The following is a 57,671-nucleotide window of genomic DNA, read 5'->3' on the forward strand; positions in this document are numbered from 1 at the left end:
ATGGTCGATGTCTATCCGCAATATGCCACCGTGGTCGCCAAGATCGATATCGGCCATGCGCGCCAGGCGCAGTTCTTGCGGCTGTCGATCGAACTGGAGGCGGTGCGGCGACTGACGGAGGATCGCCCGGAGGCAACGGCGGCGGAACTTTCCGAAATCCTGTTGCGCCAGCGGGCCGTGGCGACGCCGGAAACCTATGACCGGTTCGACGAGATCGACCGCGAATTCCACCGGCATCTTTTTGAGCGCATGGGCATCGAGCAGCTATGGGCGAATGTGCGGCGCCAGAGCGTGCATCTCGACCGTTTGCGGCGGCTGAACCTGCCGATGCCGGGCAAGATGCAGACGGTGCTTTCCGATCACGAGGCGATCGTCGAAGGCGTTCGCTCCGGCAAGGCCGATGTGGCGACGGCGGCGCTTCGAAAACACCTGTCCGGCACGCTGTCGATCATCGATGTGATCAGCGCCGAGTTTCCCGATTACATTCTCCGCTGAAAGGCTCTAAGAGGGGCGACTTTCAGAACGGGACTTGAGATGATGCAGAAACCCTGGAGCAAACCGGTCGTGGTAATGATCGGCGAACCGCCGGTCGAAACGTCGATCGACACGACACAGGCGGCCTCCTGGGCGATGATCGAGGACTGGCCGATCGAGGACGAACCGGCGTTGGACAAGGCGCTTTTGATCTTTGCCGATGTCTCCAAGGGCAAGCGCCCGGACGAGGACGCGCGTCAGGCCTTTGTCGCCGCCGCCGTCGAGGCCGGCATTCTGGTCGGCAAATGACGCCCGAACCGCTGTTTCGCGATGCCGTGCCGGCGGATGCGGCGCGCTGTTACGAGATCGAGATTTCCGCTTACGAGGGCGACGAGGCGGCGACGCTGGACAAGATCGCGTTGCGGATCGGTGAATATCCGCAAGGGTTTCTGGTGCTGGAGCTCGGTGGCCGCATCGTCGGTTTCATCAATAGCGGCGGCGCGGACAACGTCGTGATGGCGGATGAGGCGTTCAAGGAACTGGTCGGGCACGATCCGGATGCGGAAAATGTGGTGATCATGTCGGTGGTGGTAGATCCGGCTTTTCAGGGGCAGGGATATTCGACGCTGCTGATGCGGGAGTTCATCGCGCGCATGCGGGCGATGGGCAAGAAGACCATTCATCTGATGTGCCGTGACAGCCATGTCGGGCTCTATGAAAAATTCGGCTATCGTTATGTGAAGCCATCGGAGTCGGACCATGGCGGCTTGGCCTGGCATGAGATGGTGATGGAGTTTTCGCGGTAGAATTGAAGTGGGAATATCAAGGGTGCGCCCATCCGATCTCCCCCCATGTGGGGGAGATGCCCGGCAGGGCAGAGGGGGATAATCCTGGCGCAAATACCGCTTTTCTGTCATATGCCGCGCCGTCGCATACCCCCCTCTGTCACCTTTCGGTGACATCTCCCCCACATGGGGGGAGATCGAAGGGAGCGCAGAGAAAACTCATCCGTTTCCGCGCTCAACCCCCATCCTGCGGCACCACGATCCCCGCGACAAATCCTCCGCCCGACTTAATCTCGAAACGAAAACCGTGCAGCTTGACGATTGCCGCCACCAGCGTCAGGCCGAGGCCAAGTCCCTTGGTGTGGCGGCTGCGGTCTGAGCGGTAGAAACGCTGGGCCAGCAGTTCACGTTCGTTTTCGGCAATGCCCGGCCCGGTGTCGCGCACGCGGATGACCGTGTGGCCGCCTTCTGATGCCAATGCGACATCGATCCGGCCGCCTTCCGGCGTGTATTTCACGGCATTGTCGACGAGATTGGCGATGGCCTCGAACAGCAGGTCGCGGTCACCCTGGACGCTGGCTTGAATATCGGTGTGAACCGTCAGCGCCAGTTTTTTCTCCTCGGCAAACGGCTCGTAGAGTTCACCGACCTCGGTGATCAGTTCAGCGAGATCGACGCTGCCAAAGGCCTGGAAACGGCGGGTCTGTTCGATCTCGCGGATGCGCAGGAGTGCCGTGACGATCGAGATGGCGTGATCGACACCGGCCATGGCGCGGTCGGTTGCGGCCTGAAATTCCTCGGGAGTCGTGGCGCTGTGTTTTGCCCGTTCCAGCCCGATCCGCACGCGTGCAAGCGGTGTGCGAAGATCGTGGGCAATGTCGTCGCCGATTGCGGCGAGGTTTTCGACCAGCGTCTGGATCTCGTCGAGCATGCCGTTGACAATCTGCGCCAGCTTGTCGAGCGGGTCTTCGCTGTTGCGGGTCGGAAGCCGTCGGGCGAAATCGCCTGCAACGATCTCGGCGGCGCGCAACTGCATTTCGCGAATACGCCGCTGGGTTCGGGCGGCAAACAGCAGCGAGGCGGCAAGTCCGAGAAGAAAGGCCGGCAGCAGGCCAAAGATCAGGCCGCGCTCCACCACCAATGCGGTTTGTTCATTGTCCTTGGTGCTCCAGCCGACGACGAGGATCGTGCCATCGGAAAGCCGTCGGGCAAGCGCGCGCGACGGCTGGATCATTTTCCAGCCGGGGCCAAAACGGTGGATTTCGGCCTGGATGGGGGCCTGATCGACTTCGAGGCCCGCCGGCCAGCGCAGGATGTTGCCGGAAATGCGTTCACCTGTCGGCGCAAACAGGCCGGTCGGCTTGTAGCGGCGTGGATCCTGACGCAGCCGTTCTTCATATTGCGTCAGGTGCCCTTCTTTGGCCTGCGCAACCATCGAATCCGATTCCTGGATGATCAGTCCGTCCAGAAATGACACCAGTTCGCGGCTGGTGTTCACATAGGCGAAGATGAGGCTGGCCATGACCGCGACGGCGATCGCCACGAACAGTACGACCGTGTAGCGAAAGGTCGAGTTCCAGACCCAATCAATCAGGCGCGCGAAGGACAAATCCCTCTCCCCGGATATTGGAGATCATCGCTGCTTCACCCGAAGCATCGACCTTACGGCGCAGGCGGCCCATATGCACATCGACGAGATTGCTGTCGGGCACGAACTTGTATTTCCACACCTCTTCGAACAGCATGGCGCGGGTGAGCAGCTGTTCACAGTGGCGCATCATGTATTCGAGCAGCTTGTATTCGCGCGGCAGAAGCTCGATCTCGCGGCCGGCGCGATTGGCGCTGCGCTCGATCAGGTCGATTTCCAGCGGGCCGACGCGCAGCGTCTTGGCCGAGGTGTCGGCCGGCCGGCGCAAAAGTGCCTCGATGCGGGCAACAAGTTCAAGCACGGCAAACGGCTTGCTGAGATAGTCATCACCACCGGCGCGAAGACCTTTGACGCGGTCGTTGACGGCGCCAAGCGCACTCAGCACCAGAACCGGCGTGCGGATCTTTTCCCGGCGCAGCGTATCGATGACAGCAAGACCATCCATGCCCGGAAGCATGCGGTCGATGACCAGCACATCGGCATCGGCGGCGCGTGCCATCTCCAGTCCGGTCAGACCGTCGGCTGCCCAGTCCACCACGTACCCGGAGTCTCTCAGTTCGGCGCAGATATCCTGTGCGGTATCGGCATCATCCTCGATCAGAACGACCTTGGTCATGGCGTGTGCCTGGCTTCCATCTGTGGTGCCATCGAGGCCGTCCACTTCCATCGTCACGATGCGCCATAGAGCTTACGGCGGCGGTTACTCTTTAGCCGCGCGAAGCTGCGGGCGTTGATTGCGGGTGTTTACCGTCGATCAATGACAATTGAAATCCAATCCGGACCCGGCTTCTGCGTGAATTCTTAAATTCCAATTTAATGGCGTTTGTCAAATCGAAGGCGCAAACCCCGCGTGACCACTGCGCGACAAGACGTCGCGGGCGCAGATGTCACTGTCGTGACCTTCCTTGAAGGCCCTCCGTCAGGCAGTCCGAAACCAAACCGAGGTCTAGTATGCCTTCCAATAAGAACAATACCGACAATTCCACGTCCAGCAATCTGGTGCTCAGCCGCCGCCAGCTTCTCGGCTCGGCCGCCACGGGCGCCGCCGCGATCGGCGTCAGCACCGTGCCTTCCTGGGCACAGAGCCAAGCTTCCGACGGCACCGTCGATGTGCTGCTGATCGGTGGCGGCATCATGAGCGCGACGCTCGGCGTTTTGCTCTCGCAGCTCGAGCCGACCTGGAAGATCGAGATGATCGAGCGCCTCGACGACGTGGCGATGGAAAGCTCCAACGGCTGGAACAATGCCGGCACCGGCCACTCGGCACTCGCCGAACTCAACTATTCGCCGATGGATGCCAAGGGCAATGTCAACATTACCAAGGCGATCGAGATCAACGAGTGGTTCCAGATCACCCGCCAGTTCCTGTCGCACCAGATCGACATGGGCGTTCTGAAGAACCCGCGTTCGTTCATCAACTCCACCCCGCACATGAGCTTCGTCTGGGGTGACGCGAACACCGAATTCCTCGCCAAGCGCTATGAAGCGCTGAAGGCCAGCCCGCTGTTTGCCGGCATGGAGTTCTCGAACGACCATGCGCAGATCGCCAAGTGGGTTCCGCTGATGATGGAAGGCCGCGATCCGAACCAGAAGCTGGCCGTCACCTGGAGCCCGCTCGGCACCGACGTCAATTTTGGCGAGATCACCCGCCAGTACGTTGCGCATCTGAAGAGCCAGCAGCAGTTCGCGCTGCGCACTTCTTCGGAAGTCGAGGATATCGTCAAGAACGATGACGGCACCTGGAGCGTGACCTACTCCAACACCAAGACCGGTGACACCACCGTCGTGAAGGCAAAATTCGTCTTCCTCGGCGCCGGCGGCGGTGCTTTGCCGCTTCTGCAGATGTCCGGCATTCCGGAAGGTGACGCCTATGCCGGTTTCCCGGTCGGCGGCTCGTTCCTCGTCTGCGACAACCCGGAAATCGTCAACCAGCACCTCGCCAAGGCCTATGGCCAGGCAGAGACCGGCGCTCCGCCGATGTCGGTGCCGCATCTCGATACCCGCGTGTTCGATGGCAAGCGCCACATCCTGTTCGGACCGTTTGCTACTTTCTCGACCAAGTTCTTGAAGGAAGGTTCGCTGTTCGATCTGCCAGCCTCGGTCACGCTCGAAAACATCTGGCCGATGCTGACGGTCGGTACGCATGAGTTCAGCCTCGTGCAGTATCTCGCCGGCCAGCTGATGATGTCGGACGAAGACCGTCTCAACGCGCTGAAGGTCTACTTCCCGAATGCCAAGGCTGAGGACTGGCGCTACTGGCAGGCTGGCCAGCGCGTACAGATCATCAAGAACGATCCTGAAAAGGGCGGTCAGCTGAAACTCGGCACGGAAATCGTTGCATCCGAGGACGGCACGATCGCGGCTCTGCTTGGCGCTTCGCCGGGAGCTTCCACCGCTGCCCCGATCATGCTCGACGTCCTGAAGAAGGTGTTTGGTGAAAAGCTGAAGACGCCGGAATGGCAGGAACGCGTTCATGCTATCGTTCCGAGCTACGGCAAGAAGCTGAACGAAAACCCGGACATGCTGGCCAAGGAATGGGCCGCTACCGAAGAGCGCCTGCAGCTTGCCATCGCATCGCCGGCCATGGACCCGGCCGCTTACAGCAAGCCGGCGACACCTGCCGGTGAAGTGAAGATGGCTCCGGGCCTCGCCCTCTAAGAACCGTCCCGAATTTATGTGAAAGGCCCCGCTCGTCGGGGCCTTTTGCGTTTGGCACCCACAGGGTTTCGATCTTCCGGCCAATCGGTTAGGGATATCGCTGAAAGCAGGAAAGGTATCGTATGACGGTTTTGGCGCATCCGCTGGTCAAGGGTTTTTACGACGAGCGCACCGGCAGCATCCAGTATGTGGTGGCGGACCCGAAGACGCGGGCCTGTGCGATCATCGATCCGGTGCTGGATTACGACGAGAAGTCGGGATCGACCGCCACCCGTCATGCCGACGCGATCCTTGCCTATATCGAAGCGGAAAAGCTTTCGCTTGAATGGATCCTCGATACCCATCCGCATGCAGACCATTTTTCGGCTGCGACCTACCTGAAAGAAAAGACCGGTGTGCCGACTGCGATCGGTGCCGAGGTGGTGAAGGTGCAGGCGCTGTGGCGCAAGCTTTATAACCTGCCGGAACTCGCCTGTGATGGTTCGCAATGGGACCGGCTGTTTGCCGATGGCGAGCGTTTTGCGATCGGCGAGATGGCGGTGCAGGTGATGCATTCGCCCGGCCATACGCTGGCATCGATCACCTATGTGATCGGTGATGCCGCCTTCATTCACGATACGCTGTTCATGCCCGATAGCGGTTCTGCCCGCGCCGATTTTCCGGGTGGCAGTGCCGAGACGCTTTGGGCCTCGATCGAAAAGATCCTTGCCCTGCCGAATGACACGCGCCTGTTCACCGGTCACGATTACTGTCCCGACGGCCGCGAACCGCTGTGGGAAAGCACGGTTGCCGAACAGAAGGCGAAGAACATTCATCTGCGAGGCGATGGTGCGGATTTCATCGCAGCCCGAAAGGCGCGTGATGCGTCACTGCCATTCCCGAAACTGCTGTTGCATGCGCTGCAGGTCAATCTCAATGCCGGTGCGCTTCCGGCCGAGGAAGATGATGGCCGGCGTTACCTGAAAATTCCGCTGAATGCATTTCCGGATGTGAGCTGGTGACGGCGCGGAATACACGTAATGAGTGCCTTTCTCTGGCGTTGCGCCGCTTATGGTATATTGTTTCGTAGAAAATCATCAGTAATGCAACAAATTTGATTTGATTAAAGTCTGGTTTAATCACCGATTAATCATCTTCGTTCTAGCGTCCGATCGAGCCGATGAGCGGCTTGTTCCAGCGCGATGTCAGCCTCCCCAATTTCCTTCACCCAGTGAGTTTCCGCGACGCGTCACGGAACTCGCCCGCCTCGTGGTGTGCCATGTCTTTTCTGTCTCATGCGAAAATTCGCACGAAAATACTGTCTCTTATTCTGCCGATCTGTGCGGTCGGCATCGCCGGCATCGGCATCATGTCTTACAGCTACAACAACTCCGACGACCGCTATTATTCCTTCATTTCTGAAGACAGCGTGGCGGCGACGGATGTGTCGCGCGCCGCATCCTCGGTCAATTCGATGGCATACAGCGCTTACCAGTTGATGGTGTATGACGCGTCTTCGGAGTTTCGCGAATACGCCGCCAAGAACTACGAAAGCGGCAAGGGCGCCATCTTTGCGCGCTTTGCCAATGCCAAAAAACTGATCCCCGAGCAGACTGCGACGCTTGGAGCATTTGAAGATCGCGCTCGCGTCATCACGACGGAGACCGACAAGGCCGTTGCCCTGATCAAGGATGGAAAGCTTTCCGACGCCAAGGTCATTCTGGCCAGCGTCGACCCGTCGATCGGCAAGCTGCGCGATGATCTGCGCGACTGGAACGTTGCCAATGCCAAGGCCGTCATCGCCGAAGCTGATGCCATCACCACGTCGGTGACCAAGCTGATCATCACCTCGCTGGTCAGCCTGGGCCTGATCTTTGCCGCCAGCATCGTCGCGGCACTGTTCGTTGCCTCGCGCGGTATCTCCAGCCCTATCGACCGTCTGCGGGCGCGGATGATTTCACTTGCCGGTGGCGAGACCGTTTCCGAGGTTCCCGGCATGGAGCGCAAGGACGAAGTCGGTCAGATGGCGCAAGCTGTCGCGGTTTTCCGCAGCAATGCCATCGAGCGCATCAACCTTGAGAAGGAAGCTGCCGCCAACCGCAGCCTGTCCGAACAGGAACGCATCGATCGCGAAGCCGCAAAAGCCCGCGAAGCTGCGGACGTGAAGTTCGCCGTCGACAATCTGGCAGCCGGCCTGTCGCAGCTTTCGGATGGCAATGTCGCCTACCGCATCGAGCACGGTTTTGCCGTCTCGCTGGATGGCGTACGCACCGATTTCAATGCGTCTGCCGCCAAGCTGCAGGATGCACTGAAGAGCGTTGCCAACAATGCCCGCGGCATCGATGCCGGTGCCAACGAGATCAAGGCTGCGGCCGACGATCTGGCCAAGCGTACCGAACAGCAGGCCGCCGCCGTGGAAGAAACCGCCGCCGCGCTGGAAGAGATCACCACCACGGTGAAGGACAGCACCAAGCGTGCACAGGAGGCAGGTGCATTGGTTTCCCGTACCCGTCAGGAAGCCGAGCATTCCGGCGAAGTCGTGCGCCGTGCCGTTATCGCCATGGAGAAGATCGAAAAGTCTTCGGGCGAAATCGGCAACATCATCGGTGTCATCGACGACATCGCCTTCCAGACCAATCTTCTGGCGCTGAACGCAGGTGTCGAAGCTGCCCGTGCTGGCGAAGCCGGCAAGGGATTTGCCGTGGTCGCACAGGAAGTGCGCGAACTGGCGCAGCGTTCGGCCAACGCTGCCAAGGAAATCAAGACCCTGATCAACGCGTCGAACCAGCAGGTTCAGGAAGGTGTCGATCTGGTCGGTGATACCGGCCGGGCGCTGGAAAAGATCGTGGTCGAGGTGCAGGAGATCAACCGTCACGTGGCGGCGATCGTCGAAAGCGCGCAGGAACAGTCCACCGGTCTTCAGCAGATCAACACCGCCGTCAATTCCATGGATCAGGAAACCCAGAAGAATGCGGCGATGGTGGAAGAACAGACGGCCGCAAGCCATGGCCTTGCCCGTGAGGTTGCATCGCTGAGCGAGTTGCTTTCCCAGTTCAAGCTGGGTGAGGCACAGCTGGCCCGCGTTGCCCGCCGCGAAGACGCACCGGTTGCCTCGCCGGCCCGGTCGATGGTGCGCAAGGTCGCCAACGCCTTCAACGGCAATGCCGCCGTTGCCGTCGAGCAGAACTGGACCGAGTTCTGATCTCGTCCCCGGCCTGACGGAAACGGGCCGCCTTGAAGACATTATGATTGAGACAGAGGGGAGCGCCGCAATGCGGTTCTCCCCTTTTTGTCATGCCTGCGGTTTTGCGCGGACAGACTTCGGCCGATGCACAATTGGCAGATCGCATTCGTCAAGTCGGCAAAAATATGTTACTTAAACGGAATTGCCGATTGTCATGCGGCCGGTGGACGCTTAACCAGAAATCACCTGCCAAATGTCAGGCTCGTGATGCCAAGATTTTATATATACACTTATTGATTGCTTTTTATTGATGGTTGCGCGGTTGTGGGCTCTACATTATGCTCGCTTTGTTCCGTTGATCTGTTGGCCGTGTACTCAAGGGATTTCCTGTGAAGTCATTGGAAACATTCGCTCATGAAAAAGGGGAGGTCGGCCGCTATTTCGGTATCGCCGGTGCACCCTGTCTGACGACTGTTCCCGTAAAAAGTGCGTCTCTTACCGTGACGCGGTTGAGAAGAGAAGTTTCGGGCAGTGTGCCGGTTCCCGTGCGGTTACCGGCCGAAAATGCCTATTTCCTCATGCTCTATCTGAGCGATGTCAGTCACTGCGATATCCGTCTGGATGGTTCGCTTACCAAGGCAAAGCTATACCCGCGAGGCTCCGTCTGCCTGGTCGATCTCAAGGAGGGCGCCTCGATCATGCTGCTCTCCCGGCTGGACTCGCTGGCATTCGTTATTCCATACGACCTCTTCGATGAAATGGGTGACCTCCTGAGCGATCTGACGGCCTGCGGTCTGCATTGCCGGCGTGGTGAAGTCGATGCAATGATCGGATATGTGGGGCAAGCATTGCTGCCGCTGTTCGAACGGCCGGATCTGGCTGCGGCGGCGACGCTCAGGCATATGGCCATCGCGCTATGCACCCATCTTCTGCATGATTACGGCCATCTGTCGGGTATGGAGGCGGCGTGCCGCAAACCACCCAGCCTGTTGTCGGATGCGCAACTGAAGGCTGCGAAGGATTTCGTGCTGGAGAACCTGCAGAAGAACCTTTCGATTTCGCTGATTGCCGCCGCCGCCGGTGTTTCGCCCCGGCATCTGTCGGCCGGCTTTCGCGAGGCGACTGGTTACACACCGCATCAATGGCTGATGCATGTCAGGATCGCTCGCGCCAAGGACCTGCTCAGCCAGAGGTCGCTCAGTCTGCAGACGATCGCGCATCGCTGCGGTTTCTCCGACCATAGCCACCTTTCCCGCGCTTTCCTGCGTGAAACCGGGATGTCGCCCGGCGCCTGGCGTGGCTACAGGCTTCAGTGAGCGTTCTGTTGCGGGCGTTTATGAGAGACGTCTTGAAAATGAGATGCCGCATGCGCATCTAAGGCCTACCACCCGTTTCGATAGTTTTCTGCGAGCCCCCTGCGCGTCATGCGTCCAGCGATCGCTTTCGAAACTGTCCGGGTAGGCAAGGGCGCTCCCCGAAAGGGTCGAGCGCCCTTTGTCGTTTCAGGCTTTCGTCTTCTTACGCATGAATGGCCAATGGCCACGCAGCACATAGAAGGCTGCTGCTGCCGACATGATCGCCAGAGCGAACCATGTGAAGATGTAGGAGGCATGGTTGTTGGGGAATTTGATCACCGTCAGTCCACCGACCGGCGCTTGCGGCAGTGCGGGATTTGCCTCTGCATCGATAAAATAGGGTGCAGCCGGAGAAACGCCCTTGGCGGCCGTGATGGCAGCCACATCGCGGGAGTACCAGCGGTCATTGGCGGAATCGTTCTCGCGCAGAAAGCCGCCGCCCGGTTCGCTGATGCGCAACAGGCCGGTGACTTCTGTCTGGCCTTCCACCTGTCCTTCGGCGCGCTTTGAGACGTCACGACGATCGGCGGGAATGAAACCGCGGTTGATCAGGATATGCGAACCGTCGGCGGTGGCGAGCGGTGTTACCACCCAGAAGCCGGGGCCAAGCGCGGTGACGGCCTGAACGAAGCTTTCCTTGTCGTTGAGATAGGTGCCCGAGACGCGAACATGCTTGTATTCGTCGTTTGCGGCAGTCACGCTTTCGGATGCCGGGGGAGGGGCGACCGGTTCGGCGTGGATGCGGGCATCGACGCGGGCGATGAGATCGAGTTTCCAGAACAGTCGCTGCACCTGCCAGGCGCCGAGCGCGGTAGTTGCGGCGGTCACGACCAGCATCGCCACGAACAGGATGATGCGGCCCTTGCCGGCCGGCCTGGAGCTTTCGGATGTATTTTCGGAGGAGGACATGGGCAGTTGTGCCGTCAAACTTTGGCGGCATGTGCCGCAGCATCAAAAGAAAAGGGCGGCCGAAGCCGCCCTTGAAGAACCACCCGTCAGGGCAGGTTTCGCATCATTTCCGGCGACATGGCCGGCATCATGTTGGTGTTCAGGTGGTACATGACCCACAGCGAACCGGCGAGCGCAATGGCGACGATGACGATCGTGAAGATCAGGGCCATCATCGTCCAGCCGCCTTCCGACTTGGTGTTCATGTGCAGGAAGTACACCATGTGAACAACGATCTGGATGGCGCCGAGGATCATGATCGCAGCGACCAGAGCGGCCTTGCTTTCAATCACTTCGCCCATCACCAGCCAGAACGGGATCGCCGTCAGGATGACCGACAGGACAAAGCCGATCACGTAGCTTTTCAGCGAACCGTGGCTGGCCTCGTGACCATGGCTGTGGGCGTGATGCGCATCGTGTGCATCTTCGTGCGAAGGGGCGTTAGAGCTCATCCGACTACTCCCATGAGATAGACAACAGAGAACACGCCGATCCAGACGACGTCGAGGAAGTGCCAGAACATCGACAGGCACATCAGGCGACGACGGTTTTCCGGGATCAGACCGCGCTTGGAGACCTGCACCATCAGCGTGATCAGCCAGATGATGCCGAAAGTGACGTGCAGACCGTGGGTGCCGACCAGCGTGAAGAAGGCCGACAGGAAGGCCGAACGCTGCGGCGTCGCACCCTCGTGGATCAGGTGGTAGAACTCATAGAGTTCCAGACCCAGAAACGCGAGGCCGAACAGACCGGTAATACCGAGCCAGAACAGGGTTTCCTGCTTGGCGCCGCGCTCCATCTGCAGCATCGCGAAACCGTAGGTGATCGACGAGAACAGCAGCATCGCGGTGTTGATGGCGACGAGCTTCAGGTCGAACAGGTCGGCCGGCGAAGGGCCGGCCGCATAGTTGCGGCCGAGCACGGCGTAGGTGGCGAACAGCACTGCAAAGATCAGGCAGTCGCTCATCAGGTAGAGCCAGAAACCCAGATTGGTGGAATTTTCCGGGTGGTGGTCTTCCGTCAGGTAGAATTCCGGCTTTTCGGCCGTCTGTGTGTTGATCTCACTCATGTTCAGGACACCTGCTTTGCAAGCAATTCAGTGCGCTTGCCTTCCGTCGCGATGACTTCTTCCACGGGGATGTAGAAATCGCGATCATAGTTGAAGGTATGGGCGATCGAGACTGCGATGATGCCGACGAAGGCAACGATGGCGAGCCACCAGATGTACCAGATCAGGGCGAACGCCAGGACGACGCTGAGACCGCTGAGGATGGCACCCGTGCCGGTGTTCTTCGGCATGTGGATCTTGCGGAAGCCTTCGGTCGGGCGAACGTAACCGCGCGCCTTCATGTCATCCCAGCTGTCGTGGTCATAGACGATCGGGGTGAGCGCGAAGTTGTAGTCCGGCGGCGGCGAAGACGTTGCCCATTCCAGAGTACGGCCGTTCCACGGGTCGCCGGTGACGTCCTTCAGCTGTTCGCGCTTGAAGTAGCTGACGACGAGCTGGATGACGAAGGAGGCGATGCCGAGAGCGATCATACCGGCGCCACAGGCAGCGATGATGAACCAGATCTGCAGGGACGGATCTTCGAATTGGCTGACGCGGCGGGTGATGCCCATCAGGCCGAGAACGTAGAGCGGCATGAAGGCGAAGAAGAAGCCGATCTGCCAGAACCAGAAGGACATCTTGCCCCAGAAAGGATCGAGCTTGTAGCCGAAAGCCTTCGGGAACCAGTAGGTGACGCCCGCCATCAGGCCGAACAGCACCCCGCCGATGATGACGTTGTGGAAGTGGGCGATGAGGAAGAGCGAGTTGTGGAGCACGAAGTCGGCCGGCGGAATTGCCAGCATGACGCCGGTCATACCACCGATGACGAAGGTGACCATGAAGCCGACCGTCCAGTACATCGGAACTTCGTAACGGATACGGCCGCGGTACATCGTGAACAGCCAGTTGAACATCTTCGCGCCCGTCGGGATCGAGATGATCATCGTGGTGATGCCGAAGAAGGCGTTGACCGATGCGCCCGAACCCATGGTGAAGAAGTGGTGCAGCCATACGAGGTAGGACAGAACCATGATCACACAGGTTGCGTAGACCATCGAGGCATAACCGAACAGGCGCTTGCCGGAGAAGGTCGCAACGACTTCGGAGAAGATACCGAAGGCCGGCAGGACGAGGATGTAGACTTCCGGGTGGCCCCAGATCCAGATCAGGTTCACGTACATCATCGGGTTACCGCCGAGGTCGTTCGTGAAGAAGTTGGTGCCGACGTAACGGTCGAGCGACAAGAGCACGAGGGTTGCGGTCAGGATCGGGAAGGTGGCGACGATCAGGATGTTGGTGCAGAGCGAGGTCCAGGTGAAGACAGGCATCTTCATGAAGCCCATGCCCGGAGCGCGCATCTTGACGATGGTGGCGATCAGGTTGATGCCGGAAAGCGTCGTGCCCACACCGGCGACCTGAAGGCCCCAGATGTAATAGTCGACACCGACGCCCGGGCTGTAATCCGCGCCCGAAAGCGGCGGATAGGCCAGCCAGCCGGTGCGTGCGAATTCACCGACGAACAGCGAGATCATGATGATGATTGCGCCGGCCGTGGTCATCCAGAACGAAAAGTTGTTCAGGAAGGGGAAGGACACGTCGCGTGCGCCGATCTGCAACGGCACGACATAGTTCATGAAGCCGGTGACGAACGGCATGGCCACGAAGAAGATCATGATCACGCCGTGGGCGGTGAAGATCTGGTCGTAGTGGTGAGAGTTGAGATAACCCTCGTTGCCGTTGAAGGCGATGGCCTGCTGGATACGCATCATCACCGCATCCGCGAAGCCGCGGAACAGCATGATGATGGCGAGGATGATGTACATGATGCCGATCTTCTTGTGATCGACGCTGGTGACCCAGTCCCGCCACAGCGGAACCCACCATTTCATGTAGGTAATGAGGCCGACGACCGCGATGCCGCCAAGGGCAACCGCGAAGAAAGTCATGATGACAATTGGTTCATGGGGGATGGCATCAAGTGTCAGCCGCCCAAAAATCCATTTGGCAAGGTCAGGATTGGAGAACATGGAGTAACCCGTTCATTGATTTCTTAAAGGGACGCGACGCGCCAGATTCAATTGCTGTTGAGCTGGGCCGGTGCCGGCGTCCCATTGTTGCTTTCGGCTGGTGCCGCCGAATGGCCTTCGTGCGGAGCAGGTTCGCTGCGGGCCGGTTCGCCGGTGGCCGGAACGGTGTCACCCATGCCGGAACCGGTGCCGTGGCCGACTTCGCCAGCGTGGCGGTTGTCGTATTTCAGCTTTTCGCGGTTCTCGTGGCTTTCAACGCCAGCGCCGCCCATCATGTCGATATGCATCATTTCGTTCATGCACATCTTGCCGGGGGTAACGCACATGTTGCGAACGCGGTTATAGAGGCCATCCTCGACGGTGGCGTAATAACGAACGGGTTCGCGTTCGCTCGGCTTTTCAAGCTTCAGGTAGGCGTCGCGGCTCAGCGCGGTGCCATTCTGCTTTACGCGGGCGATCCAGCCGTCGAAGCCGTCATTGGTGACGGCGTGGAACTTGAAACGCATGTGCGAGAAGCCGGCGCCCGAATAGTTGGCCGACAGACCATCGAACACGCCTTCCTTGTTGATGACGGCGTGCAGCTTCGTTTCCATGCCCGGCATGGCGTAGATCATGCCTGCCAGCGCCGGAACGTAGAACGAGTTCATCACCGACGATGCGGTGATCTTGAAGGTGATCGGGCGATCGACCGGTGCTGCCATCTCGTTGACGGTGGCAACACCGTATTCGGGATAGAAGAACAGCCATTTCCAATCGAGCGCGACAACTTCCACTTCCAGTGGCTTTGTCTCGGCCGGGATCGGGCGCTCTGCATCGAGCCGGTCCAGCGGACGGTACGGATCGAGCTTGTGGGTGCTGATCCAGGTGATGGCGCCGAGTACGATGATGATGGCCAGCGGAGCCGACCAGATCACGACTTCGAGGCGCGTAGAATGATGCCAGTTGGGCTCATATCGCGCCTTGGTGTTCGAATGGCGATAATGCCATGCGAAATACAGGGTCAGGAAAAGTACCGGTACGATGATGAGAAGCATCAACAGCACGGATACGACGATGAGATCCCTCTGCTGCGCCGCAATATCCCCCGAGGGTGACATGACGACCATGTCACAGCCGGCAAGTGCGAGGGGGATGGCGAGCGCACAGAGGCGAGAAACAAGCTTCAACAACCTAGGCATCTTTCTGTTCGAAATTCGCATTTGTTTATTTTGACTAATGCAGCGTCGCCGTAGCCTCTATGAGGTGTTTCGTCGCATCGCAACAAAAAATGCGCTTGCGCAAGGGAACGAACGACGTCGAAAATCATTCCGTGACGCATAAGCCCCACACCGCAGGCGTTTTCCAAATAAGGCGGGAATGGGGCAAAGCCAAGGCGGAAGGGCATTTGAAGTTAGTCAAATAATCTAAATCTGCATGACTTTATCAGAATGTTCTTGATTGCTGGCCGCATTCACCGACATCATCTCTTTGTTGGTACCGGAATTGAAAGCGAAGGAGGACGCAATTCATGACCGCTGTCGCAATACCCTCGTCGACGTCTGCCGAAAATGACGTCAGGCATATGCATGAGGACAAGCCGGTCTCGCCTGGCAATATCGCCATCGGCGTCGTCATCGGCCGCATGTCCGAATTCTTCGATTTCTTCGTCTACGGTCTCGCATCCGTTCTGGTGTTTCCGCGTCTGGTGTTTTCGTTCGCGCCTGATCCGGTCACCGCAACGCTCTATTCGTTCGCCGTCTTTTCGCTGGCATTTCTGGCCCGCCCGGTCGGCTCGGTCGTGTTCATGTGGATCGACCGCGTTTATGGCCGCGGCACCAAGCTGACGACGGCGCTGCTGATCCTTGGCGGATCAACCGCATCGATCGCCTTTCTGCCGAGTTACGAAACGGTTGGCATGTGGTCGGTGATCCTGCTGGCGATATTCCGTATGGGCCAGGGCTTTGCGTTGGGAGGCGCATGGGATGGTCTGGCCTCGCTTCTGTCGTTGAACGCACCGAAAAATCGGCGTGGCTGGTATGCGATGATCCCGCAGCTCGGCGCACCGATCGGTTTTGCGATGGCCAGCATGCTGTTCGGCTATTTCGTCGCCAACCTGTCCGACGCGGACTTTTTGAGCTGGGGCTGGCGTTACCCGTTCTTCGTGGCTTTTGCCATCAACGTCGTGGCGCTGTTTGCGCGGCTTCGTATCGTTGCCAGCAAGGAGTTTGGCGCACAGCTGGAAAACCATGAGCTGGAAGCGCGTCCGATACTGGAGACGCTGAACAAGCATGGTCGTGACATCATGCTCGGTGCCTTCGTGCCGCTGGCAAGCTTTGCGATGTTCCATCTGGTGACGATCTTTCCGCTCAGTTGGGTGACGCTTTACGGTGGCCAGCCGGCGGCAGGGTTCCTGTTCGTGCAGATTGCCGGTGCCGTCGTCGGCGTCATGACTATCATCCTGTCGGGCATGCTGGCCGACCGGATCGGCCGTCGCGGCCAGTTGCTGATCGGGGCGATCATCATCGCCATCTTCAGCTTCACCGCCCCGTTCCTGCTCGATGCGGGTCCGGCCGGACAGGATGCGTTCATCATCATCGGTTTCGGTATTCTCGGCCTGTCTTTCGGCCAGGCCTCCGGCTCGGTGTCGTTCCGGTTCAGCCAGGGGTATCGCTACACCGGTGCCGCCTTTACGTCCGACCTTGCCTGGCTGGTCGGGGCAGGTTTCGCGCCGCTGGTGGCGCTCGGTCTTGCCAGCAATTTCGGTATCATCTTCATCGGTGGTTACCTGATCTCCGGCGCGATCTGTACGCTCGTCGCACTCGGCCTCAGCCGGGCGCTGGACAACAGTTCGGATAGTGCCGGCACGGTGTGACCGACATTGCCATTGGATATGACGAAAGCCCCGGCGGTTACCCGCCGGGGCTTTTGCTTTGACGTCATGCGTTTGTGGTTCAAGCCTCGCCGGGGGTGAAGCCCAGCAGATAGATGCCGGCAATCACGATGGCGATGAGAAAGATTGTGATGACGAATTTGACCATGCCGCGACGGGCCTGCGGTTGGCTGTTTTCCATGAAGCTGCTCCTCGCTGTTTGAAACCGGTGGCCTTCGAAAAGGCATCGCATGGTCAACCCGATGAGAGCCGAGAAGTTCCGCTGTTGCCGATCAAGGCATGCAGGCGACGCAATGATATGAATAGGGGAGGAGGCGCCGAGCACCGAAACGTCTGCTGATCAAGTCGCTATTTGCGACGTTGCGGGGGAGGTTCGGAACATCCGGATCCCCCGCGATCAATTGCAGGTGGCCTTACCCGGTAAGGCGGGCCAAGAAATCCTAGCTGTTCAACCAGAGCGGCATAGAAAGCCATGCGACCGTCACAGCCATTCCGATGATCCAGCCGAAAACCTCAAGACGTATTTTGGCGTTCATGGCTGCTCCTTTGCGGCTCAGCTTATAACGCCTTATCTGCCCCAAGGTTTAATCACTTACCGCAACACCGCGTTACAATCGGAGAACGTTGGCCTGGCTTCACCGGCTCTTCAAAAACGATTTTGGCTCGATCGGAAAGGCGTCTGCGACGACGTTCAGCTTACTGACAAACTGGGGAACAGCCAGCCGATATGCGCGGACGCTTCAGTGACGCCGGGATAGGCCCAGAGCAACCAGCGAGCGGCGAGAACTGCGGCGAACAGCAACCCCATGACAATCCAAGGCTTCATGATCGTCCTCCGTCACGTCCAGTAACGATCATTAATATCGGGTGATTGGCCTCAAATTGCAAACCGGCGCCGATCACAATCGAAGGAGGTGATGAAGGTGCCTTGTCCCTTGCGCCTTTTCTGCGAACAGACCATGCAATGACATTCTCATGAAAAAGGCCCTGCCGTTTCCGGAAGGGCCCTGGGTTCATTACCACTCGCGATATTCGCGATAATCTCTGTCGCGGCGATGCTCCCGCCATTCTCTGCGTTCGCGGCGTTCACGCCATTCCCTGCGTTCGCGGCGTTCACGCCATTCCCGGCGATCACGTCGGTCTCGCCAGTGCTCGTGCCGATCCCAGCGGCGCTCATAACGCGGTGGTGGCCGATTGGGCCGGCAGAAGCCGCGGGGAGACAGGTGAAAACCACGTCCGCAGGCATAATCAACATTCTGCACCGCTGCTGCTGCTGGTGCTGCCGGTTGCCCGATCGGCATCGCGTTGGCGCCGCCGCCAAGCAGTGTTCCGAGAACGATTCCGGCGCTCAAAATCAATCCGCGCATGTCATATCCCTCCTTTTGGGGTGAGGGGATTTGGCACCTTGGGCGGTGAACCGTGAATGAATGAAGTGTGATTGTTTCGTGGCCGGATTTCGGCGATTTTTGGGACCGGCTTTGCCGGACTGGCGGTGTCGTCGTGGGCGGGAGAAGCGGCAGGCCCAAAACGAAAAAACCCCGCGTGAGCGGGGTTATTCTGGCTGGTCGGAGTGGCAAGATTCGAACTTGCGACCCCCACGTCCCGAACGTGGTGCGCTACCAGACTGCGCTACACTCCGTGTCCAGCGGGGGTTTCTATAATCGAGCCGCTTGTCTCGCACAAGCGGTAAAGCGAATAATTTTCGTATTTTTTGTGACAGTGTTTCGGTCGCATCCGAGATCGCCTGCAAATTAGCCTTTATGCAGAATTTCGTAATAAGCGCAGTGGGTTGGCGGCACTTGACGATCGTCAGTTCATCGTCCCTCGGTATCCGTTGGAAGCGTTTTCTGCTGCCGAAACGAGCCGCGGCTACGGCTCATTTCTCGTGGTAATAATTGGAAAACTGGCTGTGATAATACTCGTTGGAGCCATGCTGGCCGTAGAGCTTCATCTTTTCCATATCGACCTTGTTGAGGATGACGCCGATGCACTTGGCATGCAGTTCGGCATCCGAAAACAGCGTGTTGCGGACAACGGCCGGCGAGGTTTCGCCCCACTTCACCACCATGACGATGGAATCCAGCATCGGGCTGATGGCGCGGGCATCGACGACGGCGCCGAGCGGCGGCAGGTCGACGATGATGTAGTCGAAATTGCGCCGCAGCGTTTCCATGATCCGGCCCATGACCGGCGATGCCAGAAGATCGGAAGAATGCGGCACGCGACGGCGCACCACTGCCGGCAGGAAGGCGAGGTGGGTCTGCGGATCGAACATCAGCGTCTGGTCGAGCGGCTCGTTATTGGTGAGCGTTTCCAGAATGCCGCGTTCGGCATGCATGGCAAGGGCACGCGTCGCACCCGGATTGCGCAGATCGGCATCGATGAGCAGCGTGCGCGAGCCCTGCATGGCGAGCAGGCCGGCAAGATTGGCGGAAATCGTCGTCTTGCCTTCGCCGGGCAGGGCAGAGACGACGCCGATCACCTTTGCACCTTCACCGGAGAAAGACAGGTCGGCGGCGATCTTGGCGCTTCTCAGCGTTTCAGCAAATTGCGACAGCGGATGGTCCACGCAATAGCGATAGGCGTTGTTCAGCGGACGAATGACGCCGGGGCGTGCCGGTTCGCTGCTGTTGGACGGTGGCGGCAGATTGGTGAGGAGAGGGGCAAGGCCCAGATATTCCAGCCCCAGCTGGTCGCGCACCTGATCGCCGGTGCGGAAAAAGCGGTCGCGGAACTCTCGAAAGCCGCCGATCGAGGCGCCGACCATCAGGCCGAAGAATGCAAACAGCACCATCAGCATCGGCTTGTTGGGCTTGCTCGGCTTGATCGGCGGGGTGGCTTTGGTGATGACGCGCGCTTCCGTCACCGGGAAGGATTGCTGCTGCAGGGCTTCCTGATAACGGGCGAGGAATGTCTGATAGAGGGTCTTGTAGCTTTCGGCCGAGCGTTCCAGCTCGCGCAGCTGTACCTGTGTTTCACCGGCAAGCGCCGAGACCGAGGTGGAGCTGGCGACGCTTTCCTCCAGCGATTTCTGCTTGGCGCGGGCGACGTCGAGTTCGCTCTGATAGCTTTCGGCGATGCGGCCGAGCTCCTCGAACATCTGCTGTTCGTATTGCTCCATCTCGCCGCGCAGGCGGATGGCCTGCACATGGTTCTCGCCGAATTTCTGGGAAATCTCGGCCTGCTTGCGGGATGCCGTGAGATATTTGTCGCGCAGGTTGGCGGAAATCGAATTGACCAGCGCATCGGTCACCAGCGCATCGGAACGGCGTTCGTTGACGATGGTGCGGATGCGATTGTATTTCGCCAGCGCGCGGGCGGTATCGGCCTGTGCCACGATCAGCGAGCTGTTGAGTTCCGACAGCTGCTGCTCATTGACGAGCAGGCCATCCTTGGCGGCGATCAGGCCGTTGTCGCGGCGGAATTTCTGCACGGCAAGGTCGGAATCCATCACCTGCTGTTTCAACTCGGCCAGACGCAGTTCCAGCCATTCACTGGCGCGGCGGGTGGAATCGAAACGCGCATTGAACTTGTCCAGCAGATAGACGCTGGCATAGGTGTTGGCGATCTCGGAGGAAAGCTGGGCGGAGGCCGAAGTGTAGCCGAGATTGATGACATAGGACTGGCCGCTGCGCGCCACTGCCATGTTCTTTTGCAGAACGCTGCGGGCGATGGCCCTGTTGTCTTCCTCCACCTCGGCGTCGGAGCGCAACCACTGCATGACGTTGAGAGGCCCGAGCAGTTTGCCGATCGAAAAACCGGATGCGCCCATGAAAGACGGGTTCTGGGTGAGGTTCAGCTTGTCGATCACCAGATCGGCGACGCTGTCGGACTTGATGATTTCCAGCTGGCTGAGAATGGTCGCCTCGTCATCCACCGTGACGCGCGACTGGGTTTCCGTCATGTCGGTGACAACGCCGCTATTGCCACGATCCATGATCAGGCTGGTATAGGCGGTGAATTGCGGCACTGTCGTCGAGACATAGGCAAAGCCGAGGCCTGCGAAAACGACGACCATCGCCGCCATGATCAGCCATTGCCGGCGGATCATCGACAGAATGGCGTCGAAATCGATCAGAGTGATTTCCGGATCACTGGCTCCCTGGTCTTGCTGGAACGAGAGCTGGTCTGGCATCCTCATCAAGTACTCCTCATGGCCCTTCGAATGACTGGCATTCAGCCCGTAACGTCACGGGCAAGGATCTGGGTTTCATCTGAAGCTGCCGCTATGGCGGCCACGATCGTGGCGACATTCGCCCGGTCTTTCGTTGAAGACGCAATCATCATGCCATCTCTGACGAAATTAAGGAAATGGCCCTGGCAATGCCAAAGGAAACATGCCGGGGCCATTTTCTGCATCATTTTACGCTTCGCCAGCAGTCCTGAGGACTGCGGCTTAGCTGTCAATCGGCCGTGTTGAGGCCGATGCCGTGATAGGCAAAGCCGTGCTTTGCGACTTCCGCCGGGCGGTAGATGTTGCGCAGGTCGACAAGGACCGGGCTTTTCATCATGCTCTTGGCACGCGGCAGGTCGAGCGCACGGAACTGGTTCCATTCTGTCACGATGACGATGGCATCGGCATCGGCGATCGCCTCATAGGGACCGGCAACATATTCGATGTTCTCGATCAGCTTTTTGGCGTTCGCCATGCCTTCCGGATCGTAAGCGGCAACGGTCGCGCCACCATCCTGCAGGGTCTGGATGACGGCAATCGCCGGGCTATCGCGCATGTCGTCGGTGTTCGGCTTGAAGGTGAGGCCGAGCACGGCGATCTTCTTGCCGCGCACGTCGCCTTCCAGCGCCGAGATGACCTTGCGGCCCATGGCGCGCTTGCGGTTGTCGTTGATCGAGATGGTGGTCTCGATCAGGCGCATCGGGCTTTCGTGGTCCTGCGCGGTTTTTGCCAGCGCCAGTGTGTCCTTGGGGAAGCACGAACCACCGTAACCCGGGCCGGCATGCAGGAATTTTGCGCCGATACGGCCATCGAGACCGATGCCGCGCGAAACATCCTGCACATTGGCGCCGACCTTTTCGCACAGATCGGCGATCTCGTTGATGAAGGTGATCTTCATGGCGAGAAAACCGTTTGCGGCGTATTTGATCAGTTCCGAGGTGCGGCGGGCGGTAAACAGCAGCGGCGCCTGGTTGAGGTAGAGCGGGCGGTAGACTTCGGTCATGACGCCGCGGGCGCGGTCGTCGTCGAGACCGATGACGATACGGTCGGGACGCTTGAAGTCCTCGATGGCCGCACCTTCGCGCAGGAATTCCGGGTTGGAAACGACGGCGATATCGGCGTTCGGATTGGCTTCCTTGACGATGCGCTCGACCTCATCACCGGTGCCGACCGGCACGGTCGACTTGGTGACGACGACGGTGAAACCGGTGCAATGCTCGGCGATTTCCTTCGCTGCGGCATAGACATAGGAGAGGTCTGCGTGACCGTCACCGCGACGCGACGGCGTGCCGACGGCGATGAACACCACGTCCGCATCCTTGACGCTGTTGGGCACATCCGTGGAGAAGGTCAGACGGCCGGACTTCACGTTTTCGGCGACGATCTGGTCGAGACCCGGCTCGTAGATCGGCATCACGCCCTTTTCGAGCGCGTCGATCTTCGACTTGTCTTTGTCGACGCAGATGACGTCATGGCCGAAGTCCGCAAAGCAGACGCCGGAGACGAGACCGACGTAGCCAGAACCGATCATGGTGATACGCATATTCCCTCGCGTGTTAGGACTAGGTTGATGCTGCAGCGCGGCATTATTGTGTCATATTCTGTTTCAGGACAACGACAAAAAGCCACTTTCTGACAGAGAATTCGATTGTGGGCGTGACATAGCTGGGGCGTAAGTCCGTTCTTTCAATCCGATTTTTTTATCACACCTGCCCGTCAGGCGAAATTAACCCTTGTCGAGTGACTTTTCTGCCGCAGAATGGGCAAGTTGACGATCCATCATATTTGTGACGGCTTTTATGTCTTTGATACAAAAATGTTTTATTTGCGTCCTATGATCATGGCGGGGTTGCGTGATGAAGCGTGAGGCAATTTTCGCCTGTGAGCAGAAATTCACCTTTGTTTCCAATTATGGTCACTTTTTAAATATCTGAGTCACCCTTGCCATACGCTTTTGGACGCCTAATTCCGGCCGGCGGGGTGGTGAAGAAAGGATGAACCGGGAAAGTTGACAGTTAGGCAGAAAATGTTGCTTCGCAGCATAAAAAGTGCAAACCTGCCGCTACGGTCATTGCTGAATGAAACGAATTCAAGCTGCCGGAGGGCCTTTCAAAAGGTCGCCGGACACTGAAAATTCTCAAGAGGCAAGCATGTCGGCTGCCTCTGTCCGAACTGCCTTTTCGTTGAAAAGGGTTTTCAAGAAACTGACGGGTGCGCAATGAAGATCGAGAGATTGCCTCTGGCCGGGCTGGCCAAGATTATTCCGACGCGACTGGGCGATCATCGCGGCTATTTTTCAGAAGTTTTCAAGGATGGCTGGTTCCGCGAGAATGTCGCGGACGTCACCTTCGTGCAGGAAAACGAATCCCTTTCGGCAACGGTCGGCACGGTGCGCGGCCTGCATTTCCAGCTGGAACCGTTTGCGCAGGGCAAGCTGGTGCGCTGCCTTGCGGGCAAGATATTTGATGTCGCCGTCGATATCCGCGTCGGTTCCCCGACCTATGGTCAGTGGTATGGCGCCGAGCTTTCCAAGGAAAATGGCGAGCAGCTCTGGGTGCCGGCCGGTTTTGCCCATGGTTTTGCCACGCTCGAGCCCGACAGCGTCATCTTCTACAAGGTGACGGCACCCTATAGCGCGGAAAACGATCGTGGCCTTTTGTGGAATGATCCGGCCATCGGCATCGAATGGCCGTTGCCGCTCGACAATGCGGTCCTGTCCGACAAGGACAAAAAACAGCCGGCGCTGGCGGATCTGCCGCCGTCCTTCCAGTATCGATAAGAACAGGAGCAGACCCCATGCGAATTCTCGTCACCGGCGGAGCAGGTTTTATCGGTTCGGCACTCGTGCGGCATCTGGTCAAAAACGTTGGCGCCGAAGTGCTCAATGTCGACAAGCTGACCTATGCCGGTAATCTCGCTTCGCTGAAAGAGATCGAGGGCGCTTCGAACTACCAGTTCCTGCAGGCGGATATCTGTGATCTGCAGAAGATGTCGGAGGCGATGACCTCGTTCAAGCCGGACCGCATCATGCATCTGGCGGCAGAAAGCCATGTCGATCGCTCGATCAGCGGTGCCGCCGATTTCGTGCAGACCAATGTCATGGGCACGTTCTCGCTGCTGGAAGCCGCCCGCCATTACTGGAACGACCTGTCGCCTGCACGGAAAGAGGCTTTCCGTTTCCTGCATGTGTCGACCGACGAGGTGTATGGCTCGCTCGGCGACGAAGGCCTGTTTGAGGAAGTCACGCCTTACGATCCGTCATCGCCCTATTCAGCTTCGAAAGCCGCGAGTGACCATCTGGCGATCGCCTGGCATCGCACCTATGGCCTGCCGGTGGTGGTGTCGAACTGCTCCAACAATTACGGCCCGTACCATTTCCCGGAAAAGCTGATCCCGCTGATCATTCTGAACGCCATGGATGGCAAGCCGCTGCCGGTCTACGGGCAAGGCGTCAATATCCGCGACTGGCTTTATGTCGAGGATCACGCCCGCGCGCTCGACCTGATCGCATCGCGTGGCCGTCTCGGCGAAAAATACAATGTCGGCGGCCGCAACGAGCGCCGCAATATCGATGTCGTCAAACGCGTCTGCTCTCTCATGGACGAACTTCGCCCCAAGGCTACGCCGCATGCCGACCTGATCACCTATGTCACCGACCGGCCGGGCCATGATGCGCGTTATGCCATCGATGCCACCAAGCTGGAAACGGAACTGGGCTGGAAGGCGCAGGAGAACTTTGACAGCGGCATCGAGCGCACCGTGCGCTGGTATCTCGACAATGAATGGTGGTGGCAGCCGCTGCGTCAGGGTGTCTATTCCGGCGAGCGTCTCGGCGTTCTGAAGAAGGGGTGATGCGCATGCGCATAGCCGTCACAGGAAAACAGGGACAGGTGGTGACCGCGCTGATCGAGCGTGGACCTCAAGCCGGTGTCGAGATTATCGCCGTCGGCCGGCCGGAACTGGATCTGGCCGATCCGGCCTCGATCCGCCGTGTTCTTGCCGAACTGAAGCCGGATGCGATCGTGTCTGCGGCCGCCTATACGGCGGTCGACAAGGCCGAGAGCGAGCCGGAACTGGCCTTTACCGTCAATGCCAAGGGACCGGAAGCGCTGGCGCATATCGCTGATGAACTGGGTATTCCGGTCGTGCATCTGTCTACCGATTACGTGTTTCCCGGCGATAAGGATGGTATCTATCTGGAGACGGATGCCACGGGGCCGGTGTCTGTCTACGGACAGTCGAAGCTGGCGGGCGAAGAGGCGATTGCGGCAGCAGCCGCCAATCATACCATCCTGCGCACCGCCTGGGTCTATTCTCCCTTTGGCGCCAACTTCGTGAAGACGATGTTGCGGCTGGCGGAAACCCGCGATGGTTTGAATGTCGTTGCCGACCAGCACGGTACGCCGACGAGTGCGCTCGACATTGCCGATGCGGTAATCGCCATTGCCAAACGTCTGGCGACCGATGCCGATCCCAAGCTTCGCGGTGTCTTCCATCTGACCGGCAGCGGAGAAGCCACCTGGGCGGATTTTGCCGATGAGATCTTTGCCGGGCTGAAGGCCAAAAGCGGCAAGACCATCACCGTCGGCCGCATCACTACCGATCAATACCCGACGCCGGCAAAACGGCCTGCCAATTCGCGGCTGTCGAATGACAAGCTCGCCAAGACTTACGGCATCGTGATGCCCGACTGGAAACAGTCGACGGCGGTGGTGCTCGACCGGCTTCTGAGCGAAGCGAACAGTTGAACGACCAAAAGCCTTTGCGCCTTCCCGGCGCATGGCATTCCAGCGATCGGCGCGGACCTGCAAAAATGTCCGCCCTCACACGAAGGAAAAAGCATGAAGGGTATCATTCTCGCCGGCGGTTCCGGCACGCGGCTTTACCCCATCACCATGGCCGTCTCCAAACAGCTGATGCCGGTTTATGACAAGCCGATGATCTATTATCCGCTGACCACGCTGATGCTGGCCGGCATCAGGGAAATCCTGATCATCACCACGCCGCATGACAACGAGGCCTTCAAGCGCCTGCTCGGCGATGGCAGCCAGTGGGGTATCTCGATCGAATACGCTGTGCAGCCAAGCCCGGATGGTCTGGCGCAGGCTTTTGTCATCGGTGCGGATTTTGTCGGCTCCAACCCGTCGGCGCTGATCCTCGGCGACAACATCTATTACGGCCACGGCCTGCCGCAATTGATGCGTCCGAAGGACGGTACGGACAAGGGCGCGCGTGTGTTTGCCTATCACGTCACCGATCCGGAGCGTTACGGCGTGGTCGAGTTCGACCAATCGATGAAGGCGCTGTCGATCGAGGAAAAGCCGGCCGAGCCGAAGAGCAACTGGGCGGTCACCGGTCTTTATTTCTACGACGAACAGGTCATCGACATCGCCGCCAACCTGAAGCCGTCGCCGCGCGGCGAGCTTGAGATCACCGACGTCAACCGCATCTATCTCGAGCGCGGCCAGCTTTCGGTCGAACTGATGGGCCGTGGTTATGCCTGGCTCGATACCGGTACGCCGGACAGCCTGCTGGATGCCGCTGATTTCGTCGGCACGCTTGAAAAGCGTCAGGGATTCAAGATCGCCTGCCCGGAAGAAGTCGCCTACCGCATGGGTCATATCGATGACGCCCAGCTGGAGAAGCTTGCCGTCAAACTCGGCAAGAGCAATTACGGCCAGTACCTGATGAAGCTTGCAAAGACCAAATACGACCTGGGCTTTTGAGGCCAGACACGTTGAGAATAACGCCCTTTGGGAGGAGGGCGACCCGACCGGCAGACAGCAATCCGGCAACAAACTTGAGGTGTGAATGCGTATTCTGGTGATCTCGGCGATGTTCCCGCCCAATATTCTCGGCGGTGCGGAAATTTCGGCGTTCAACCTCACGACCTGGCTGCAGAAACAGGGCCACGAGATCGGCGTGCTGACGGCTGCCAAGTCGCCGGACGAGGTGAAGTACGGCGAAATGGTCGATGGCATGAAGATCTGGGCGCTCTACATGCCGAGGCCTTACCCGATCTTCAAGCAGGGCCGGGGCGTTTCGAAATACAAGAAGCCGCTCTGGCACCTGCAGGACCATCTCGATCCGCGCAATCCCAAAATGGTTGCCAAGGTTCTGGACGAGTTCAAGCCGGATTTCTGCAATGTGCATTACATCACCGGTATCGGCCATAATGTTCTGCCGGAACTGGGCAAGCGCGATATCCCGGTCATGTATGTGATGCCGGACATGGCGCTCTCCTGCGTCAAGCTGACGATGTTCGTCGATGGCAAGACCTGCGAGACCCAGTGCGGGCCGTGCAAGATGTCGGCCGGTTACAAACGTCGCGGCATCCGCGCCATGCGCCGCATCGGCTTCTGTTCCCCCTCTAGGGCGAACCTGGAGCGCAATGCGATGTTTCAACCGCTGGCCGATTACCCGATGGCGCATATTCTGAACGCCAACAAATATCCGCCGCCGACAAAGGCGCGCGAACCGAGCAATGACGTGCGTTTCGTTTATGCTGGACGTCTGGAATCCGCCAAGGGCGTGGATGTTCTGCTAGAAGCCGCCGAGGAACTGGCTGAAAAATGGCCGTTCAGCTTCAAGGTGGTTGGTTCCGGTGCCGATGCCGATGCGCTCAAAGCCCGGTTCGGGCATCACAAGTGGCTGGAATTTACCGGCCATGTGCCGTTGCAGACGGCGATCGACAATATCGGCGGCAGCGATGTGCTCTGCATTCCATCGATCTGGATGGAAAATTCGCCGGGTGTCGTCATCCAGGCGCTGGGCATGAGTGTGCCTGTCATCGGCAGCCGCGTCGGCGGCATTCCGGAACTGGTGCAGCACGACGAGAACGGCATTCTGGTGCCGCCGGGTGACAAAAACGCCTGGCGTGATGCGTTGGAAGAAGTGCTGGCCGATCGCGAAAAGCTGGAACGCTACAAGTCCAATGCCGCGTCCAAGGCAGGCGAGTTCGATCAGGACTATCTCGGCGGGCGCTATCTCGAGTTCATCGATCAGATCAAGAATTTCGACGGGCGGGTGGCCGTTTGAGGCCATTTTGCAAATTCCATGCGTCGCATGCGGTTTCGGCTCCAAGGCCGAAAGAAATGTGCAAAGGCAGGAAAAACGACATGAAGGTGACACGACAGACGGCTTTTCGCACCGCGCTTTTGAGCGCCTGCTTCGGTGTGCTCGCCTGCGCGTCGTCGGCTCTAGCGCAGTCGGTTACGTTCGAGAAGCCACAGGAGAGGGGCTATGTCGCCCCGATCATCGGCGCCAATACCCATTTCGGCACGGTGCGTGTTCTCGGCTACAAGGATGCCCACAAGGTGCGCGAGCAGCTCGGCCAGATTGGCGCGACTAGCTTCCGCGACTACATGCCGTGGCAGTCGTTCAACTTTCCGCCCTCCGGCCCGGTTCTTTCCAAATCCGGCCGGCTGATGAATTTCCTGCCGCAGGCCGGTTTGACGCCGATGATCAATCTCGGCCTTGCCAATTCCGGCGTCAAAGGTGGTGTGCCGCCGGTCAGCGATTCAGCGCTCGAAGTGTTCGAGGATTATGTCGGCAAGGCTGTGGAGCTGACACAACAATACGATCCGATCTACGAGATCTGGAACGAATGGAACATGTATATCGGCACCGGCAAACCGCAGCCGCGCATCATGGGCGAGGGGCCGAAGGATGATCCGCGCTCGGCCAGCCATTATGTGCGTGTCGCCAAGGTGGCAGTCGAAAAGATCCGGCAGGTGAACCCGAAAGCCAAGATCGTCGTCGGCGCCGTTGGCGATGACGAGGACTGGGGCTGGGCCAAGGCGATCGTGCGCGATGGCGTGATGGACGGTGCCGATGGCCTGTCCGTGCATCTCTACAATCAATGCTCGGCCAATCCGCATGACCGTACGGCTGAAGAAATGATCGATCGCGTCGAGAAACTGCAGGCGGACCTGCGCCAAGTGCGCGGCGGAACCGAGACGCCGCTTTACATCACCGAGTTCGGCTGGCCGACCTCGAAGGGCACTTGTGGTATGCCGCTCGACACATCCGCCTATAATTTCGCCCAGTTTATCCTGCATTCCGCAACCATCCCTTGGATCAAGGGTGTTTGGATGCACGAATTGAAGAACATTTCACCGGACCCGGTGGACCGTGAAAGCAATTACGGCCTCTTTTCCTATGAGGACCAAGCCAAACCGGCTGCCTGCTTCATGGGTGCCGCCGCCGAACTGGTGAAGTCGGCGGAGAGCGTGGAAATCCGCGAGCCCCGGCCGGACGTCTTTGTTGCGCGTCTCGTCTCCGGTACGGGCCAGAAAATCGTCATGTGGACGAAAGGTGACTGGGTGAAGGCGGGCTATTCCACCTCTGCCCAGCCGGTGAAGACACAAGCCATGTGCGAGGCAGAAGGTCTTGCCAAGGCGAATGCCGGACGTATCGGCCCGGCGCCGGTCATTCTCGATTTTTCCACGCAGGATCCGGTCACGATCAAGTTGGGCGAGGTGCAGCAATAATGTCGGTTATTTCCTTCGTTCGATCACTGTTTTCGGCAGCCGGTGCGGCAAAGGCCACACGCGACGGGCGCAGCCGTATCTGGGTGATCGGCCCGATGCCGCAGCCGCTGAACGGCCAGACCAATTACAATCGCCACATCGTCGCCGAGTTCGAAAAACATGCGCCGGTGACAGTGCTGCCGACCGGTGGAACGGGCGCGGAAAAGATCGCTGCCGCGTTCGTTCTGCCGCTGATTGTGCTGTTTTCCATCCCGCGCACCGATCACGTCTATACCTCGCCACCCGGCCAGAACGGTCTTTGGCTGTTCATGGGGTGCCTGGCTGCTCTTCGGCTCAAGCGGCTGGACCATTTCATCCACCACCATTCGTTCCGGCCGATCAATCTCGGGCCTACCCGTTCGGCGCGGACGCTGGTTGCCGTCAGCGGTCCCTATCAGCGCCATGTCTTCCTGTCGGAAAAGATGCGGGATCGTTATGCCGATCTTTATTTCACGCCGGAACTGAAGGCACGCAGTTTTGTGCTGCCAAATGCCTATCTGTTTTTCGAGGAAAAGCCGGCAGGCGCGGTGCGTACAGGCCCGATTACGATGGGGCACCTCAGCGTTCTCACCCGCGAAAAGGGCGTGGATTACCTGATCGCCTTGGCCGAGCGCATCTTTGCCAAACGCGACGATTTTCGTTTCGTGCTGGCCGGCCCGGTGCGCGACGAAAGCCTGAAACAGGAGATTCTGGCCTTCTGCGCAAAATATCCGGATCGCGCCGAATATCTCGGCCCGGTTTATGACGATGCCAAGGATGCGTTTTACCAGCGGCTCGACATGTTCGCTCTGCCGTCGCGGCTGATCGATGAGGCGGATCCGCTGGTGATTCTTGAGGCCTATGGTTACGGCTGCGATATTCTCGCTTCCTCCACCGGCTGCATTCCGGAGCGGTTGCGCACGAGCGACCGCATCATGTCCTTCGATCTAGAGAAGGATACGGAATTGCTCGACAGCGCCATCACCGATCTCGCCGCTAACCGTCAGGCGATCGCCGGGGCCGGACGTGCCCATATCGCCGCCATGCACCGCCGCTCGGTGGCGCAGGCCAACATCTTTTTCCACGCGCTGGAAATCGACGCAGCCGCCGATCCCGATACGACCTTCGACACGTCAGCCGGTTTTCTGCCGGGCGCAGCGGGGAAGGCATGACCATGACTTTCACACCAAAAAATCTTCGCCGAATTCTTCTGCTGCCAACCCTGCAAACGTTGCCGCAGCGCACTTCATCCCATCACGAACACATGGGTCAAAGATGACAACAAAATCGCCTCTCAACGTCATTGTCGTCAACTTCCGCACGGCGGGTCTCACCATCCGCTGCGTGGAATCGATGATCGCGCAATCCGTCGCCAAGCCGGAGGAGATCATCGTCGTCGATAATCTGTCCGGTGACGATTCCGTGCCAGTCCTGCGTGCCAAGCTGCCGATCGGGGTCAGGCTCATCGCCTCCGACCGCAATGCCGGCTTCGGTGCCGGTATCAACGAAGGCTACAAGCATACCAACGCCGATTACCTGCTGGTGCTCAACCCGGATACCTATTTCGAGTTCGACAGCGTTGCGCGGGTGATGGATCTCATGAACCGCGATCCGGGTGTCGGTCTCGTCGGTCTCGATCTCGTCAACCCGGATCGCAGCCGCCAGTATTCGGCGCGCCGCTTCTATTCGGTCCTCGATATCGGCGCGCGCCGGGTGAACATGCTCGGCAAGATGTTCGCCGGCCGCATCGACCGCCACCTCATGCGCGAGGCCTGGCGTGACGGCAAGCCGTTCGAGGCGGAATGGGTGATGGGCACCGGTTTCGTCATCCGCAGCGAGCTTTACGCGCAGCTGAATGGCATGGACGAGGCCTATTTCCTCTATATGGAGGACGTCGATCTTTGCGCCCGTGTGTGGCGGGCCGGCAAGAAGGTGATCTGCTATCCGGGCGCGCAGCTGGTGCATGACCACCAGCGCTCGAGTGCGTCCAGCCCCTTCAGTTTCGCGGGGCGCGCGCATTTGAGAAGCCTGGTGATGTTCGGGCGGAGGTTCTCTTTGCCGCTGATCCGCTCGCCCGGCCTTAAAAAGATCATGCGATCGTAAGATTAAAACCAACCTTGGGGGGATTTCGTTTGTCGGAACACATCAACGCAGCCAACAGCGTCGCGATGCTCCGGCAGGCGCGACCATTCAAACGATCGGTGCAGGTTGAAAATGCCTTCGAACCGTTCGTTTTGTATGGCGCAACTAGACCATGAAGATACTTCACGTCTGCGAAAGCATTATCGGTGGTACCGGCTCCTATCTGGCAGAACTGATCCCGCATCAGGTCGCAGCCTATGGGCGCGAGAACGTGCAGCTTCTGGTGCCGGAAACGCATTTCGATTTCATCGATCCTGCCATCCGTGAATGCGGTGCGCAGATCGTCACCTTCAAGCGGCCGACGCGGCTGTTCGGCTCTTTCCTGCTGGTGCAGCGTTATCTGCAGACGGTGAGCAGTTTCGAGCCGGATGTCGTGCATGCGCATTCGTCGGTGGCGGGTATCATCGTGCGGGTGCTTGGCCTGCGTCGGAGCCACCGCATCGTGTTCTGCCCGCATGGCTGGTCGGTGGACATGCAGGGCGCGCGTTATGTGCGCGGCTTTGCCGAGATGATGGAGCGCAAGCTGGGCAATGCGGCCGACAGCATCATCGTCATTTCCAAACACGAATACCGCCGCGCCATGGAACTGGGCCTGTCGCCCGATAAAGTGACGCTGGTGGAAAGCGGTATCGACCGCAACGTGCCGCCCGTGCCATCCGCCGTTTGGCAGGATGATCGTATCCGCCTTCTTTATGCCGGACGGTTCGATTACCAGAAGGGTGTCGATATTCTTCTCAAAGCCATCGATGGACTGGGCGATCATTTGAGTGTGCGTCTGGTCGGCGGTTTCGCCGTCAGCGAGGAAAACATGCCCGAAACGCTGCCCGACCATATCGCCCAGCTGGGCTGGATGGACCGCGATGGCGTTTATGCGCAGATGAAGGCCTGCGATGTGCTGGTCGTGCCATCGCGCTGGGAAGGATTTGGGCTTGTCGCGATCGAGGCGATGCGTATGCAGAAGCCGGTTGTCGCGGCTGCTGTCGGCGGTCTCGTCGAGATCCTCGGCAATGGCCAATACGGCATTCTGGTCAACCCTGAAGACCCCGATGCGCTGCGCGATTGCCTTGCCGGGCTGACCCGCGAAACGCTTGCGGAACTCGGAGAGGTGGGCCGCAAGCGCTTTCTCGCATGTTACACATCAGACCGGATGGTGCGGCAGATCGACGACGTTTACGTCTCGATCCTCACCAGCCGGGTGACGGAGCCACAACCCGTATGATCACAAGACGGTACGAAAGCGATACGCCCAAGATCGACTGGGACGAGGTGGTTTACAACTTCCTGCTCGTCACCTTCATCCTGTTCGCCATCCGCGACGGCCTGACCGGTAGTATCCGCTATCTGTTCCAGCTGCTGCACGTGTCCTTTCTGTGGTTCGTGCCGGATCTGATGTCCTTCGTGGCGATGGGGCTGTTTTTCTACCAGCAGTTCTTCGTCAAGAAGAACGCGATCGGGATGTATCTCTGCTACATCTTCATCCTGTCGACGATCACCAGCATCTTCTTCATGAACAATTCGGCGTTTTCGCTGTTTTCGTCGATCAAGATGTTCATCCCGATGTTTGTCGGCTTCTGTTTCTACGGTCGTTCGGTGACGGAACGGCCATGGGTGCGGGTGGTGTTGATCGCCATCTGTGCATCCTCCGTCCTCGGCCTTCTGGCCAATCCTTATGTCGAATATCCCTGGGTCGGCCAGACGATCAGCAGCTTTGGCATGGAGCGCGAGGCGACAAAGCTGTGGTGGCAGGAAGGCGGCATCCGTTACGGCGGGCTTGCCGGCGACAGCACCATGGCCGCCTATATGGTGATCTTCATCTTCATCCTGCTGTCACCGCATTACAGCTTTCTGACCAACGTCATCTGCCTGCCGATCATTCTCTGGGCTATTCAGGTCTCGACCAGCAAGACGGCGCTGGGCGTCTATTTCCTCTATGTCGGCATCTATTTCACCGTCTATTTCCTGCGTGACCGGGCGCTGAACATCGCTTTCCTGCGGCTTGTCGCCAAGTGGTCCTTCGTGTGCCTTCTGGTGCCGCCGCTATTGATGCTGATGTTTTATGGCGCCGAACTCGGCAAGGTGTCGTCGTCGCTGTTCAGTCTGCAGGACCGTATCGACAATACCTGGCCCGGTCCGTTCCAGACGGTCGCCGAAATCTTTCCGGCCGGCACCGTGTTCGGCTGTGGCCTCGGCTGCTTCAGTTATCCGATGGATTACACGGCGCTTGCCGACTACAACCTGCCGCTCGACAATTTCTACATGTCGACGCTGATCATGATGGGCATGCCCTTCGTGCTGTTCGTGGTCATGCAGTTCCTGATGGTGCGGCATGCGCGAGACCCGGTAAAACTGTCGCTGATGACGATGTTCAATTTCTACAGCATCACCATCCAGTGTTACGGCCCGTCCTATGCGACGCTGATGTTCGGCTACATCTTTTCCGAAATGTTCGGGTATCACGTGAGGAATAAGTCACGTGTGCCGAAACAGCCGAAGCTGAAGCCACGCAATGTGGCGCAGGGCGGGGCGGAGCCGGGGTTGGCCAACAGGCAGGCGGATATGGTGCCGAGACCGCAGGGGTAGGGCAATTAAAAAGACCCCGCCCCAAACCCCTCCCCACAAGTGGGAGGGGCTTAACCCGTCGCCCCGTCGAAGCTTAATTGAGGCGAGAGGTAGCCGCGGGTTTTCTCCCCCCTTGTGGGGGAGATGGCCGGCAGGCCAGAGGGGGACTTTGCCAAATCCGGAAAGGTTTTTCAGCCCTCACTCCGCCGGCTGCGGCTGACGACGCTGCATGATCCGTCCCGTCAGGCTGAGCACCGGTTTCTCCACGTAATAATGAAACAGCAGGCCAGCCACCTGGCAGGCGATGACGATGCCGACGAAATAGAACTCGAGCGGCAGCGGAATTTTCGCATGCGCGATCATGGTGATCTTCAACAGCAGCGACAGAAGCGGGTAATGGATGAGGTAGAGGCTGTAGGAGGCTGCGCCCATCATATCCAACGGCTTGAACGGGCGGTTCCATGAGGGAAGCGCACACAGCCCGTAGATGATGCCTGTCGCGCCGAGGCCGAAGAGCAGGATCAGGTAATCCGGGTCTGCCCCGCCGCCATAACTGACCTGCCACCATGTGCCGGCGAACACTATGGTTCCAGCAAGGAAGGTCGGCAGGCCATAGGCCATGTCTTCGCGCACGAACAGCCAGCCTATGCCCATGCCGGCGATGAAGAGCAGGTGATAGGGGCTGAGCAGGAATTTCAGAAGCCACGGCTCATCGAGGAAAACGCCGGCAAGCGAGCCGACTACACCCCAGCCGATCAGAAGGGCAAGGCCGATCCGGCGGTTCCAGAGATAGACAAGGAAGGTGGCGTAAAACAGCATTTCGTGGCGCAGCGTCCATTCGACGCCGAGCAGCACTTCCTTTTCGACCGGCAGGATGAGGTAGGCGGCAATCACGTCCCAGACGCCGATATCGGCGCCGGCGGCGAACGCCATCGCCGTGGTGGCGATCAGCACGATCCATAGCGGCGGATAGAGACGGCGAAAGCGCTTGAAGACGAACTTTTTCAGCGCCTCCGCATCACCCTCCCGATCACGGCGGTGGGCGTAATAGATGACGAAACCGCTTAAGACGAAGAACAGTTCGACACCGGCCGAACCGGCCTTGAAGATGGGAAACACCGCACGATCGAAATATTTCGACAGCGCCATGGTGATTTCCAGATGATAACCGACGACCATCAGGGCGGCGATGGCACGGACCCAGTTCAACTGGTAGAGCTGATTGCGCGACTTCGTCTGATCCATGGCCAAAAACACCCCTGTGATTGGTTGTTCGCGAGAAAGCGCGCGCTTCGTTCGATCGGGCCTTGTTCTGCCCGGTTTATTCTCCGGTGCCGACACGGATGAGTTTCGCCGGGTTGCCGGCGACGATGCCGTGATCCGGCACATCCTTCACGACCACCGATCCGGCACCCACCACGGCTTTTTCACCCACCGTGATCGGGCCGATGACGATGGCATTCGGATAAAGCGTGGCACCCGCGCCGATCACCGGATATTTTGGCGAGGCGGTCTTGCCGATCGTTACCGTCTGGTAGATCGCTGCACCTTCGCCGATCTCGACACCTTCGCCGATGACGACACCGACTGGATGCGGCAGGAACAGGCCGGGCGCGATATGGCTGCCGAGATTGATGTGGCAGCCGCTGCGCGTGACATTCCAGCGCCAGACGATGATGCCGAGGCGTTTCAGGCGGCCCTTGTAGAAATGCGTGGCGACGCGGTGCAGGAAAACGGTGGCGAAACCGGGATTGAAGAGAAACGTGAAAGGCAGTTTCTTCATGCTGCGGTGGCCGGCGTTGATCTGCAGGTCCGCTTTGACGACATCCCAGAATTTCATGAAGGCTTCCTGTTTGTCCGGTTCATTTCGCAATTGCGAAGGAATGTTATATTTCGTAGCCGCCTGACCGCGAATGTCAACGGTTTGCACCGTTTCAGAACAGGTGGCGGCTAGAGTCGGCCTTAAGCGAAATAGTTGATTTCGCGAGGATATCCAGCGCGCAAACAATGTTTCGGCCTGATGAAAGGCATAATCGCTCGAATCTATGTCATCGTCATGTTAGCTTTGCATTGCGAAAAGATTTTGGCTTGAAGCGCTCTCACATAGCGCGATGAACGGGAAAAACCATGTCGCAGGCAGAAGTCCTTGGCCGCGGAAACTACGTCGTCAACGTGCAGATCCTGCGGTTCTTTGCGGCCTTTCTCGTCGTTTTCGCGCATGCGCATGCGGAGGTGTTGAATGTCGCGGCGCGCAGCGGCGGCACGTTCGGTGGCATCGGCCTTCTCGACTGGGGGCTGGGTGTCGACATCTTTTTCGTGATCAGCGGTTTCATCATGTATTTCATGATGCATGACCGCTTTGGCCGTGCCGGTGCGCCTATGGATTTCCTGCGGCGACGGCTGGTGCGCATCGTGCCGCTCTACTGGATCTTTTCGACGCTGATGCTGGCATCGATCCTCGCCGCCGGCAGCCTGATCAACAACAATGGGCTGGATCTCCGCCACATCATCGCCTCCTACGCCTTCATTCCCTTTCCGCGCGCCGATGGCGAACTGTTTCCGCTTTTGTCGCTCGGCTGGACACTGAATTACGAGATGTTGTTCTACGCCGTTTTTGCGCTGGCGCTCTGCCTGCGCAGGTCGGTCGGCATTGCGGTGATGCTGGTGCTGTTTGCGATCCTGTGCACGACGGCGGTGCTGGTGCCGGATCAGATGTGGCTGATCAAATTCTGGGGCAATGGCATGATCGGCGAGTTCCTGCTTGGTATCGGTCTGGCCGCTCTCTACCTCAAGGGATATCGCCTGCCGCTCGGCGTGATGCTTGCCATGATCGTTGCCGGGCTGGCGCTGGCGATCTGGCTTTATCAGATTTCGGCCTACGAACACGTCACCCGCCTCATCACCGGTGGCATTCCGGCGATCCTGATCACGGCTGCCGTCGTGCTTGGCCCGTCCGCGCCGGGTTCGCGGGTAACGCGTGCCCTGGCGCTGGGTGGTGATGCCTCTTATGCCCTCTACCTGTCGCATCCGTTTGCGCTCAAGATCTTTGGCGTTGTTGCCGCCAAGCTGGGCCTGCCGCTGATCGGCATTTTTGCCGGCGGGCTGGTCGTGTCGATCATCGGATCGATTGCCGTGCATCTGCTCTTGGAAAAGCCGATGGGCGCATGGCTGTCGCGTCTGACGAAGCCGAAAGTACCGGTTCAGGTGGCTTCCGCCACGGTCGGCATCAGCGATCGATAGATTTTTCGGTATTCGCCAACGACATCATCGAATACCCGGCCGGGGCGGTCGCGCAGGTTGTCGTGGGCGGCGAGAACGCGTGCCGGATCTTCGACCAGAGCTTCTATTGCCTTGGCAAAACCTTCGGCACCGGGCGGCACGACCCAGCCGGTCACGCCATGCTCGATGACTTCGGGAATGCCGCCGAAACGGCTGCCGAGAACCGGACGGCCCGCCGCCAGTGCATCCACCAGTGCCAAGGCGCCGGGCTCTTCCCAGATGGATGGGATGGCGACCACATCGACCGTCGCATAAAAATCCGAGGGCGAGACGAAGCCGACAAAATCGAGATCGGCATTGGGAGCCAAGGCTCGCAGTCGCGCTTTTTCGTCATCGGGTACATTGCCGGCAAGCGCCAGAGTCACCGTGCCGGGCTTTTGCCGCGCAACGGCCTCGACCAGCAGGCCAACACCCTTTTCCTCGGAAAAGCGGCCGAGATAACCGATGCGCAGCGGCATTTCCGGCAAGGGCCGAGGGGAGAAGGTGATGGCGGGGTTGGGCACATTGCGCGCCACATGTTTTGCCGCGCGGGCAAACAGCCCGTCCTCCAGATGAAGATCCAGCGTGCGCTGGCTGACGCTGACCACGGCATCGACCTTTTTTGCACGTCGACGGCGGCCGGTAGTGAGCGCGGTACAGGCCATCCCGCATGAGCCTTCGCCATGGAAGCGGGAACAGCGCGGACAGGTTAGGTAATAATCGTGCAGCGTATGCACGGTGGGGATTTTTTGTCTCTTCGCCACGCGCCAGATATCGGCGGTCAGGCCGTTGATCGTGTTGGAATTGATCACGTCCGGGCGAAAATCGTCGAGCAACCTGCCGATATCGGGATGTGCGGTCTGCCAGTCATCGATGACGTGCCAGAGCATGCGCGCCAGCGGGTTCTGCTTCTCCTGAAACGGTGGAAACAGGTTGCGCACGGGGATGAATTCCACGCGCACACCGTTGACGAATTCGCTCTCGCGTTTGCCCTCCAGCGAATTGCAGACGACCATCACCTCGTCGCCACCGGCAACAAGCGCCTCGGCAAACTGGCGGGCAAACACTTCCGCGCCACCGACGATTTTCGGGTGTCTTGGTGTGGGGTAAAGGGCGCTGAACAGGGCGATGCGCATCGGCGCGGTTCCCTTCACGCGGCCGGACTGGTGGTGACGGTATTGTCGGCGACCGGTTTGGGGCCGATGATCTTTGCCGGAATGCCCATGGCGACTGAATGGGGCGGAACGTCCTTGGTGACGACCGCATTGGCGCCGATCGTGGCACCTTCACCGACCGTGATGGCACCGACCACGACGGCACCCGCCGAGATCGACACGCCATCCTCGATCACGGGATCACGCGGATCTTCCGCTGCCTTGCGGCCGATGGTGACGTTTTGCAGGATGGAGACATTGCGGCCGAGCGTTGCCGCGCCGACGACGATGCCGAACGGATGCGGCACGTAAAATCCGCCGCCGATCTTTGCCGCCATGGCCAGTTCCGAGCCGAAAAACACGCAGCTCCACCACCACAGGATCCGGCGCAGAAGACGTCCGACCAACGGAATTTTCACCACCATTTCCTGCAGGCGGCGGGAGAAGACGAACTGGAAACCGGGGGTGAGCAGGAACATGCGCAGGGTGAAGCCGAGGCCGGCCGATGTCCTGTTTTCACGAAGCGCATACCGCTTGAGATCGGCCTTCACCTTCTGGAACGGCGTTTCCGTCATGTCGATCCTGTCTCCGCAAACTTCGTGGCCAGACCGCATTTTTGCCCGGTCCGCCACTTAACAACGTTGGTTAACACTGAAACGTGTCGCTCGAATTTTGTTTCGATATAGGTCGCCGATTGCTCTGGACGATATCTGATCGGGAATTATATGCAACGCAGCATTACGCTTGACGGGGTCGCCTTCGTGAACCAAGACTGGCGCTGCAAATACACCGGATCCGGGGAGTATGGCGCATGAAAGAAGGGCAGATCAGGTTCGACGCCCTCGATTCCTGGAGAGGCATTGCCGCTCTTCTGGTCGCGCTGTTCCATTTCCAGGCGGCCGGGTTTTTCTATGATTTCCCGCTGGTCCGGAACGGCAATCTCGCTGTGCCCTTCTTTTTCGTGCTGAGCGGTTTTGTCATCACCCATGCCTATCGGACATCGCTGTCCAGCGGCAATGACGGGTTACGTTTCGTGATCCGCCGCTTTGGCCGGCTCTATCCGCTGCATATTTTCACACTCGGCGTTTTTGTCCTGCTGGAACTGGCAAAACTGTTCATGGCGGCCCGCGCCGGGCTGCATAGCAGCGAGGGTGCGTTTGCAGGCACCAACGATATTCCGTCACTGATCGCCAACATCTTTCTGCTGCAGGCGGTCATTCCCTTTCCGGAATTGACATGGAATGCCTCGAGCTGGTCGATCAGCACGGAATTCTACACCTATCTCCTGTTCGTGGCGGTTTTCATTCCGCTTGGGCGCTATCGCATGTGGGGATCGGTTGCGGTTTTCGTGTTGTCCGGCCTGCTGCTCGTTTGGCTCGATGCCTATCACCCGGACCTCAACCTCGCTTCGGGTCTCGGCCTCGTCCAGTGCATCTTTGGCTTTTTTGCCGGCAACCTGACCTATGAGCTTTATCTGAAGCTGCGGCAGACGAATGCCGTGCAGGGCACAGTGCCCGAACTGCTGGCAACAGCGATCATGCTGCTGCTGTTCTGGTTCAAGCCGCATTACACCACGTTCAACATCCTCGGTTTTTCTGCGGCGATCCTGCTGTTTTCCTATGAGCGCGGCACGGTCGCCAGACTGCTGCGGGTCAGGCCGTTGCTGTTTCTCGGAAAGCTGTCCTATTCGATCTATCTCGTCCATTTCATCGTGTTTTCCGTCATCTTCGCCGGAGCCAAGATTGTGCAGGGGAAGATCGGCACGCCGCTCATCGAGTTCGATGGTGTGCACGAGCGGCTGGCCTTTGGCCCGGCCGGGCTGATGGATCTGATGGCGCTGGGCTATCTGGCGGCAATCATCATCTGCGCCTGCTTCACCTATTATTTCGTCGAGGAGCCGGGTCGGGATTTCTTCAACCGGCTTTCCCGGCGCATTACCGGCGCCCGCGCACCGATCGGGCAGGGCGCCAATGCCGGCTGAAGCGATTGCAGGTTCCTCCCGCACAATCTTCATCAACGGGCGCTTTCTCGGCCGCCCGGTGACTGGGGTCGAGCGTTTCGCCGGCATGATTTTACGCGAGATCGATGCGGCGCTGACGCCCGCCAATGCCGAGCGTTTCGTGGTGCTGGCGCCGCAGGGTGTGGCGCGGCCGGATTGGCTGAGGGGTGTGGGTTTCGACAATGTCGGAAGCCGTTCGGGTCATGCCTGGGAGCAGACGGATCTTTGGCGCGCCGGTCGCGGTGGCGTGCTGGTCAATCTGTGCAATTCCGGTCCCGTCCTGCATGGGCGGCAACTGACAGTGCTGCATGATGCGCTGGTCTATCGGCACCCGGAAAACTTTTCGCGGGCTTATGGCACGTTCCATCGCCTGCTCGGGCGGCTGCTGGCAAAGCGCGCCAATATCGCCACCGTTTCGGATTTCTCCCGACAGGAATTGTCGAAACTGCTCGGCGTGCCCAAGGGGCGGATCGGGCTGGTGCCCAATGCCGTCGATCATGTTTTCAGCGTCGAGCCGGATGTTTCGGTGCTTCAAAAAATCGATCTCGAAACGCGGCCGTTCTTTCTGTTTGTCGGCTCGCCCGCCAACAACAAGAACCTCGCCGGTGCCATACGCGCTTTCGTCGCGCTCGACAGGCCTGATGTGGCTTTTGTGATGGTCGGCGGGGCGGCGAGCACGTTCGCAAAGTCGCTGCTGGGCGATCTGCCGTCCAACGTTGTCAGCACCGGCCGGCTGAGCGACGAGGAGATACAGGCGCTTTACCGCAAGGCCGCAGCTCTGGTGTTTCCGAGCATTTACGAGGGATTTGGCATTCCGCCGCTGGAGGCGATGGCGCTCAGTTGCCCGGTGATCGCCAGTGACATTCCGCCGGTGCGCGAAGTCTGCCGCGATGCGGTCATCTATTTCGATCCCTTCCATGTGGCGTCGATCACCTCGGCCATGCGCGATGTGGTCGACGGAACTGTCGATATCGCCGCCGTTCGCGAGAGAGGATCGGCGCGAACAAAGGATTTCTCATGGAAAAACAGCGCCGGGCGGCTGCTGGCGATGGTGGATGACATCGATCGCAACGGCCGGATTTCAGAGCAAACGGATATCGGCATTCTCGATTGAGACTGGCGCTGACGAGACCATGCGGCAGCGCTGCCGCCTTTTAGGACATACCCATCGATGCGAATTCTGAAGAAGCTGAACAGTTTTGCGAACCTTGGCCTGCGGGCCTCGACGCTGGTCTTTCGCTTCCTGCTCACCTTCTACATCGTCAAATATCTGGGCTATGAGGCGGCCGGTATCTATGGCCTGACGCTCGGTGCTGTTGGCATCATGCCGGCGCTGATCGGTTGGGGGCTGAACTATTTCGTTGCCCGCGATGCGGTCGGCGTGCCGGTCGTGACGGCGGCGGCAAAGATCAAGACGCGGCTGGTGGTGACGACGATCTCGCTGACGCTGGCGACGCTGCTCGCCATCGGGTTGGCGCTTGCCACCGGTTATCCGCTCACCGCCATCTATATCCTCATCATCGCGCTGGTCTGGCTGGAAACCTATGCGCTCGACCTGCATGTGCCGATGATCGCCATGGAAATGGCGCTGCAGGCCAACATTCTGGTGTTTATCCGCTCGGCGCTGTGGGTGCCGGTCATTGTCGGGCTTGGCCTGTGGTTGCCGGAACTGCGTAGCCTCGAAGCGGTGTTTGCCAGCTGGATCCTGAGCTATGTCGCGGTGTTTGCGGTACTGTACTGGCTGATCCGCAAATGGCCGCTTCGGGAAATCGCGAAAGCGCCGCTGGAAGGCGAATGGATCAAGGGCCGTTTGAAAAAATCCTGGTTCATCTATTTCAGCGACCTCGGCCTTGTCGGGCTTGTTTATGCCGATCGTTACATCGTTTCCTTCATGCTCGGGCTGACGCTGACCGGCGTTTATACCTTCTACTGGTCGCTCACCAATGCGCTGCAGACGCTGATGACCACGGCCGTGGTGCAACTGGCGCTACCGGTGCTGTTCAAGGCCTATAATGCCGGTTCGGCTTCCGACTGGAAGCGCATCATGAAGAACCAGTTCATCAAGGTGGCGGCGCTCTCGGTGGTGCTGGGCGCCGGCGTCTTCGTCGCCAGCGAAATCCTTATCCACTTCCTCGACATGAAGGATGTCACCGAATACCGCTCGATCTTCATCATGCTGCTGCTGGCCGCCGTCATCCGCTCCTGCTCGGATCTTCTGAATGTCGGCCTCACCAGCATGAAGAAGGACAATCACTACGCCACGATCAATCTTCTCGGCGTCTTCCTGTCGGTGGGCATGGCCTTTGCCATGATCGAAATCTTCGGGTTTGCCGGCACCGGCATCGCGGCGCTGGCCACGGCGATCCTTGTCGCCATTGCCCGCGCCATCTTCCTCTTCAGGTTCTCCCGCACCATCGGGGTGGCGGCATGACCGCTTTCCCCAAAAGTGACAGTCTCGCAGATTTATGCTGCGTTGCGGTAGACAGGGCTTGAACCATTGATGTACGTATTAGCTGTCCGTCAAACGACCCATTGCGGCGGCAGCCAGATCAACCTGGTGGGGGTCGTTTTGACCCCACATCGCGCGAAAGGGTAAACATGCGCTATCTCATTACCGGCACTGCGGGCTTTATCGGTTTCCATCTGGCCAAGCGGCTGCTCGACGAGGGCCATTTTGTCGTCGGTTTCGACGGCATGACGCAATATTACGACACCAAGCTCAAGGAAAAGCGCCACGAGATCCTGGCGCGCTCGAACGGTTTCAAGGCCGTCATCGCGCAGCTGGAAGACAAGGATGCGCTGGACAAGGCCGCCGAGCTTGCCGAGCCGGATGTGATCGTCCATCTCGCCGCCCAGGCCGGCGTGCGGTACAGCCTCGAAAACCCGCGTTCCTACGTGGATTCCAATCTCGTCGGCTCGTTCAACATCATCGAGCTTGCCCGCCAGATCCAGCCAAAACACCTGCTTCTGGCCTCGACCTCGTCCGTTTACGGCGCCAACGAAAAGATCCCGTTTGCCGAAAGCGACAAGGCCGACGAGCAGATGACCATCTATGCCGCGACCAAGAAGTCGATGGAGCTGATGGCGCACAGCTATGCGCATCTGTTCAAGGTGCCGACCACCGCCTTCCGTTTCTTCACGGTTTATGGTCCGTGGGGCCGGCCGGACATGGCGCTGTTCAAGTTCGTTGATGCCATCCGCAACGATCGCCCGATCGATATCTACGGCGAAGGCAAGATGAGCCGCGACTTCACCTATATCGATGACCTCGTCGAGGGCATCGTGCGGCTGATGGCCGTGCCGCCTTCCGAGGAAAACCGCGTGGTTGCCGAAGGCGTTACCGATACGCTGTCGCAGCATGCGCCTTTCCGCGTCGTAAATATCGGTGGTGGCCAGCCGGTGGAGCTGATGCGTTTCGTGGAAACCATCGAGGAGGCCATGGGCAAGCCGGCGATCCGCAACATGCTGCCGATGCAGAAGGGCGATGTTCCGCGCACTTTTGCATCGCCGGACCTGCTGGTGGCGCTGACGAAATTCAAGCCTGAACTCGATCTGGATTATGGCGTTCGGCGCTTTGCCGAGTGGTATAAGGAATTTTACAGCTAAATTCGTGACAATGTCACAGTTTTGCCAGATGATAAGTTTATCAGGCATGCGCCTGATGCTGATCTGACGGCCTTTGGGAGCGCTGGATGCGGAAGACAACGGCAAAAGCCTGCATAGCGGTTACAGCCATGCTGATGCTTCAGTCGGGTGTCGCGCTCTCTGCCGACAGCGCTTCAACCTCCTTCGACCGGGCGGATCTCGTTGCCCGGCCGGAGCCTCTGGTCATCGGCGTCGGCGTGCATTTCGGCATTGGTGGTGAATACAATTACGTGGCGGGAAAGACCGCCGCGCTCATCAAGGATATGGGCTTCGCCTCCTATCGTGATGATCTCGCCTGGCCGGCATTCGACCAGCCGGGCGCGAAACAGGGCAGGCCGGAGCCAAAGCAGCTTTTCGATTTCATGAAGCTGAAAGCGGCACGGCCGTTGCTGATCCTCGGCCATGGCAATCCGCAGGTGGCGGGCGGCGATCCGCCGATCACCGAGGCGGGGCGCAAAGCCTTTGCCGATTTTGCGGCGCGGGCAGCCGCTGCGGCAGAGCCGTTCGATCCGATTTATGAAATCTGGAACGAATGGAACCTGACGGCGCGTTTTTCGTTGCCGTTTTTAATCGGACCGGGAAAACCGGATGATCCGCGTGCCGCGATGCATTATGCAGCGCTCGCCAAGGCGGCCGTTCCGGCGATTGCGGAAGCTGCGCTCGGTGCACCGCTTCTGGTTGGTGCGGTCGGTGTGGACAGTGGCTGGCAGTGGACCAAGGCGGTTGTCAATGATGCTGCCATAGTGGCGCCCGCCGGGTTATCTGTGCACATGTATAATCATTGCGAGCCGGATGTGGCCAAACGCAATGCCACCGAATTGGTGGACCGGCTGGAAGACTTGCAGAAAATGCTGTCTGGGAAAGACGGCAAACAGGTACCGGTTTCGGTGACGGAATTCGGCTGGCCGACAGCCAAGCAGCCCTGCGTGATCGACGAACGGGCGCAGGCCGATAATATCGCGCAATTCCTGTTGTGGTCGGCCGCCACGCCCTGGATGAAGGGCGCCTGGGTCTATCAGTTGAAGGATCAGGGCCGCGACAAGAACGATCTGGAGGCCAATTTCGGTCTCTTCGACTACGATTACAAACCCAAGCCGGCGGCTTGCGCGGTGCGCGAAGTGATCCGTCTGGTGAAGGATGCCAAGGCTTTTCACCTGAGCCGCCCGATGCCGGATGTTTTTGTTCTGGCGATGGATGATGGCAGTGACGTGAGACTGGCAACATGGACGACACGCGCAGAAATCCGCGCGGACATGTCGATGCCGACTGCTTCTGCGGTCAAGGCGCAGGTCCTGTGCGCCGCCGAACCGGTTGCCGATGCGGCGCATTTCGAGATTGGAGCGACACCTGTTGTGGTGGAACTCGCAAAGAATACGAACATTGATTTTTCAGCAGATATTTCAATGAAGTAAAGCTTTTTTCGCCTGCGTTCGAAGCGGGTGGAGCATGATTTCGGCGGCGCAAGGCCGACCGAGCCGGTGCAAGAGCAAGCGGACGCAGTTTCGCGCTGCCGGCAGATTTACCAGGGAGGAATGCCGCGATTGTCCCCAAGGGGGCATCGTGTCCCGGCTTTGGGCCGGCAGATTTGGAGCAGCGCCGCGTGGGATGCCTTGTCGCATCCCCGGCTGATGCTCCGTGCCATTGAGGCACGTTTTCCGGTTTCGCGACGCGGAAGTGTCCGAAAAGCGATCAGTTCCAGATCGTTAAAATGCAATCCAATCCCAAAAGGGGCGATTCAGAAGTTCATGTTTCACTAAATTACCGAACGGGGATGAATGATGTCGGATAATCGTACAGTGGTAAGTGCCTCAACCTTCGTGAACTCCATTGGTATCAATACCAAGGGTTCCACCTATAGCGACGGCTACAAGAATTCGAGCCTGATCGTCGAGAGTCTCGAATATCTCGGCGTCAACAAGGTGCGGGATTCCTTTGCCGAGCACGGAAAGGCCTCGCCGGTGGTCGATGCCATGGCAGATGCCGGCATCCAGTTCGATTTCCGTGTGACCTATACGCTGCCGGGCAAGGGCGACGATGGCATCGAAGGCCATATCACCGGCCTGAAGGCATTCATGGCCAAACATCCCGGTTCGGTTATCGCCGTCGAGGGCGTCAACGAGGCCAATGTCAACAGCGTTACCTATAACGGCATGGTCGGGCTCGATGCCGCCATCGCCTTCCAGAAGGCGCTTTATACGGCAATCCGGGCCGAGCCGGAGTTGAACGGCGTCACCGTCATCAATCTCAGCCTCGCCTATGACAATCTGGCCGATTATGCCAAGCTTGGCGATCTGGGTGACTATTCCGATGCGGCGAATGCCCATACCTACACTCATACCGGCAAGGATGCGGATAGCCAGGTCGAATACACGCTGGATCTTGCCAAGGGCGCTTCTGTCGGGGACCGGCTGATCGTTACCGAGACCGGCCATACGACGCTGAAGAGCGAGCCCGGTATCGGCACCAGCGAGACGGCGCAGGCCAAGCTGCTGCTCTCCGACCTGCTGCTGTCCTATGAGAACGGTGCGTCCGAAACCTATATCTACGAACTGTTCGACAACGAGGCGAGCCGCGATCGCGGCGAGAAGGAAGTCTATTTCGGCCTGTTCGAACAGGATGGCACGCCGAAGGAAGCGGCCATCGCGCTGCACAATCTCACCACCATTCTCGGCTTCGGTGATGACGGCACGGCCGATGGCATCATCGATGTCGACTACACGCTGGCAGGCGCACCTGCCGACACCCATTCCATGCTGATGGAAAAATCCGGCGGCGTTTACGACCTTGTCGTCTGGCGCGATGCGCTGGTGTTTGACGATATCACCGACACGGATATCACCAATCCGCCGACCACGGTGACGATCAATCTCGGCCGCACCGAAAGCATCATCCGCGTCTATGATCCGATGCAGGGCCTGACGCCGATCGCGGTTTACCAGAATGTCAGCTCCTTCACGATCCCGCTCAGCGACAGTCCCCTGATCATCGAGGTCGGAGCGCCTGAGGCGGTGCATGAGCCGGTTACCACAGTCGATGCCGACCTCAGCATGACTGCTGCCGAGTTCGTGTCGCAGATGCACAAGCTCGATGATGCGCAGGGGCTGCAGACTGTGACGCTGACGGATGGCAATGTGCTTGCCGTCTCATCGGTCGAGACCATGGCCTATATGATCGCCAATTACGGGGCGTTGCTGGCCAAGGTGCAGGGCGGCTTTTCGTTCACTGTCACCTATGGCGAGGCACAGTGGACCAAGGTTCAGGAATTCGATGCGGCCGGCAACCTGACACTGACCACCGATTATGGCATCGACGGCGGCATTCCGGTCAGCAAGATCAACTATTATACGGATGGCACGCACGAGACCTGGAATTACCACATCACCGGTCAGGACTACGCGACGATCCACCAGAAGTTCGACACCAACGGCAATATCACGCTTTTGGAACGTCTGAACGCCGATGGTTCGTTCAACTACCGGGAAATCCGCTCGGCCGACGGCACCAAGGAGTACATGTATTACAACGCCGCCGGAAAACTGGTGAACGACGTGACGGTGACCACCGATGGCACCAACACGACGCTGACCTATGATCCGGCCACCGGCAATCTGATCACCAAAATGGTGAAGGAGGCCGATGGCGATATCTTCACCACGCAATATACCAATGGTGTGAGGACCGTTTACGCGGTGACCAGCCATGAGGGCTGGAAACAGCAGATCACCTATGATGCCACGACCGGCCAGATGCTGACCGATTACGTGCTGCAGTCGGACGGCAGCGCTTCGAACAAGACCTATGTCGGTGGCGTGCTGATGAAGCTCAACACCAAGAATGCCGATGGCACCTATGACAACTGGTCCTACAACATCAAGGGTCAGGCCTATGAGACCATCCACCAGAAGAACGATGCGGCCGGCAATATCACGCTGATCGAGCGCTTGCGTGCCGATGGCACCCATGAATATCGCGAGGTGCGTGCGGCGGATGGTTCCAAGGAGTTCTTCTATTACAACACCGCCGGCAAGCTGGTGACGGATGTGCAGGTGGCCTCTGACGGCACCAGCACGACGTTTACCTACAACCCCGCCACCGAGCAGGTGATTTCCAAGGTCGTCAAGGAAACCGATGGCGACGTGTTTACCTCGCAATATACCAATGGCGTGCGCACGCTGTATGCCGTCACCAGCCATGAAGGCTGGAAACAGCAGATCACCTATGACGCCAAGACCGGCGTCATTCTGGTGGATTACAAGCTCAACGCCGATGGCAGCGCGACGAACAAGACCTATGTCGGCGGCGTGCTGACCAAAATGAACAGCCAGAATGCCGATGGCACCTATGACAGCTGGAATTACAACATTACCGGCCAGACCTATGTGACCATTCACCAGAAGAGCGATGCCAACGGCAATGTCACGCTGATCGAGCGGCTGCATGCGGACGGTACCTACGACTACCGCGAAATCCGCACCGTCGATGGTGCCAAGCAGTATCTCTATTACGATACGGCAGGCCGCGTGGTGAACGACGTGCAGGTCGCGGCAGACGGCACCAACACCACGTTCAAATACGATCCGTCCAGCGGCAGCGTGATTTCTAAAATGGTGAAGGAGCCGGATGGCGACCTGTTCACCAGTACCTATGTCAACGGCGTGCGCACGCTTTACGTCGCCACCAGCCATGAGGGCTGGAAACAGACCATCACCTATGATGCCAAAACCGGCATCATGCTGACCGACTATATCGCCAATGCCGATGGCAGCGCGACGAACAAGACCTATGTCAGTGGCGTTCTGACCAAGGTGAACACCCAGAATGTCGATGGCACGCTGGACAACTGGACCTACAACATCACCGGGCAGACCTATGCGACCGTGCATCAGAAGAACGATGCAGCCGGCAACATCCTGCTGATCGAGCGGCTGCACACGAACGGTACCTATGATTACCGGGAGGTTCGCTCCACCGATGGCAGCCGCGATTACATGTATTACGACAGTGTCGGCAGGCTTCAGAACGACGTGACGGTGGCGGCGGACGGCACCAACACGACCCTGAAATATGATGTGGCGAGTGGCCACGTGATCACCAAGATGGTCAAGGAACCGGACGGCGACCTGTTCACCACCAGCTACACGGACGGCATCCGCACCGGTTACAATTACGTCGGCCATCTGGGCGACAAGCATACGACGACCTATGACAAGGCCGGCGTGATGCTGACCGACTATGTACTCCACACCGACGGCAGCGCCACCAACAAGACCTATGTCGGCGGCGAGCTGATGAAGCAGAACATCCTGAATGCCGACGGCACGATGGACAACTGGGCCTATAACGTCACCGGCAAGACCTATGTCACCGAACATCAGTCCACCGATGCGGCCGGCAAGGTTCTGCTGATCGCCCGTTTCCACGAGGACGGTTCCTACGACTACAAGGAACAGCGTTTTGCCGATGGATCGAAGGATATCAGCACCTACGATGCCAAGGGCACGCTTCTCTACAATTCGGAGATCGAGGCCGATGGTTCGCGCATCGTCCACGCCTACAAGCAGGATGGTACGGGGCAGGTGTGGAGCGACCACATGAGCGCCAGCGGCACCATCCTGTCGCGGGACATTTCCCATGCGGACGGACGCCACGACCTTTATGCCTATGCCAACGGCCAGACGCTGGATGGCGGTGCCGGCAACGACACCTTCTATTTCCGCACCACCAGTGACGGAAAGATGCTCTACGAAGGTGGCAAGGACACGGTGTTCAACTTCAACAACGATGCCAGCGGCCCGGACTACATCGATATCGACAGCAACTGGGCGGCCACGTTCGATGATCTCAACATGACGCAGCAGGGCACCGATGTGCTGATCGAGTTCAACGACCAGAACTCGATCTTGATCAAGCAATCGACCATCGCCGCCCTGCAGCAGCACCACGATTATTTCGTCTTCAGCTGATTTCCGCTGAGCCGACGACATTCGGACCCGTCGCCGCGCAAGTGGCGGCGGGTTTTCTGTTCATGATTTTTCTCCGCGCCAAGTGCGGCTTTGCCATGGGCATGTCCGGCCTTATGGTCGCTCGCAGTCACGGCGGGGGCCCCATGAGTTTTTCGAACCACGACATCATCATCGTCGGCGCCGGATTTTTCGGTGCCACCATTGCCGAACGTGTGGCAAACGAACTCGGCAAACGCGTGTTGCTGATCGACCGCCGCCGTCATATCGGCGGCAATGCCTATAGCGAAAACGACCGCGAAACCGGCATCGAGGTGCACAAATACGGCGCCCACCTTTTTCATACGCCCAACCGCACGGTGTGGGATTATCTCAACCGCTTCACCCAGTTTACCGACTACCGCCACCGGGTGTTTTCCGCCCACAAGGGCCAGGTTTATGCGATGCCGATCAATCTCGGCACGATCGGCCAGTTTTTCGGGAAACGCATGAGCCCCGACGAGGCGCGGGCGCTGGTTGCTGAACAGGCCTCCGAACTGAACGGCAGCGAGCCGCAGAACCTCGAGGAAAAGGCGATTTCGCTGATCGGCCGGCCGCTCTACGAGGCGTTTATCCGCGGCTACACTGCCAAACAGTGGCAGACCGATCCGCGCGAATTGTCGGAAAGCATCATCACCCGCCTGCCGGTGCGCTATACTTTTGACAACCGCTATTTCAATGACCCTTACGAGGGTCTGCCGGTTGATGGCTATACGGCGATTTTCGAGCGCATGCTGGGTAATCCGCTGATCGAAACCCGGCTTGGAGTCGACTATTTCGATGTGAAATCTGAAGTCCCGGAGGGCGTTCCGGTCGTCTATACCGGCCCGATCGACCGCTATTTCGATTACCGCGCCGGCGAGCTGAAATGGCGCACGGTCGATTTTGCCGAAGAGGTGCTGCCGGTCGGCGATTTTCAGGGTACGGCGGTGATGAACTATGCCGATGAGGATGTGCCCTATACGCGCATTCTAGAATTCCGCCATTTCAACCCGGAACGGAATTACCAGACGGAAAAAACCGTCATCGTGAAGGAGTTTTCGCGCTTCGCCACCCGCGCCGACGAGCCTTATTACCCGATCGACACGGCCGAAGACAAACGCACATACCTTGCCTACAAGGCGCTGGCGCAAGAGGAGAGGAACGTCATTTTCGGCGGGCGGCTCGGCACCTATCGGTATCTCGACATGCATCAGGCCATCGCTTCGGCGCTGAAATCCTTCGAAAACGAGGTCAGGCCGGCGCTGACATGAGTGCATCTGCGGAAGCGTTCATTCGCGACAATTTGCGGATTGAACCGGCGCGGCTGATACCGGAAATTTCTCTCTACACCGCCCATCCCGGCAGCGGCTTGAGCCAGCTTATCGGCGATGCGGATGCGCCGCCTTACTGGGCCTATGGCTGGGCCGGCGGCACCGTTCTGGCGCGGCATGTTCTGGATCAGCCGGAGTTGGTGCGGGGCAGACGTGTCCTCGATCTCGGCTGCGGTTCCGGCGTGGTGGGTATTGCGGCTGCAAAAGCCGGTGCTGGGCAGGTGTTGGCTGCCGACATCGATGCCAACGCCGTGGCCGCAACCCGGCTCAATGCGGTGCTGAACGGTGTGATGATCGACATTGCGGAGGGTGACCTGATTGGTGGCCCGTTGCCGGGTGTCGATGTCGTTCTGGTTGGTGATCTGTTTTACGACCGCGAGACGGCGGCAAGGGTTCTGCCGTGGTTGCAGGCCTGCGCTGCGGCCGGGATCGCTGTGCTGATCGGCGATCCTTTTCGGGCGCATCTGCCGGAAGACAGTCTGCAACTTGTCGCCGATTACGAGGTGCCGGATTTCGGTTCGGGTGCCGGTGGCAGGGCAGGGGTGTTCAGCCTGTCCTGAGCGGCGGGGAGATCGGGTATGATAAAAGACCCCGCCCCAAACCTGACCGGGGCGAGCCACGAGTCTCGCCCGTCCTTCGGACCCCCACAAGGGGGAGGGGCTTAACCCGGGCGCTCTGCTGTGGCTCAATTGGGGCAGGCGTTTGCCGCAAGTTTTCTCCCCCCTTGTGGGGGAGATGGCCGGCAGGCCAGAGAGGGACTTTCTTCATATGCGATAGCCCCGCCCTGAATATCATCAGGCCTTGGCTTTCGCCTTCTGCCAATAGGCGCTGATGCTCATCTGCTTGCGGTCGTGGCCGCGGCTTTTCAGGAAATCGCGGATGGCGCGGGCCTCGGTCTTTTCGCAGCCGCCCCAGATATAGGTGCCTTCCGGTGCCGTCTCTGCTGCTTCCTTCACGCGGGCTTCGAGCAGCCGCATCGTGCCGGCCTTGCCGCCATTGCGGTGCAGCCAGGTGATGTCGAGCGTGGCCGGTGAGACGAGGTCCTGTTCTTCCGCCGGATTGTCGATCTCGATAAAGGCGCGGATGGCGGAGGTTTTTGGTGCTTCGGCGACCATGCGGCAGATGGCGGGCAGGGCCGCCTCGTCGCCGGCCAGAATGATCGAGCGGGCATGCGCCACGCCATCTCCACCCGGCCCCATGATGCCGATCACGTCACCCGGCTTGGCGGAAACGGCGAATTCAGCGCCCGGCATCGGCTCGCCATCGCTTTCATGCAGCACGAAATCGATATCCAGCTGGCCGCGTTCGCGATCGACGCTGCGGATCGTGTAGATACGCACGGCGATATCCTTTTCATCCGGCCATGCCACTCGGCCATCCGGGCGCATGCCCGGCCATGCAGGCTCGCCGTCATGCTGCGGGATCAGCAGGCGCACATGCAGGCCGACGCCGATGAACTGTTCGACATTGCGGCAGGAGACGGTGACGCGGCGCATATGCGGGGTAATGTCGGCAGTGGATACCACGGTCGCCTCGCGAAAACTCGGCAGCGCATCCGGGTTCGGTTCTTCCGCCCAGGTCAGTTCCAGCGGCTCGTCACCGGCGAATTCGAACAGGTGTTCGGCGATCATGCTGCGCGCCGACACGATGAATTTTTGGGCCGGGCAATCGATTTCGATAGCGAGCTTGTTGCCGACGATGTCGATATCGGCATTGCCGATGATGGTGATCAGCTTTGCGCCGCCTTCGCGGCGAACGACGTCGGCATGTTCGACAAAATGTTCGCAGATCTCATCCAGCATGCGCTGGGGATCGGCTGGAATGGCGGTGCCGGAGAGAGTGAAGCGTTCAGCCATCATCATGGACGTAAGTCCTTTCGGTTAAAAGCAAAACAGATGCGGGCGGCGATTGCAGGCGCCTCAGAGAAGATAGCTGACCGGCTCCTGGCGAACCGGATGCATGAAGACGCCCATGTCGATGCCAAAAATTTCCTGCAGCATGTCGGCGCGGACGATATCGGACGGTTTTCCGCGCGCGACGATACGGCCATTGCCGAGCGCCACCATGCGATCACAGTAGCGGGCGGCGAGGTTGATATCGTGCAGCACGACGATCACCGTGAGGTCACGTTCATGGCAGAGATCGTGGACCAGCGACAGGACGCTTGCCTGATGCGAGAGATCGAGCGCCGAGGTTGGTTCATCGAGCAGGATGCAGCGGGCATCCTGTGCCAGCATCATGGCGATCCAGGCGCGCTGGCGTTCACCGCCGGACATGCTGTCCACCAGTCTGTCTTCGAAGCGGACGAGATCGGTGCGCTCCAGCGCTTCATCCACCTTGGCGCGGTCGGCATCGGTGAAGCGGCCGAGCGTGCCGTGCCAGGGAAAACGGCCGAGCGCCACCAGTTCGCGCACCGTCATGCCATCCGTCTGCGGCGTGAACTGCGGCATGTAGGCGAGGTGACGGGCAAAGGCCCTGGTGCCCCATTCGCCCGAGGCCTTGCCGTCCCACAAAATGTTGCCGCCGGTCGCGCCGATCTGGCGGGCGATGATTTTCAGAAGCGTGCTCTTGCCCGATCCATTCGGCCCGACAAGGCCGTAGACATGGCCCGGCTCCAGCGACAGGTCGATATCGTGCAGGATATCCTTGCCGGTTGCCGAATAGTTGATGCCGGAAAGGGATAGGAACGTCTGGGCCACGCGAAAACTCCGATCGGATACGGAAAGGGGCGGAAGGATGATTTCCTTCCGCCCCCGGTTTCCTGCAAAACCTTTCCGCTAATGTCAACTTACCAAGTCTTGCTCAGCTTGAAAGTGATGGTGCGGGCGTCGCCGTAACCGCATGCGCCGTTGGTGCGGCAGGATTCCACATAGGTCTTGTCAAACAGGTTGGTGACGTTAAGCGATGCGGCCCAACCGTCCTTTTTGTAGCGGATAGCCGCATCGAAAATGGTCGAATCCGGCACCTGCAAGGTATTGAGTTCGTCAGCCCAGGACTGGCCCTTGTGACGCACGCCTGCACCAAGGCCGAGGCCTTCAAATGCACCTTCCGTCACGCTGTAATCCACCCACATCGAGGCCATGTAATCCGGCACGACATAGGGCGTCTTGCCGATGAGGTTCGGGTTGGGGTCGTTTCTGGTGACTTCCACATCATTGTAGCTGAAGGAGCCGAGAAGCTTCCAGTTTTCAGTGATATTGACCTTGCCTTCAAGCTCGAAGCCCTTCGATTCCACTTCGCCGAGCTGGTCGGTAAACGGTGCGACGGGGATCGATACCGAATTGTTCTTCTTGTTGATGTGGAAGACCGAAGCGGTGAACGATGCATCCATGAAGGTCGGATCGTATTTGATACCGGCTTCGTACTGTTCACCTTCTTCCGGCTTGAGCGGGCCCTGGGCACCACGGCCAACCAGCGGGTTGAAGAAGGTTGCGGCGCTGACATAGGGCGTCACGCCGTTGTCGAATTCATAGGCCAGACCTGCGCGGCCGCTCAAGGCGCCGTCGGACTCCTTGAAGCTGCCGGCCGGGGAGAGCTTGTTGTCAAAGTCGGTATGGACATAGTCGTAGCGGCCGTTCAGCGTGACCAGCCAGCCGTCGCCGAAGCGAATCTGATCCTGAGCGTAGAAGCCCACCTGATTCATCGTGACGTTTTCATTGTAGAGCGCGCCGGGCGTCGGCTGTGTCTGACCGTAATTCGGGTTCAGGACATCAAGATTGCCATTGTACGGCTGGGCCGGAAAACCGGCGCCGAAGACGGAGTTCTGAACATTATCGATCTTGTAGAGGCGATAATCGACACCGGCCATGATCTTGTGCGTTGCGCCGCCGAGGTCGAATTCGTTCTCGATGCGGTTATCCCAGGCCAGCGTATCGGCAGACGTATCGCCGGTGAAGCCGATGCGCTGCAGCTCGGTTGGGCCGGCCCACAGATACGGGTAGATGAGGTGCTCGTATTTATCGAGATGGCCATAACGTGCGTTCGAGGAGACCTTCCAGCCGCCTTCGAATTCGTGCTCGAACTCATAGCCGATCATCTGCTGGTCATAACGGCCCTTGTCGAGGTCCGGTTCACCGGGGAAGAACTTGCGGGAAATCTTGCCGACGCCGGGGCGATCGACGACCGTGCCTTCGTAAGGCAGGAAGCCGTTGCCCGTGTGAACCTGATCGAGGCCGCCAGCATAGGCCCAGATCGTGAATTTCGTGGCGTCATCGGGCGCGATGGTCAGCTGCGGCATGATGAAGCCGCGTAGATCGTTGGTGAAATCGGTGTAACCGTTGCCACCGGCAATCTTACCGGTCAAGCGATAGGTCATCGTCTCGCTAGCGCCGACCTTGTCGGAAATATCAAAGCCGGTAAAGGCGTTGCCGTTCGTGTTGATGCCGGCCTCGGTGTAGTAGTAGGGCTCATCCGTCGGGCGCTTGCGGACCATGTCGACGATGCCGCCAGCATTGGCGCCACCGTAAAGCACAGATGCCGGACCTTTGAGGATGTCGACCCGCTCAAGCATAAACGGATCGACCTGGAAGTTTCCGAAGCCGTAAGCAAAGAGATTGAGACCGTCGAGATAAACGCCCGTCTGGCTCGCATCGAAGCCGCGGATGTAATACCAATCGGTATCCGGGTCGGTGCCAAACGTCTGGGTGGCAACGCCGGCCGTGTAGCGCAGCGCCTCATCGACCTTGTTCACAACGCCTCGGTCCTCAAGCTCTTGACGGCCGACAACCGAAACCGCCTGCGGAACCTCATTCAACGGCGTATCCGTCTTGGAACCGGCCGTTGTCTGCTTGGCCACATAACCTTTCACCGGACCGGTGCCCGTTCCATTGCCCTGACCTTCAACCACGATGGTCTGCAACTGCGTTGCATCCTGTGATGCAGCCGGCCACGCCGCCATGATCGCGATTGCCGCGGCCGAGGCCTTCATGCCCATGTTCAAAAACTTCGAATGCTTACGCATTTGCACCCCTTAACGCCCCATTTACTGCATATAAGTTGAGGAATTAACTCAAATTAGGATTTGCGGATTGCCGCTATCGGGGAAAATTGAAGCTTCTTGGGCAAATTTGAACGTTATGGGCAAATGCCTGCAAGGTGTTGCCAAAAGGGCAGATGTTCGCCAGCTCAAGCGGTCTGCGTCCGTTTCCAACGGGCCGGGGTCGTGCCGAAATGCTGTCGGAAGGCGCGGGTGAAATGCGCCTGATCGGCAAAGCCGGTTTCGGCGGCGATTGTTGTCAGCGGCTGGCTGGAACCGGTCAGCAAGGCCTTTGCCTTGTCAAGCCGCGCCTTCATCTGCCATTGATGCGGCGCCATGCCGGTCGAAACCTTGAACGAGTGGCTGAAATGCGATTGCGACAGGCCGGTCAGCTCGGCCAGTTCCTCAAGGCGGATATTGCGCAGGCAATGGGCGTCGATGAATTCGGTGGCGCGGCGCAGTTGCCAAGGTGCCAGCGCGCTGCGCTTGCGGGTATTGGCTTTCTCGATCTTCAACGCGGAAATGATCAGCGCTAGGCACAGGCTGTCGCCATACAGATCGTGTAGTGGTGTCGGATTTGCAATTTCCGCGGTGATCAGTTCGGCCAGCGACATGATGCCGGGATGGGCAAACAGCAGGTTGGGGTGATTAAGGCGATCAGGGTCGATTTCGTCCATCAACCGGCGGCCTATACCGGTCGCATCGAAATGAAGGTCGAGATGGCGAAGGCGCTGCACGCCCTCGATATCCACCCATAGTTCCATATCGGCGGGAACGTAGGAGATCGGGCTGGTGCTTCTGTCCTGGCGGCCCCCGCCATCCGTAGGGGACCGTTTGACCGTCGGGCAACCCTTGCCGCTATGATCGAGGACGATAAACAGGCGCGGATCCCGAGCGACATAATGTCCACCGGCATAGGAGCCGCATTCGACATCCCAGAGGTCCGCAACAATGCCGTTCCAGGCACG

47 protein-coding genes and 1 tRNA gene (2 of these 48 cut by a window edge) are annotated in these 57,671 nt (G+C 59.0%); 27 read left to right on the forward strand and 21 right to left on the reverse strand.

The features are described from left to right. The 3 genes in view from AAIH70_RS05765 to AAIH70_RS05775 are tightly spaced (at most 42 nt apart) and all read left to right on the forward strand, a layout consistent with a single transcriptional unit that may run on beyond the window. Nucleotides 1-495 carry the 3' portion of a GntR family transcriptional regulator gene (locus AAIH70_RS05765; RefSeq protein WP_132271251.1) on the forward strand. It extends 198 nt beyond the left edge of the window, so only the last 495 of its 693 coding nucleotides appear in the window; its start codon lies off the left edge, out of view; its stop codon occupies nt 493-495. Nucleotides 496-537: 42 nt separating this feature from the next. Beyond that, entirely contained in the window at nt 538-783 is a 246-nt protein-coding gene (locus tag AAIH70_RS05770; protein ID WP_132272501.1) for a DUF982 domain-containing protein, read from the forward strand. Next, a complete protein-coding gene (locus AAIH70_RS05775; protein WP_132271252.1) occupies nt 780-1,280 on the forward strand; it encodes a GNAT family N-acetyltransferase in 501 nt (166 codons plus the stop codon). The genes AAIH70_RS05770 and AAIH70_RS05775 overlap by 4 nt, the downstream gene beginning before the upstream one ends. A gap of 214 nt (nt 1,281-1,494) precedes the next feature. Here AAIH70_RS05775 and AAIH70_RS05780 read toward each other — a convergent pair whose 3' ends face one another. Both AAIH70_RS05780 and AAIH70_RS05785 read right to left on the reverse strand, forming a co-directional pair. Then, complete coding sequence (locus AAIH70_RS05780) at nt 1,495-2,868, reverse strand: sensor histidine kinase (RefSeq protein WP_245518971.1); 1,374 nt, start codon at nt 2,866-2,868, stop codon at nt 1,495-1,497. After that, nucleotides 2,846-3,523: a response regulator transcription factor gene (locus AAIH70_RS05785; RefSeq protein WP_132271253.1), complete on the reverse strand. Its 678-nt coding sequence runs from the start codon at nt 3,521-3,523 to the stop codon at nt 2,846-2,848. Before AAIH70_RS05785 ends, AAIH70_RS05780 begins: the two co-directional genes overlap by 23 nt. Before the next feature lie 335 nt (nt 3,524-3,858). Here AAIH70_RS05785 and mqo point away from each other — a divergent pair, with 335 nt between their 5' ends. The 4 genes from mqo to AAIH70_RS05805 all read left to right on the forward strand — a co-directional run bounded on the left by mqo (nt 3,859) and on the right by AAIH70_RS05805 (nt 10,044). Continuing rightward, nucleotides 3,859-5,565 carry a malate dehydrogenase (quinone) gene (gene mqo, locus AAIH70_RS05790; protein ID WP_132271254.1) on the forward strand — a complete coding sequence of 569 codons (1,707 nt, stop codon included), beginning with the start codon at nt 3,859-3,861 and terminating at the stop codon, nt 5,563-5,565. Nucleotides 5,566-5,687: 122 nt separating this feature from the next. After that, nucleotides 5,688-6,566, forward strand: a complete 879-nt coding sequence (locus AAIH70_RS05795) for an MBL fold metallo-hydrolase (protein WP_132271255.1) — start codon at nt 5,688-5,690, stop codon at nt 6,564-6,566. A 257-nt stretch (nt 6,567-6,823) separates the two neighbouring features. Continuing rightward, complete coding sequence (locus tag AAIH70_RS05800; protein WP_132271256.1) at nt 6,824-8,746, forward strand: methyl-accepting chemotaxis protein; 1,923 nt, start codon at nt 6,824-6,826, stop codon at nt 8,744-8,746. Between the two features lie 371 nt (nt 8,747-9,117). Further along, a complete protein-coding gene (locus AAIH70_RS05805; RefSeq protein WP_245518972.1) occupies nt 9,118-10,044 on the forward strand; it encodes a helix-turn-helix domain-containing protein in 927 nt (308 codons plus the stop codon). A gap of 186 nt (nt 10,045-10,230) precedes the next feature. On the opposite strand, the gene AAIH70_RS05810 is transcribed toward AAIH70_RS05805, so the two are convergent. From AAIH70_RS05810 to cyoA, 5 genes are all read right to left on the reverse strand, one after another. Then, complete coding sequence (locus tag AAIH70_RS05810) at nt 10,231-10,992, reverse strand: SURF1 family protein (RefSeq protein ID WP_132271257.1); 762 nt, start codon at nt 10,990-10,992, stop codon at nt 10,231-10,233. Between the two features lie 86 nt (nt 10,993-11,078). Then, a complete protein-coding gene (cyoD, locus tag AAIH70_RS05815; protein WP_132271258.1) occupies nt 11,079-11,483 on the reverse strand; it encodes a cytochrome o ubiquinol oxidase subunit IV in 405 nt (134 codons plus the stop codon). After that, entirely contained in the window at nt 11,480-12,100 is a 621-nt protein-coding gene (gene cyoC, locus AAIH70_RS05820) for a cytochrome o ubiquinol oxidase subunit III (RefSeq protein ID WP_132271259.1), read from the reverse strand. The genes cyoD and cyoC overlap by 4 nt, the downstream gene beginning before the upstream one ends. A 2-nt stretch (nt 12,101-12,102) precedes the next feature. Further along, nucleotides 12,103-14,106, reverse strand: a complete 2,004-nt coding sequence (gene cyoB / locus AAIH70_RS05825; RefSeq protein ID WP_132271260.1) for a cytochrome o ubiquinol oxidase subunit I — start codon at nt 14,104-14,106, stop codon at nt 12,103-12,105. 47 nt (nt 14,107-14,153) lie between these two features. Continuing rightward, entirely contained in the window at nt 14,154-15,284 is a 1,131-nt protein-coding gene (gene cyoA / locus AAIH70_RS05830) for a ubiquinol oxidase subunit II (RefSeq protein ID WP_132271261.1), read from the reverse strand. A 329-nt stretch (nt 15,285-15,613) separates the two neighbouring features. Here cyoA and AAIH70_RS05835 point away from each other — a divergent pair, with 329 nt between their 5' ends. After that, on the forward strand, nt 15,614-16,957 hold the full coding sequence (locus AAIH70_RS05835) for an MFS transporter (protein ID WP_132271262.1): 1,344 nt from the start codon (nt 15,614-15,616) through the stop codon (nt 16,955-16,957). Nucleotides 16,958-17,666: 709 nt separating this feature from the next. On the opposite strand, the gene AAIH70_RS05840 is transcribed toward AAIH70_RS05835, so the two are convergent. The 6 genes from AAIH70_RS05840 to AAIH70_RS05865 form a co-directional block, all read right to left on the reverse strand. Continuing rightward, complete coding sequence (locus AAIH70_RS05840; RefSeq protein ID WP_281033511.1) at nt 17,667-17,801, reverse strand: hypothetical protein; 135 nt, start codon at nt 17,799-17,801, stop codon at nt 17,667-17,669. Nucleotides 17,802-17,991: 190 nt separating this feature from the next. Next, a complete protein-coding gene (locus AAIH70_RS05845) occupies nt 17,992-18,342 on the reverse strand; it encodes a GCG_CRPN prefix-to-repeats domain-containing protein (RefSeq protein ID WP_132271263.1) in 351 nt (116 codons plus the stop codon). A gap of 195 nt (nt 18,343-18,537) precedes the next feature. After that, nucleotides 18,538-18,614 (reverse strand) — tRNA-Pro (locus AAIH70_RS05850). A gap of 237 nt (nt 18,615-18,851) precedes the next feature. Then, on the reverse strand, nt 18,852-21,116 hold the full coding sequence (locus tag AAIH70_RS05855; protein ID WP_132271264.1) for a polysaccharide biosynthesis tyrosine autokinase: 2,265 nt from the start codon (nt 21,114-21,116) through the stop codon (nt 18,852-18,854). A gap of 35 nt (nt 21,117-21,151) precedes the next feature. Beyond that, a complete protein-coding gene (locus AAIH70_RS05860) occupies nt 21,152-21,337 on the reverse strand; it encodes a hypothetical protein (RefSeq protein WP_132271265.1) in 186 nt (61 codons plus the stop codon). Between the two features lie 41 nt (nt 21,338-21,378). After that, on the reverse strand, nt 21,379-22,692 hold the full coding sequence (locus AAIH70_RS05865; protein ID WP_132271266.1) for a UDP-glucose dehydrogenase family protein: 1,314 nt from the start codon (nt 22,690-22,692) through the stop codon (nt 21,379-21,381). Between the two features lie 675 nt (nt 22,693-23,367). Here AAIH70_RS05865 and rfbC point away from each other — a divergent pair. The 10 genes from rfbC (at nt 23,368) to AAIH70_RS05915 (ending at nt 34,381) form a co-directional block, all read left to right on the forward strand. Then, nucleotides 23,368-23,928: a dTDP-4-dehydrorhamnose 3,5-epimerase gene (rfbC, locus tag AAIH70_RS05870; RefSeq protein ID WP_132271267.1), complete on the forward strand. Its 561-nt coding sequence runs from the start codon at nt 23,368-23,370 to the stop codon at nt 23,926-23,928. A 17-nt stretch (nt 23,929-23,945) separates the two neighbouring features. Next, nucleotides 23,946-25,001 carry a dTDP-glucose 4,6-dehydratase gene (rfbB, locus tag AAIH70_RS05875; protein ID WP_132271268.1) on the forward strand — a complete coding sequence of 352 codons (1,056 nt, stop codon included), beginning with the start codon at nt 23,946-23,948 and terminating at the stop codon, nt 24,999-25,001. Nucleotides 25,002-25,006: 5 nt separating this feature from the next. Continuing rightward, a complete protein-coding gene (gene rfbD / locus AAIH70_RS05880; protein WP_132271269.1) occupies nt 25,007-25,897 on the forward strand; it encodes a dTDP-4-dehydrorhamnose reductase in 891 nt (296 codons plus the stop codon). A 93-nt stretch (nt 25,898-25,990) separates the two neighbouring features. Beyond that, nucleotides 25,991-26,875 (forward strand): glucose-1-phosphate thymidylyltransferase RfbA, encoded by an 885-nt coding sequence (gene rfbA / locus AAIH70_RS05885; protein ID WP_132271270.1) that lies wholly within the window; start codon nt 25,991-25,993, stop codon nt 26,873-26,875. A gap of 85 nt (nt 26,876-26,960) precedes the next feature. After that, the gene (locus AAIH70_RS05890) at nt 26,961-28,187 is read left to right on the forward strand and encodes a glycosyltransferase (RefSeq protein ID WP_132271271.1); all 1,227 of its coding nucleotides are present in this window, start codon (nt 26,961-26,963) and stop codon (nt 28,185-28,187) included. Between the two features lie 80 nt (nt 28,188-28,267). Continuing rightward, nucleotides 28,268-29,641 (forward strand): cellulase family glycosylhydrolase, encoded by a 1,374-nt coding sequence (locus tag AAIH70_RS05895; RefSeq protein WP_430033592.1) that lies wholly within the window; start codon nt 28,268-28,270, stop codon nt 29,639-29,641. Then, nucleotides 29,641-30,831: a glycosyltransferase family 4 protein gene (locus tag AAIH70_RS05900; RefSeq protein WP_132271273.1), complete on the forward strand. Its 1,191-nt coding sequence runs from the start codon at nt 29,641-29,643 to the stop codon at nt 30,829-30,831. Before AAIH70_RS05895 ends, AAIH70_RS05900 begins: the two co-directional genes overlap by 1 nt. 103 nt (nt 30,832-30,934) lie before the next feature. Continuing rightward, the gene (locus tag AAIH70_RS05905; protein WP_132271274.1) at nt 30,935-31,762 is read left to right on the forward strand and encodes a glycosyltransferase family 2 protein; all 828 of its coding nucleotides are present in this window, start codon (nt 30,935-30,937) and stop codon (nt 31,760-31,762) included. A gap of 151 nt (nt 31,763-31,913) precedes the next feature. Next, nucleotides 31,914-33,020, forward strand: a complete 1,107-nt coding sequence (locus tag AAIH70_RS05910; RefSeq protein ID WP_132271275.1) for a glycosyltransferase family 4 protein — start codon at nt 31,914-31,916, stop codon at nt 33,018-33,020. Next, complete coding sequence (locus AAIH70_RS05915) at nt 33,017-34,381, forward strand: hypothetical protein (RefSeq protein WP_132271276.1); 1,365 nt, start codon at nt 33,017-33,019, stop codon at nt 34,379-34,381. Before AAIH70_RS05910 ends, AAIH70_RS05915 begins: the two co-directional genes overlap by 4 nt. A gap of 177 nt (nt 34,382-34,558) precedes the next feature. Here AAIH70_RS05915 and AAIH70_RS05920 read toward each other — a convergent pair whose 3' ends face one another. Beyond that, complete coding sequence (locus AAIH70_RS05920; protein WP_165931905.1) at nt 34,559-35,605, reverse strand: acyltransferase family protein; 1,047 nt, start codon at nt 35,603-35,605, stop codon at nt 34,559-34,561. Nucleotides 35,606-35,681: 76 nt separating this feature from the next. Beyond that, nucleotides 35,682-36,200, reverse strand: a complete 519-nt coding sequence (locus AAIH70_RS05925; RefSeq protein WP_132271278.1) for a serine O-acetyltransferase — start codon at nt 36,198-36,200, stop codon at nt 35,682-35,684. 287 nt (nt 36,201-36,487) lie between these two features. Between AAIH70_RS05925 and AAIH70_RS05930 the strand changes: the two genes are divergently transcribed. Continuing rightward, nucleotides 36,488-37,600, forward strand: coding sequence for an acyltransferase family protein (locus AAIH70_RS05930; RefSeq protein WP_132271279.1), 1,113 nt, complete (start codon nt 36,488-36,490; stop codon nt 37,598-37,600). On the opposite strand, the gene AAIH70_RS05935 is transcribed toward AAIH70_RS05930, so the two are convergent. Further along, nucleotides 37,561-38,754: a glycosyltransferase family 4 protein gene (locus tag AAIH70_RS05935; protein ID WP_132271280.1), complete on the reverse strand. Its 1,194-nt coding sequence runs from the start codon at nt 38,752-38,754 to the stop codon at nt 37,561-37,563. The two genes, AAIH70_RS05930 and AAIH70_RS05935, sit on opposite strands and share 40 nt — an antisense overlap. Before the next feature lie 14 nt (nt 38,755-38,768). Further along, nucleotides 38,769-39,347, reverse strand: a complete 579-nt coding sequence (gene epsC / locus AAIH70_RS05940) for a serine O-acetyltransferase EpsC (protein WP_165931906.1) — start codon at nt 39,345-39,347, stop codon at nt 38,769-38,771. Nucleotides 39,348-39,583: 236 nt separating this feature from the next. Between epsC and AAIH70_RS05945 the strand changes: the two genes are divergently transcribed. From AAIH70_RS05945 to AAIH70_RS05980, 8 genes are all read left to right on the forward strand, one after another. Next, nucleotides 39,584-40,753 carry an acyltransferase family protein gene (locus AAIH70_RS05945; RefSeq protein ID WP_132271282.1) on the forward strand — a complete coding sequence of 390 codons (1,170 nt, stop codon included), beginning with the start codon at nt 39,584-39,586 and terminating at the stop codon, nt 40,751-40,753. Next, a complete protein-coding gene (locus tag AAIH70_RS05950; protein WP_132271283.1) occupies nt 40,743-41,885 on the forward strand; it encodes a glycosyltransferase family 4 protein in 1,143 nt (380 codons plus the stop codon). The genes AAIH70_RS05945 and AAIH70_RS05950 overlap by 11 nt, the downstream gene beginning before the upstream one ends. Before the next feature lie 57 nt (nt 41,886-41,942). Continuing rightward, nucleotides 41,943-43,202, forward strand: a complete 1,260-nt coding sequence (locus AAIH70_RS05955; protein ID WP_132271284.1) for a hypothetical protein — start codon at nt 41,943-41,945, stop codon at nt 43,200-43,202. 167 nt (nt 43,203-43,369) lie between these two features. Continuing rightward, nucleotides 43,370-44,377, forward strand: a complete 1,008-nt coding sequence (locus AAIH70_RS05960) for an NAD-dependent epimerase (protein WP_132271285.1) — start codon at nt 43,370-43,372, stop codon at nt 44,375-44,377. An 86-nt stretch (nt 44,378-44,463) separates the two neighbouring features. Further along, complete coding sequence (locus AAIH70_RS05965) at nt 44,464-45,828, forward strand: hypothetical protein (RefSeq protein WP_132271286.1); 1,365 nt, start codon at nt 44,464-44,466, stop codon at nt 45,826-45,828. 384 nt (nt 45,829-46,212) lie between these two features. Then, on the forward strand, nt 46,213-50,379 hold the full coding sequence (locus tag AAIH70_RS05970; protein WP_132271287.1) for a hypothetical protein: 4,167 nt from the start codon (nt 46,213-46,215) through the stop codon (nt 50,377-50,379). A 143-nt stretch (nt 50,380-50,522) separates the two neighbouring features. Next, the gene (gene glf / locus AAIH70_RS05975) at nt 50,523-51,668 is read left to right on the forward strand and encodes a UDP-galactopyranose mutase (protein WP_207908206.1); all 1,146 of its coding nucleotides are present in this window, start codon (nt 50,523-50,525) and stop codon (nt 51,666-51,668) included. After that, nucleotides 51,665-52,288, forward strand: a complete 624-nt coding sequence (locus tag AAIH70_RS05980; protein ID WP_132271288.1) for a class I SAM-dependent methyltransferase — start codon at nt 51,665-51,667, stop codon at nt 52,286-52,288. The genes glf and AAIH70_RS05980 overlap by 4 nt, the downstream gene beginning before the upstream one ends. Before the next feature lie 234 nt (nt 52,289-52,522). Here the strand turns inward: AAIH70_RS05980 and AAIH70_RS05985 are convergent, their stop codons facing one another. The 4 genes from AAIH70_RS05985 to AAIH70_RS06000 form a co-directional block, all read right to left on the reverse strand. Next, nucleotides 52,523-53,590 carry a siderophore-interacting protein gene (locus tag AAIH70_RS05985; protein ID WP_245518974.1) on the reverse strand — a complete coding sequence of 356 codons (1,068 nt, stop codon included), beginning with the start codon at nt 53,588-53,590 and terminating at the stop codon, nt 52,523-52,525. Between the two features lie 57 nt (nt 53,591-53,647). Next, nucleotides 53,648-54,427, reverse strand: a complete 780-nt coding sequence (locus tag AAIH70_RS05990) for an ABC transporter ATP-binding protein (protein ID WP_132271289.1) — start codon at nt 54,425-54,427, stop codon at nt 53,648-53,650. A gap of 89 nt (nt 54,428-54,516) precedes the next feature. Continuing rightward, nucleotides 54,517-56,688, reverse strand: a complete 2,172-nt coding sequence (locus AAIH70_RS05995; RefSeq protein WP_132271290.1) for a TonB-dependent siderophore receptor — start codon at nt 56,686-56,688, stop codon at nt 54,517-54,519. Nucleotides 56,689-56,852: 164 nt separating this feature from the next. Beyond that, nucleotides 56,853-57,671, reverse strand: the 3' portion of a protein-coding gene (locus tag AAIH70_RS06000) for a helix-turn-helix domain-containing protein (RefSeq protein ID WP_132271291.1). It continues 63 nt past the right edge of the window; 819 of the gene's 882 nt are visible here — the last part of the coding sequence; its start codon lies beyond the right edge, outside the window; the stop codon is at nt 56,853-56,855.

Source organism: Neorhizobium sp. BT27B (genome assembly GCF_050455485.1).
Lineage (GTDB): Bacteria > Pseudomonadota > Alphaproteobacteria > Rhizobiales > Rhizobiaceae > Neorhizobium.

Excerpts from the sequence above, each read along its gene's own strand:
- AAIH70_RS05770 (WP_132272501.1), top strand. The coding sequence starts at position 538 with ATGCAGAAACCCTGGAGCAAACCGGTCGTGGTAATGATCGGCGAACCG.
- AAIH70_RS05775 (WP_132271252.1), top strand. The coding sequence starts at position 780 with ATGACGCCCGAACCGCTGTTTCGCGATGCCGTGCCGGCGGATGCGGCG.
- AAIH70_RS05785 (WP_132271253.1), bottom strand. The coding sequence starts at position 3,523 with ATGACCAAGGTCGTTCTGATCGAGGATGATGCCGATACCGCACAGGAT.
- mqo (WP_132271254.1), top strand. The coding sequence starts at position 3,859 with ATGCCTTCCAATAAGAACAATACCGACAATTCCACGTCCAGCAATCTG.
- AAIH70_RS05795 (WP_132271255.1), top strand. The coding sequence starts at position 5,688 with ATGACGGTTTTGGCGCATCCGCTGGTCAAGGGTTTTTACGACGAGCGC.
- AAIH70_RS05800 (WP_132271256.1), top strand. The coding sequence starts at position 6,824 with ATGTCTTTTCTGTCTCATGCGAAAATTCGCACGAAAATACTGTCTCTT.
- AAIH70_RS05810 (WP_132271257.1), bottom strand. The coding sequence starts at position 10,992 with ATGTCCTCCTCCGAAAATACATCCGAAAGCTCCAGGCCGGCCGGCAAG.
- cyoD (WP_132271258.1), bottom strand. The coding sequence starts at position 11,483 with ATGAGCTCTAACGCCCCTTCGCACGAAGATGCACACGATGCGCATCAC.
- cyoC (WP_132271259.1), bottom strand. The coding sequence starts at position 12,100 with ATGAGTGAGATCAACACACAGACGGCCGAAAAGCCGGAATTCTACCTG.
- cyoB (WP_132271260.1), bottom strand. The coding sequence starts at position 14,106 with ATGTTCTCCAATCCTGACCTTGCCAAATGGATTTTTGGGCGGCTGACA.
- cyoA (WP_132271261.1), bottom strand. The coding sequence starts at position 15,284 with ATGCCTAGGTTGTTGAAGCTTGTTTCTCGCCTCTGTGCGCTCGCCATC.
- AAIH70_RS05835 (WP_132271262.1), top strand. The coding sequence starts at position 15,614 with ATGACCGCTGTCGCAATACCCTCGTCGACGTCTGCCGAAAATGACGTC.
- AAIH70_RS05840 (WP_281033511.1), bottom strand. The coding sequence starts at position 17,801 with ATGAAGCCTTGGATTGTCATGGGGTTGCTGTTCGCCGCAGTTCTCGCC.
- AAIH70_RS05845 (WP_132271263.1), bottom strand. The coding sequence starts at position 18,342 with ATGCGCGGATTGATTTTGAGCGCCGGAATCGTTCTCGGAACACTGCTT.
- AAIH70_RS05855 (WP_132271264.1), bottom strand. The coding sequence starts at position 21,116 with ATGAGGATGCCAGACCAGCTCTCGTTCCAGCAAGACCAGGGAGCCAGT.
- AAIH70_RS05860 (WP_132271265.1), bottom strand. The coding sequence starts at position 21,337 with ATGATGCAGAAAATGGCCCCGGCATGTTTCCTTTGGCATTGCCAGGGC.
- AAIH70_RS05865 (WP_132271266.1), bottom strand. The coding sequence starts at position 22,692 with ATGCGTATCACCATGATCGGTTCTGGCTACGTCGGTCTCGTCTCCGGC.
- rfbC (WP_132271267.1), top strand. The coding sequence starts at position 23,368 with ATGAAGATCGAGAGATTGCCTCTGGCCGGGCTGGCCAAGATTATTCCG.
- rfbB (WP_132271268.1), top strand. The coding sequence starts at position 23,946 with ATGCGAATTCTCGTCACCGGCGGAGCAGGTTTTATCGGTTCGGCACTC.
- rfbD (WP_132271269.1), top strand. The coding sequence starts at position 25,007 with ATGCGCATAGCCGTCACAGGAAAACAGGGACAGGTGGTGACCGCGCTG.
- rfbA (WP_132271270.1), top strand. The coding sequence starts at position 25,991 with ATGAAGGGTATCATTCTCGCCGGCGGTTCCGGCACGCGGCTTTACCCC.
- AAIH70_RS05890 (WP_132271271.1), top strand. The coding sequence starts at position 26,961 with ATGCGTATTCTGGTGATCTCGGCGATGTTCCCGCCCAATATTCTCGGC.
- AAIH70_RS05895 (WP_430033592.1), top strand. The coding sequence starts at position 28,268 with ATGAAGGTGACACGACAGACGGCTTTTCGCACCGCGCTTTTGAGCGCC.
- AAIH70_RS05900 (WP_132271273.1), top strand. The coding sequence starts at position 29,641 with ATGTCGGTTATTTCCTTCGTTCGATCACTGTTTTCGGCAGCCGGTGCG.
- AAIH70_RS05905 (WP_132271274.1), top strand. The coding sequence starts at position 30,935 with ATGACAACAAAATCGCCTCTCAACGTCATTGTCGTCAACTTCCGCACG.
- AAIH70_RS05910 (WP_132271275.1), top strand. The coding sequence starts at position 31,914 with ATGAAGATACTTCACGTCTGCGAAAGCATTATCGGTGGTACCGGCTCC.
- AAIH70_RS05915 (WP_132271276.1), top strand. The coding sequence starts at position 33,017 with ATGATCACAAGACGGTACGAAAGCGATACGCCCAAGATCGACTGGGAC.
- AAIH70_RS05920 (WP_165931905.1), bottom strand. The coding sequence starts at position 35,605 with ATGGATCAGACGAAGTCGCGCAATCAGCTCTACCAGTTGAACTGGGTC.
- AAIH70_RS05925 (WP_132271278.1), bottom strand. The coding sequence starts at position 36,200 with ATGAAATTCTGGGATGTCGTCAAAGCGGACCTGCAGATCAACGCCGGC.
- AAIH70_RS05930 (WP_132271279.1), top strand. The coding sequence starts at position 36,488 with ATGTCGCAGGCAGAAGTCCTTGGCCGCGGAAACTACGTCGTCAACGTG.
- AAIH70_RS05935 (WP_132271280.1), bottom strand. The coding sequence starts at position 38,754 with ATGCGCATCGCCCTGTTCAGCGCCCTTTACCCCACACCAAGACACCCG.
- epsC (WP_165931906.1), bottom strand. The coding sequence starts at position 39,347 with ATGACGGAAACGCCGTTCCAGAAGGTGAAGGCCGATCTCAAGCGGTAT.
- AAIH70_RS05945 (WP_132271282.1), top strand. The coding sequence starts at position 39,584 with ATGAAAGAAGGGCAGATCAGGTTCGACGCCCTCGATTCCTGGAGAGGC.
- AAIH70_RS05950 (WP_132271283.1), top strand. The coding sequence starts at position 40,743 with ATGCCGGCTGAAGCGATTGCAGGTTCCTCCCGCACAATCTTCATCAAC.
- AAIH70_RS05955 (WP_132271284.1), top strand. The coding sequence starts at position 41,943 with ATGCGAATTCTGAAGAAGCTGAACAGTTTTGCGAACCTTGGCCTGCGG.
- AAIH70_RS05960 (WP_132271285.1), top strand. The coding sequence starts at position 43,370 with ATGCGCTATCTCATTACCGGCACTGCGGGCTTTATCGGTTTCCATCTG.
- AAIH70_RS05965 (WP_132271286.1), top strand. The coding sequence starts at position 44,464 with ATGCGGAAGACAACGGCAAAAGCCTGCATAGCGGTTACAGCCATGCTG.
- glf (WP_207908206.1), top strand. The coding sequence starts at position 50,523 with ATGAGTTTTTCGAACCACGACATCATCATCGTCGGCGCCGGATTTTTC.
- AAIH70_RS05980 (WP_132271288.1), top strand. The coding sequence starts at position 51,665 with ATGAGTGCATCTGCGGAAGCGTTCATTCGCGACAATTTGCGGATTGAA.
- AAIH70_RS05985 (WP_245518974.1), bottom strand. The coding sequence starts at position 53,590 with ATGATGATGGCTGAACGCTTCACTCTCTCCGGCACCGCCATTCCAGCC.
- AAIH70_RS05995 (WP_132271290.1), bottom strand. The coding sequence starts at position 56,688 with ATGCGTAAGCATTCGAAGTTTTTGAACATGGGCATGAAGGCCTCGGCC.